Annotated in this window: 54 protein-coding genes and 2 riboswitches (1 of these 56 only partly in view); of the genes, 19 read left to right on the top strand and 35 right to left on the bottom strand. The window is 64.4% G+C overall.

Going from position 1 to position 55569, the window contains the following annotated elements; genetic code table 11:
* The 6 genes from Q7V46_RS04950 to Q7V46_RS04925 all read right to left on the bottom strand — a co-directional run.
* Positions 1-635 carry the 5' portion of a protein-L-isoaspartate O-methyltransferase gene (locus Q7V46_RS04950; protein ID WP_304912405.1) on the bottom strand. 70 nt of this gene lie to the left of the window's left edge, so only the first 635 of its 705 coding nucleotides appear in the window; the start codon lies at positions 633-635; the stop codon falls past the left edge of the window.
* Between the two features lie 42 nt (positions 636-677).
* On the bottom strand, positions 678-3884 hold the full coding sequence (locus tag Q7V46_RS04945; protein ID WP_304912404.1) for an efflux RND transporter permease subunit: 3207 nt from the start codon (positions 3882-3884) through the stop codon (positions 678-680).
* Between the two features lie 9 nt (positions 3885-3893).
* Positions 3894-5105 carry an efflux RND transporter periplasmic adaptor subunit gene (locus Q7V46_RS04940; protein ID WP_304912403.1) on the bottom strand — a complete coding sequence of 404 codons (1212 nt, stop codon included), beginning with the start codon at positions 5103-5105 and terminating at the stop codon, positions 3894-3896.
* Between the two features lie 24 nt (positions 5106-5129).
* On the bottom strand, positions 5130-5816 hold the full coding sequence (locus Q7V46_RS04935; protein ID WP_304912402.1) for a TetR/AcrR family transcriptional regulator: 687 nt from the start codon (positions 5814-5816) through the stop codon (positions 5130-5132).
* A 106-nt stretch (positions 5817-5922) separates the two neighbouring features.
* Positions 5923-7401, bottom strand: a complete 1479-nt coding sequence (locus Q7V46_RS04930; protein ID WP_304912401.1) for a potassium/proton antiporter — start codon at positions 7399-7401, stop codon at positions 5923-5925.
* A gap of 74 nt (positions 7402-7475) precedes the next feature.
* Entirely contained in the window at positions 7476-8669 is a 1194-nt protein-coding gene (locus tag Q7V46_RS04925; protein ID WP_304912400.1) for an acyl-CoA dehydrogenase, read from the bottom strand.
* A gap of 97 nt (positions 8670-8766) precedes the next feature.
* Between Q7V46_RS04925 and Q7V46_RS04920 the strand changes: the two genes are divergently transcribed.
* Positions 8767-9657 (top strand): LysR family transcriptional regulator, encoded by an 891-nt coding sequence (locus tag Q7V46_RS04920; protein ID WP_304912399.1) that lies wholly within the window; start codon positions 8767-8769, stop codon positions 9655-9657.
* An 84-nt stretch (positions 9658-9741) separates the two neighbouring features.
* A complete protein-coding gene (gene msrA / locus Q7V46_RS04915; RefSeq protein ID WP_304912398.1) occupies positions 9742-10284 on the top strand; it encodes a peptide-methionine (S)-S-oxide reductase MsrA in 543 nt (180 codons plus the stop codon).
* Positions 10285-10401: 117 nt separating this feature from the next.
* On the opposite strand, the gene Q7V46_RS04910 is transcribed toward msrA, so the two are convergent.
* Positions 10402-11292 carry an EamA family transporter gene (locus Q7V46_RS04910; RefSeq protein WP_304912397.1) on the bottom strand — a complete coding sequence of 297 codons (891 nt, stop codon included), beginning with the start codon at positions 11290-11292 and terminating at the stop codon, positions 10402-10404.
* A 211-nt stretch (positions 11293-11503) separates the two neighbouring features.
* On the opposite strand from Q7V46_RS04910, the gene Q7V46_RS04905 reads away from it, so the two are divergent.
* The 5 genes from Q7V46_RS04905 (at position 11504) to Q7V46_RS04885 (ending at position 14787) form a co-directional block, all read left to right on the top strand.
* Positions 11504-12016 (top strand): Fur family transcriptional regulator, encoded by a 513-nt coding sequence (locus tag Q7V46_RS04905; protein ID WP_304912396.1) that lies wholly within the window; start codon positions 11504-11506, stop codon positions 12014-12016.
* The gene (locus tag Q7V46_RS04900) at positions 12013-12672 is read left to right on the top strand and encodes an ABC transporter ATP-binding protein (protein ID WP_304912395.1); all 660 of its coding nucleotides are present in this window, start codon (positions 12013-12015) and stop codon (positions 12670-12672) included. The genes Q7V46_RS04905 and Q7V46_RS04900 overlap by 4 nt, the downstream gene beginning before the upstream one ends.
* Positions 12669-13901 (top strand): FtsX-like permease family protein, encoded by a 1233-nt coding sequence (locus tag Q7V46_RS04895; protein WP_304912394.1) that lies wholly within the window; start codon positions 12669-12671, stop codon positions 13899-13901. The genes Q7V46_RS04900 and Q7V46_RS04895 overlap by 4 nt, the downstream gene beginning before the upstream one ends.
* Positions 13898-14137, top strand: coding sequence for a hypothetical protein (locus tag Q7V46_RS04890; protein WP_304912393.1), 240 nt, complete (start codon positions 13898-13900; stop codon positions 14135-14137). The genes Q7V46_RS04895 and Q7V46_RS04890 overlap by 4 nt, the downstream gene beginning before the upstream one ends.
* Positions 14138-14205: 68 nt before the next feature.
* Positions 14206-14787 (top strand): DUF3299 domain-containing protein, encoded by a 582-nt coding sequence (locus tag Q7V46_RS04885; RefSeq protein WP_304912392.1) that lies wholly within the window; start codon positions 14206-14208, stop codon positions 14785-14787.
* Between the two features lie 15 nt (positions 14788-14802).
* Here the strand turns inward: Q7V46_RS04885 and Q7V46_RS04880 are convergent, their stop codons facing one another.
* Both Q7V46_RS04880 and Q7V46_RS04875 read right to left on the bottom strand, forming a co-directional pair.
* The gene (locus Q7V46_RS04880; RefSeq protein WP_304912391.1) at positions 14803-15660 is read right to left on the bottom strand and encodes a hypothetical protein; all 858 of its coding nucleotides are present in this window, start codon (positions 15658-15660) and stop codon (positions 14803-14805) included.
* Positions 15657-16127 (bottom strand): ABA4-like family protein, encoded by a 471-nt coding sequence (locus Q7V46_RS04875; protein WP_304912390.1) that lies wholly within the window; start codon positions 16125-16127, stop codon positions 15657-15659. Before Q7V46_RS04875 ends, Q7V46_RS04880 begins: the two co-directional genes overlap by 4 nt.
* A 243-nt stretch (positions 16128-16370) precedes the next feature.
* On the opposite strand from Q7V46_RS04875, the gene Q7V46_RS04870 reads away from it, so the two are divergent.
* Both Q7V46_RS04870 and Q7V46_RS04865 read left to right on the top strand, forming a co-directional pair.
* Entirely contained in the window at positions 16371-16991 is a 621-nt protein-coding gene (locus Q7V46_RS04870) for a TetR/AcrR family transcriptional regulator (protein ID WP_304912389.1), read from the top strand.
* Between the two features lie 74 nt (positions 16992-17065).
* Complete coding sequence (locus Q7V46_RS04865) at positions 17066-18019, top strand: AEC family transporter (protein WP_304912388.1); 954 nt, start codon at positions 17066-17068, stop codon at positions 18017-18019.
* A gap of 31 nt (positions 18020-18050) precedes the next feature.
* Here the strand turns inward: Q7V46_RS04865 and Q7V46_RS04860 are convergent, their stop codons facing one another.
* Together Q7V46_RS04860 and Q7V46_RS04855 are read right to left on the bottom strand one after the other, a co-directional pair.
* Complete coding sequence (locus Q7V46_RS04860; protein ID WP_304912387.1) at positions 18051-18518, bottom strand: hypothetical protein; 468 nt, start codon at positions 18516-18518, stop codon at positions 18051-18053.
* The gene (locus Q7V46_RS04855; protein WP_304912386.1) at positions 18515-19054 is read right to left on the bottom strand and encodes a GNAT family N-acetyltransferase; all 540 of its coding nucleotides are present in this window, start codon (positions 19052-19054) and stop codon (positions 18515-18517) included. Before Q7V46_RS04855 ends, Q7V46_RS04860 begins: the two co-directional genes overlap by 4 nt.
* Before the next feature lie 210 nt (positions 19055-19264).
* Here Q7V46_RS04855 and rpsP point away from each other — a divergent pair, with 210 nt between their 5' ends.
* The 6 genes from rpsP (at position 19265) to Q7V46_RS04825 (ending at position 23274) form a co-directional block, all read left to right on the top strand.
* Positions 19265-19522, top strand: coding sequence for a 30S ribosomal protein S16 (gene rpsP / locus Q7V46_RS04850; protein ID WP_304912385.1), 258 nt, complete (start codon positions 19265-19267; stop codon positions 19520-19522).
* Between the two features lie 27 nt (positions 19523-19549).
* A complete protein-coding gene (gene rimM / locus Q7V46_RS04845) occupies positions 19550-20152 on the top strand; it encodes a ribosome maturation factor RimM (protein WP_304912384.1) in 603 nt (200 codons plus the stop codon).
* 23 nt (positions 20153-20175) lie between these two features.
* A complete protein-coding gene (trmD, locus tag Q7V46_RS04840; RefSeq protein WP_304912383.1) occupies positions 20176-20952 on the top strand; it encodes a tRNA (guanosine(37)-N1)-methyltransferase TrmD in 777 nt (258 codons plus the stop codon).
* 144 nt (positions 20953-21096) lie between these two features.
* A complete protein-coding gene (gene rplS, locus Q7V46_RS04835) occupies positions 21097-21453 on the top strand; it encodes a 50S ribosomal protein L19 (protein WP_304912499.1) in 357 nt (118 codons plus the stop codon).
* Positions 21454-21623: 170 nt separating this feature from the next.
* Positions 21624-22307 carry a CoA pyrophosphatase gene (locus Q7V46_RS04830; RefSeq protein ID WP_304912382.1) on the top strand — a complete coding sequence of 228 codons (684 nt, stop codon included), beginning with the start codon at positions 21624-21626 and terminating at the stop codon, positions 22305-22307.
* Between the two features lie 31 nt (positions 22308-22338).
* A complete protein-coding gene (locus Q7V46_RS04825) occupies positions 22339-23274 on the top strand; it encodes a CobD/CbiB family protein (RefSeq protein ID WP_304912381.1) in 936 nt (311 codons plus the stop codon).
* A gap of 335 nt (positions 23275-23609) precedes the next feature.
* Here the strand turns inward: Q7V46_RS04825 and rsgA are convergent, their stop codons facing one another.
* From rsgA to Q7V46_RS04810, 3 genes are all read right to left on the bottom strand, one after another.
* A complete protein-coding gene (rsgA, locus tag Q7V46_RS04820; protein WP_304912498.1) occupies positions 23610-24548 on the bottom strand; it encodes a ribosome small subunit-dependent GTPase A in 939 nt (312 codons plus the stop codon).
* Between the two features lie 74 nt (positions 24549-24622).
* A complete protein-coding gene (locus tag Q7V46_RS04815) occupies positions 24623-24934 on the bottom strand; it encodes a 4a-hydroxytetrahydrobiopterin dehydratase (protein WP_304912380.1) in 312 nt (103 codons plus the stop codon).
* A 170-nt stretch (positions 24935-25104) separates the two neighbouring features.
* A complete protein-coding gene (locus Q7V46_RS04810) occupies positions 25105-26367 on the bottom strand; it encodes a M48 family metallopeptidase (RefSeq protein WP_304912379.1) in 1263 nt (420 codons plus the stop codon).
* Between the two features lie 94 nt (positions 26368-26461).
* Here Q7V46_RS04810 and orn point away from each other — a divergent pair, with 94 nt between their 5' ends.
* The 4 genes from orn to Q7V46_RS04790 all read left to right on the top strand — a co-directional run bounded on the left by orn (position 26462) and on the right by Q7V46_RS04790 (position 32684).
* Positions 26462-27061, top strand: coding sequence for an oligoribonuclease (orn, locus tag Q7V46_RS04805; RefSeq protein ID WP_304912378.1), 600 nt, complete (start codon positions 26462-26464; stop codon positions 27059-27061).
* A gap of 97 nt (positions 27062-27158) precedes the next feature.
* Positions 27159-28745, top strand: coding sequence for an inorganic phosphate transporter (locus Q7V46_RS04800; RefSeq protein WP_304912377.1), 1587 nt, complete (start codon positions 27159-27161; stop codon positions 28743-28745).
* Positions 28746-29119: 374 nt separating this feature from the next.
* On the top strand, positions 29120-31033 hold the full coding sequence (locus Q7V46_RS04795) for a DEAD/DEAH box helicase (protein WP_304912376.1): 1914 nt from the start codon (positions 29120-29122) through the stop codon (positions 31031-31033).
* A gap of 121 nt (positions 31034-31154) precedes the next feature.
* A complete protein-coding gene (locus tag Q7V46_RS04790) occupies positions 31155-32684 on the top strand; it encodes a cryptochrome/deoxyribodipyrimidine photo-lyase family protein (protein ID WP_304912375.1) in 1530 nt (509 codons plus the stop codon).
* A 36-nt stretch (positions 32685-32720) separates the two neighbouring features.
* Here Q7V46_RS04790 and atzF read toward each other — a convergent pair whose 3' ends face one another.
* The 21 genes from atzF to Q7V46_RS04685 all read right to left on the bottom strand — a co-directional run.
* The gene (gene atzF, locus Q7V46_RS04785) at positions 32721-34559 is read right to left on the bottom strand and encodes an allophanate hydrolase (protein WP_304912374.1); all 1839 of its coding nucleotides are present in this window, start codon (positions 34557-34559) and stop codon (positions 32721-32723) included.
* A 74-nt stretch (positions 34560-34633) separates the two neighbouring features.
* Entirely contained in the window at positions 34634-38263 is a 3630-nt protein-coding gene (gene uca, locus Q7V46_RS04780) for an urea carboxylase (RefSeq protein ID WP_304912373.1), read from the bottom strand.
* A 92-nt stretch (positions 38264-38355) separates the two neighbouring features.
* Positions 38356-39024 (bottom strand): urea amidolyase associated protein UAAP2, encoded by a 669-nt coding sequence (locus Q7V46_RS04775; protein ID WP_370690282.1) that lies wholly within the window; start codon positions 39022-39024, stop codon positions 38356-38358.
* Positions 39025-39184: 160 nt separating this feature from the next.
* Positions 39185-39883: an urea amidolyase associated protein UAAP1 gene (locus tag Q7V46_RS04770; protein ID WP_370690284.1), complete on the bottom strand. Its 699-nt coding sequence runs from the start codon at positions 39881-39883 to the stop codon at positions 39185-39187.
* Between the two features lie 160 nt (positions 39884-40043).
* Positions 40044-40904: an ABC transporter ATP-binding protein gene (locus Q7V46_RS04765; RefSeq protein WP_304912371.1), complete on the bottom strand. Its 861-nt coding sequence runs from the start codon at positions 40902-40904 to the stop codon at positions 40044-40046.
* 5 nt (positions 40905-40909) lie between these two features.
* The gene (locus Q7V46_RS04760; protein ID WP_304912370.1) at positions 40910-41776 is read right to left on the bottom strand and encodes an ABC transporter permease; all 867 of its coding nucleotides are present in this window, start codon (positions 41774-41776) and stop codon (positions 40910-40912) included.
* Positions 41777-41833: 57 nt separating this feature from the next.
* Positions 41834-41955, bottom strand: a riboswitch (guanidine-I (ykkC/yxkD leader).
* A gap of 185 nt (positions 41956-42140) precedes the next feature.
* Positions 42141-42458 carry a hypothetical protein gene (locus Q7V46_RS04755; RefSeq protein WP_304912369.1) on the bottom strand — a complete coding sequence of 106 codons (318 nt, stop codon included), beginning with the start codon at positions 42456-42458 and terminating at the stop codon, positions 42141-42143.
* Positions 42459-42596: 138 nt separating this feature from the next.
* Positions 42597-43379, bottom strand: coding sequence for an amino acid ABC transporter ATP-binding protein (locus Q7V46_RS04750; protein ID WP_304912368.1), 783 nt, complete (start codon positions 43377-43379; stop codon positions 42597-42599).
* Between the two features lie 28 nt (positions 43380-43407).
* Positions 43408-44064 (bottom strand): amino acid ABC transporter permease, encoded by a 657-nt coding sequence (locus Q7V46_RS04745; protein WP_304912367.1) that lies wholly within the window; start codon positions 44062-44064, stop codon positions 43408-43410.
* Positions 44061-44708, bottom strand: coding sequence for an amino acid ABC transporter permease (locus Q7V46_RS04740; protein WP_304912366.1), 648 nt, complete (start codon positions 44706-44708; stop codon positions 44061-44063). Before Q7V46_RS04740 ends, Q7V46_RS04745 begins: the two co-directional genes overlap by 4 nt.
* 27 nt (positions 44709-44735) lie before the next feature.
* Positions 44736-45575: a transporter substrate-binding domain-containing protein gene (locus tag Q7V46_RS04735; RefSeq protein WP_304912365.1), complete on the bottom strand. Its 840-nt coding sequence runs from the start codon at positions 45573-45575 to the stop codon at positions 44736-44738.
* 175 nt (positions 45576-45750) lie between these two features.
* Positions 45751-46515 (bottom strand): hypothetical protein, encoded by a 765-nt coding sequence (locus tag Q7V46_RS04730; protein WP_304912364.1) that lies wholly within the window; start codon positions 46513-46515, stop codon positions 45751-45753.
* A 55-nt stretch (positions 46516-46570) separates the two neighbouring features.
* Positions 46571-47377 (bottom strand): N-acyl homoserine lactonase family protein, encoded by an 807-nt coding sequence (locus Q7V46_RS04725; RefSeq protein ID WP_304912363.1) that lies wholly within the window; start codon positions 47375-47377, stop codon positions 46571-46573.
* Positions 47378-47380: 3 nt separating this feature from the next.
* On the bottom strand, positions 47381-48076 hold the full coding sequence (locus Q7V46_RS04720) for a cysteine hydrolase family protein (RefSeq protein ID WP_304912362.1): 696 nt from the start codon (positions 48074-48076) through the stop codon (positions 47381-47383).
* A 61-nt stretch (positions 48077-48137) separates the two neighbouring features.
* A complete protein-coding gene (locus Q7V46_RS04715; RefSeq protein WP_304912361.1) occupies positions 48138-48917 on the bottom strand; it encodes a creatininase in 780 nt (259 codons plus the stop codon).
* Between the two features lie 4 nt (positions 48918-48921).
* Positions 48922-49845, bottom strand: a complete 924-nt coding sequence (locus tag Q7V46_RS04710) for a DMT family transporter (protein ID WP_304912360.1) — start codon at positions 49843-49845, stop codon at positions 48922-48924.
* A gap of 167 nt (positions 49846-50012) precedes the next feature.
* Positions 50013-50759: an SDR family NAD(P)-dependent oxidoreductase gene (locus Q7V46_RS04705; RefSeq protein ID WP_304912359.1), complete on the bottom strand. Its 747-nt coding sequence runs from the start codon at positions 50757-50759 to the stop codon at positions 50013-50015.
* A gap of 100 nt (positions 50760-50859) precedes the next feature.
* Positions 50860-51648: an SDR family NAD(P)-dependent oxidoreductase gene (locus Q7V46_RS04700; RefSeq protein WP_304912358.1), complete on the bottom strand. Its 789-nt coding sequence runs from the start codon at positions 51646-51648 to the stop codon at positions 50860-50862.
* Positions 51649-51765: 117 nt separating this feature from the next.
* A complete protein-coding gene (locus Q7V46_RS04695; protein ID WP_304912357.1) occupies positions 51766-52776 on the bottom strand; it encodes a fatty acid desaturase in 1011 nt (336 codons plus the stop codon).
* A gap of 239 nt (positions 52777-53015) precedes the next feature.
* Positions 53016-54053 carry an ABC transporter substrate-binding protein gene (locus Q7V46_RS04690; protein ID WP_304912356.1) on the bottom strand — a complete coding sequence of 346 codons (1038 nt, stop codon included), beginning with the start codon at positions 54051-54053 and terminating at the stop codon, positions 53016-53018.
* A gap of 52 nt (positions 54054-54105) precedes the next feature.
* A riboswitch (guanidine-I (ykkC/yxkD leader) is annotated at positions 54106-54206 on the bottom strand.
* A 214-nt stretch (positions 54207-54420) separates the two neighbouring features.
* On the bottom strand, positions 54421-55569 hold a 1149-nt coding region (locus Q7V46_RS04685; protein ID WP_304912355.1), incomplete at its 5' end, for an acyltransferase family protein.

Genomic DNA, 55569 nt, shown 5'->3' with positions numbered 1-55569 from the left:
GTCTGGAACGCGGCTTCGGCCGTACGGGTGACGATGGTGGCGCGCATCATGGGTTCGTCGCCCACAATGGCCATCAGGCGTCCGCCGGGCGCGAGCAGGCTGAGCAAGGTCGCAGGCACTTCGGTCACCGATCCGCTGAGCAAGATGGCGTTGTAGGGCGCTTCGGTGGCACATGCTGCGAACTGCTGGGCTGTGGCATCGGCCACCCGCACGTCCACGTTGTTGATGCCGGCGTTCTGAAGGTTGCGCCGCGCGGCGCTGGCCAGGGTTTCATCGATTTCCAGGGTGACCACACGCTGCGCAAGGCTGGCCATGAGGGCTGCCATGTGACCGCTGCCGGTTCCGATTTCCAGCACCTTGTCGCCGGGCTGAAGCTGCAGGTCCTGCAGCATGCGAGCCTCGACGCGCGGTGCCAGCATGACCTTGCCTTCAGCCGCAGGCTGGGTGAGCGGCAGTTCCATGTCGGCAAAAGCCAGCGCCCGGTGCGCTGCCGGCGCAAATTCTTCCCGATGCACGCGGGTCAACAGGTCCAGCACCTGGGCATCCAGAACCTCCCAGGGGCGGATCTGCTGTTCGATCATGTTGAACCGGGCCTGATCGAGGCCGAGCCGGTTGGAGGTGGTGGGCGCTGTCATTACTTATACTCCTTGGGGTATATTGTACGTCGATGTGGCATTTTACTGAGCGTCCGACTGCGCCGGCGTGACAGGCGGTGCAGGCGTGAAGGGCAATGTGCGGGGCGCCAGACCCAGCCGCCGCCGGAACCACTGGGCCAGATCGTCCATGTAGCAGTACACCACCGGAACGACCACCAGCGTCAGCAGTGACGACGTGATCACACCGCCGATGACGGCCTGGCCCATGGGCGCGCGCTGTTCCGAACCTTCCGTGAGCGCAAACGCCAGGGGCACCATGCCGAACACCATGGCCAGTGTGGTCATGAGGATGGGGCGCAGGCGGACACGGGCGGCCATCAACAGCGCCGGCTCGCGTTCCAGCGCCTCCATGCCGGCGCGCCCTTCCCGGGCCCGAATGGCAAAGTCGACCAGCAGGATGGCGTTCTTGGTGACCAGACCCATCAGCAGGATGATGCCGATGACCGAGAACATGCTCATGGTGGAGCCGAACATCATGAGCGTGAGCACCACGCCGATCAGCGTCAGCGGCAGGGCGGTCATCAGCGCGAGCGGCTGCAGAAAGCTCTGGAACTGGCTGGCCAGAATCATGTAGATGAAGATCACCGCCAGCGCCAGCGCCGACAAGGCGTAGCCAAACGATTCTTCCATGTTCTTGGTGGAGCCGCCGAATTCATGCCGGTAGCCCGGAGGGAATGCGATTGTGTCGAGCACCTGCCGGATTTCGGTCGAGACTTCGCCAGCCGAACGGCCGTACACATTGGCGGTGATGGCCACTTCGCGGTTGAGGTTGCGGCGGTTGATCTGGTTGGGACCGGTGGATTCGACCACCTCGGCGATCTGACCAAGCCGAACCACGGCCGACCCCTCGCCACCCGTGTTCCCCACCATGAAAGGCAACTGTTCCAGCTGACTGGCTTGTGCCCGTTGTTCCGGTGGCAGCCGCACGTTGACGTTGTAGCTTTGTCCGTCCTGCGCGCGCCAGTTGCCCACCGTTTGCCCCGCCACCAGGGTGCGCAGGCTGTTGGCCACCATGGCCGCGTTCAAGCCCGCGTCGGACGCGATGTCGCGGCGCACCCGCACATCGACCGTCGGCTTGTCGGGCTTGACGCTCGCGTCGAGGTCCACCAGGCCCACGATCGGCCGGATTCGGTCCATCACCTGGGTGGTCAGCCGTTCAAGCTCGACAAGGTCATCGCCTTGCAGTGAAAACTCCACCTGCTTGTTGCCCCCCACCGCATCGAGCAGGCCCACGTGCGTGACGGTGATGCCCGGCACGCTGCGCAGGCGCTCACGCAACTGGGCCGACATGGCGTCCGCGCTCAGCAAGCGGTCTTTGCGGTCCACCAGGCGCACGTAGACGCTGGCGTACATGGCGCCCTGGGCGTTACCGGTGTTGATGGTGGAGAGCGTGTACTGCACCTCCGGAAACTCGCGCAGGATCGCCTCGACCTGTTTTGTCTTGGCTTCGGTGGTCTGCAGGGATGAGCCCACCGGTGTATGGAAGCTGAGCGAGGTTTCGGAGAAGTCGGCCTTGGGGACAAATTCGCTGCCCAGCACGGGCACGATGAACAGGCTGCCGACAAAGGTGGCCAGCGCCAGGCCCAGCGTGAGCAGCTTGTGCCTGAGCGACCATTTCAGTGCGCCCTGGTAGGCTTCCGTCAGGTCGTCCTGGACACCGTCAAACCAGTGGGTGACGCGGCCGATGGTGCGGTCGTACCAGGTCTTGGGCCGGAACGGCTGGCCGTGCTGTTCAATCGCCGGGTCGTGCCAGATGGACGACAGCATGGGGTCGAGCGTGAAGCTCACGAACATGGAGATCAGCACGGCGGCCACCATCGTGATACCGAACTCGTGGAAGAACTTGCCGATGATGCCGCCCATGAAGCCGATGGGCAGGAACACCGCCACAATGGACAGCGTGGTGGCCAGCACCGCCAGACCGATCTCCTGGGTGCCGTCCAGCGCGGCCTGGTAAGGCGTTTTGCCCATCTGCACGTGGCGCACGATGTTTTCGCGCACCACGATGGCGTCGTCGATCAGCAGCCCGACCGACAGCGTGAGTGCCATCAGCGTGATCATGTTGATGGTGAACCCGAACAGGTTCATGAAGAAGAAGGTGCCGATGAGCGCGATCGGCAAGGTGAGGCCGGTGATGACGGTGGAACGCCACGAGTTGAGAAACAGAAACACGATCAGCACCGTCAGCAAGGCGCCTTCGATCAAGGTGCGGCGAACGTTGTCCACCGACACCCGGATCGGCCGTGAACCGTCGGCAATTTGCTCCAGCCGCATGCCCGGAGGCAACTCTGCCGCGAGGGTTTCCACCGCCGCCTTGAGTCCGTCGGTCACGGCTATGGTGTTTTCGTCCTGGGCTTTCTGAACCTGCAGCAACAGTGTGCGCTGTCCGTTGTAGAGCGCCAGGCTTTCCACTTCTTCGGTGCCGTCTGTGATGCGGGCCAGTTCGCCCAGCCTCACCGCCTGTCCGCCACGACGCGCGACGATGATGCCGTTGAAATCATCCGGGTTGTGCAAGCGCGAAAGCACCTGCACGACGCGCTCGCGCTCGCCGGTCTTGAGCGCGCCCACGGGCAGGTCCTGGTTTTCGTTGCGCACCGCGTTGGCGATCTGATCGGCCGACACGCCAAGGGCCTCCATGGCCACGGGGTCAAGGTCGATGTTGATGGCGCGGCGAGTGCCACCCACCAGATTCACGGAGCCCACGCCTCGCACGTTCTCCAGACGCTTCTTCAGGGTCTGTTCGGCCCAGGTGGTGAGCTCGACTGCGCTCGGGGCCTGGCCGTTGATTGCTTCGGGAATGACGGCCACCGACCAGATGGCGCGGCTGGCCGGATCGAAGCGCAACACGCGCGGCTCTTCCACTTCGTCGCGGAACACCGGGCGCAGGATGGCGATCTTCTCGCGCACATCCTCGGCGCCTTTGCGCCCGTCCACCGTGAGCTGGAATTCAACGATGACAATCGAAGAGCCCTCGTAGCTTCGCGAGGTGATGGCGTTCACGCCCGCGATCGCGTTGACGGCTTCTTCAACCCGCTTGGTGACTTCGGACTCCACAATCTCCGGCGATGCGCCTGGATAGGCCGTGGTGACGACCACGACCGGGAAGTCGATGCTGGGGAACTGGTCCACTTGCAGCCGCTGAAACGAGAACACCCCCAGCACCACGAAGGCCACCATCACCATGGTGGCGAACACCGGGTTGAGCAGGGAGATGCGGGTGAACCACATGGGTTGGGTTCAGTTGACGTTGGTCGGTGCAGCGGGCGCAATGGACCCATCAGGGGCCGCGGTTGCTGCGCCTGTTTCAGCCGTACCTGCACGCACCGCCGTTCCCTCGCGGATCAAGCCGGCCTGGGCCCGCAGCACCACCGTGCCGGCTGGCAGGCCCTCGACCACTCGCATGGGCTCACCATTCATTGCACCCAGCGCGCCCGGCTGCAACGTCACATGCCTGACGATCCCTTCTTGCACCACCTGCACGTAGGGCAGAGGTCTGTCATTGCGCACAGCCGACAGCGGTACAGCCAGCGCATGGAGCTGGCCGGTGCTGATGCTGCCTTGCGCGAACAGGCCCTGGCGCATGCCGGGCTGGGCAGGCACGCGCAGGTAGACCAGCACGCTTCGACTGCCGGCCTGTACGCTGGGGTTGATACGCAGCACCGTGGCCTGCAATGGCTCGCTCAGGCCTTCCACCTGGACGGTGGCCGGCTGGCCCACGCGCACCGCGACGGCATCGGCTGGCGCGATCGCCGCTGCAAGTTCGAACGAAGAAAGGTCCACCACATCGAGGATGCGTGCATCGATGCCCACCCGCTCACCGTTCTGAGCCAGGCGGGCTGAGACCTGACCGGTCAGAGGCGATCGCAGCGTCGTGTCTGAGAGCCCTTTGCGGGCGATGTCGAGTGCCGCCATGGCCGCCTGGTGGGTGGCTTCGGCGCTCCTGAGGTTGGCATTGGATGTCTCCAGCGCCGTGGCCGAAATGAACCCCTGGCGCACCAGTGCCTGGTTGTTGTCCAGAGCGCGGCGTGCGATGTCCACCTGCGTCTGCGCGGCGTCGGCCTGGCGGGCAGCCTGGCGCACGCGCGCCTCCGCCTCGGTGCTGTCGATGCGTGCGAGCACCTCACCTGCGATCACAGGGTCGCCTTCGCGCTTGGTCAGATCCCGCAGTTCGCCGGCGGCACGTGCCTTCACCGTGGCGGTCTGAATGGCCTGCAGTGAGCCGGAGACCATGATCGTCTGGGTGAGTTTGAGGGACGCTACCTCGGTCACATCGTTGGCCGAGAGTTCGTAGACAGGTGCGACCTGCAGCGCCTGCGCGGCCGCGATGGCGGTGGCCTGCTGCGATTGTTTCTTCTGAATCGCCCGGTAGAGGCCGAACGCGAGGGCCAGCACCAAGGCGCCCAGAAGCAGCCACTTGAACCAGGAAGCGCTTTTGCGAGGAATGGACATGCTGGCGACCGGGTGTGGGGGGATTCAGCGCGATTTGGTGGGGGCCAGCATGCCGCCAAGCAACAGGCTGACCTGGCTGTCGATGAAGCTCACGGGATCAAGCTGTTGCGATGGTGGGCAGCAGGTTGCCATGGAGTGTTTCCACATCAGCAGGAAAATCATGGGTGCAATCAGGCTGTAAACCGCGTACTCGATGGGCATCGGCCGGAACTCGCCGCTGGCAATGCCCCGCTGGAGCACCTTGCGCAACAGGTCGTGGCCGGGCTCGATCACTTCCTGCTGGTAGAAGGCCGCGATCTCGGGGAACATGCCGGCCTCGCTCATGACCAGCTTGGTGATGCCCGACGCGGCGGACATGCCGATCTGCTCCCACCAGGAATGCATGCAATAGCGCACCAGTTCCGCACTGCTGTCGGTGTAGGTTTCGAGTTCCTCGCCCCAGGCGGTGAAACGCCCTGAAATGTTTTCCCGCACCACCGCCTTGAACAGCTCTTCCTTGCTGGGAAAGTAGATGAACAGTGTGCCCTTGGATACGCCCGCGCGCGCAGCCACCTCTTCAACGCGCGTGGCGGCAAAGCCCTTTTCGACGAACAGCGCCAATGCCGCGTCGAGCAGTTCACCCGGTCGCGCTTCCTTGCGGCGGCTGCGGCGCTGACGCGGCTCTCCTTCGTTTGAGGTGTCAAGGGGAAGCGGTGACGGGATGGCTGGCATGGCTCAATTAATGACCGAACGGTTATTAATATAACCCATGCCGGGATCACCTTCCGCCGCCCGACAGGAAATCCCCCGCGTGACGTGACGCCTGGCTGACCCGGATTCAGCCCAGCTTGATACCGACTTGCTGAATGCGCTCGCCATCCATGCTGCGCACACTGATCTCGGCATGGCCGAGTTGCGCACTGTCGCCCTCCACCGGGGGACGGTTGAGCTCCTGGCGCAGCCAGCGGCCGACGGACTGTTGCGATTCGGCCGGAACGGGCAGGCCATAAAAAGAGCACAAGGTTTCCAGCGGTGTGCTGGCGTCGAGCACAAAATCGCCGAACACCAGGCGGGCGTGTTCGGTGTCGTCGGGATCGGGCAAGTCCACACCCGTCTTGCGTGCCGCCATGGCAATGGTGGAACCCTGCAACAACAAGGAGGTGAGCACCACCACGAATGCCACATTGAAGAAGGTCTGCGCGCCCTGAACGCCGGCCATCACAGGGAACACCGCCAGCACAATCGGTACCGCGCCACGCAGGCCCACCCACGAAATGAAGGCGATTTCATTGCGCTTGAAGCGCAGCGGCGCCAGACACAGCCAGACCGACACCGGTCGCGCAATGAACATCAGAACCACCGAAACACCCAATGCCGGCCAGATGGTGCGCAGCAAGTCCGTTGGCGTGACCAGCAACCCCAGCAAAAGAAACATGCCCGCCTGCGCCAGCCAGGCGTAACCGTCCATGGCCGAAAGGCAGGGGCGTACCTGACGCCGTGCCCGATTGCCGGTGATCACGCCCATCATGTAGACCGCCAGAAACCCGGAGCCACCCAGCCAGGTGGTGAATGCAAACACCGCCAGGCCACCAGACACCACCAGCAGCGCACGCACGCCGCCGCCGCCATCGGCGCCGCGCCCCATGCGTTTGAGCAGGCCAGCCAACCCGAAACCGCTGGCAGCGCCCATCAAGGCGCCCCACCCGAACTGTTGCAGCAGCGATTTGAAGATCGCCTCGGCATCCAGGCCAGCCATGCCCTGGCTGGCGGTTGCCAGCGCAATGCCGATGAACGTCAGTGTCAGATAGACCGCCATCGGATCGTTCATGCCGGACTCGATTTCCAGCGTGGCCGCCACCCGCTCGTTCAGCTTCACACCAGACGATTTGAGCAGCGAGAACACCGCTGCGGCGTCGGTGGAGCCGACGATCGCGCCCAGCAACAGTGCGAGCGGCCACGACAGGTCCAGCAACCAGTAGGCCGCTGCGCCTGTGATGGCCGTGCATACAACGACGCCCACAGTTGCCAGCAGCAGAGATGGGCGAAGGCCGGTGCGGAAAGTGGTGATGTTGGTGCGCAAGCCGCCGTCCAGCAGAATCACGGCGAGCGCCACGTTGCCCACCCAGAAGCTGAGGCGAAAATCTTCGAACACCAGGCCGCCGGGCCCATCGGAGCCTGCGAGCGTACCCACGACCAGAAAAACCAGCAGGAACGAGAACCCGACCCTGGCGGAAAACACGCCGGCCAGCACGCTGATGAACACCAGTGAGGCGGCCGCAAGCAGGGGCAGGGCAAGGAAATCCAGGGAGATCAACATCCCTCGAAGCTAACAGAAAGTGTGCCAGCCTCAGGCGAGGCAGGGCGTAGTTTGCACCCTGCCCGGCGAGCGCCTCAGGAGAAGGCTTGAATGCCCGTGATGGCCCGGCCCAGGATGAGCGCGTGGATGTCGTGCGTGCCTTCGTAGGTGTTCACAACCTCCAGGTTCACCAGGTGGCGCGCCACGCCGAACTCGTCGCTGATGCCGTTGCCACCCATCATGTCGCGGGCCATGCGGGCAATTTCCAGCGCCTTGCCGCAGCTGTTGCGTTTGAGAATGCTGGTGACCTCCACCGCGGCCGTGCCTTCGTCCTTCATGCGACCCAGGCGCAGGCAGCCTTGCAGGCCCAGGCTGATCTCGGTCAGCATGTCGGCCAGCTTTTTCTGGATCAGCTGGTTGGCAGCGAGCGGGCGGCCGAACTGCTGGCGGTCCATCACGTATTGGCGGGCACGGAAGTAGCAGTCTTCGGCCGCGCCCAGTGCGCCCCAGGCGATGCCGTAGCGCGCGCTGTTCAGGCAGGTGAACGGGCCCTTGAGGCCGCGCACTTCGGGGAAGGCGTTTTCTTCCGGCACGAAGACTTCGTCCATCACGATCTCGCCGGTGATGCTGGCGCGCAGGCCCACCTTGCTGTGGATGGCCGGGGCGCTCAGGCCCTTCCAGCCTTTCTCCAGAATGAAGCCACGGATCTGGCCGCCATCGTCCTTGGCCCACACCACGAACACGTCAGCAATCGGGCTGTTGGTGATCCACATCTTGGCGCCCGAGAGGCTGTAGCCACCGGGCACGGCCTTGGCGCGGGTCACCATGCTGCCGGGGTCGGATCCGTGGTTGGGTTCGGTCAGGCCGAAGCAGCCGATCCATTCACCGGTGGCCAGCTTGGGCAGGTATTTCTGTTTCTGCGCTTCAGAGCCGAATTCGTTGATGGGCACCATCACCAGCGAGCTTTGCACGCTCATCATGCTGCGGTAGCCGGAGTCCACGCGCTCCACTTCGCGCGCCACCAGGCCGTAGCACACGTAATTCAGACCGCTGCCACCGTAGGCCTCCGGAATGGTGGGGCCGAGCAGGCCGAGTTCACCCATCTCGCGGAAGATGGCCACATCAGTCTTCTCGTGGCGGAAGGCCTCGGTCACGCGCGGCAGCAGCTTTTCCTGGCAGTAGGCGTAGGCGGCCTCCTGCACCTGGCGTTCGTCATCGGTGAGTTGGCTGCTCAGGTGGAAGGGGTCTTCCCAGCTGAAGCTGGCTTTGGTCTTGGTGGGGGAAAGCATGGGTGTCTCCGGGTGGGGTGGCAATGGCGCATTGTCGTTTGCTGATGGATACCTGTCTAATATCGAATAGGTATTCATCCATACAGGAAATCTATTCATGGAGTTCCGCCACCTGCGGTATTTTCTGGTGCTGGCCGAAGAATTGCACTTCGGTCGAGCCGCCCAGCGCCTGGCCATCACCCAGCCGCCGTTGTCGCTCAACATCCAGCAACTGGAGGCGTCGGTGGGCGCGCAGCTGTTCACCCGCAACAGCCGGGGGGTGCAGCTGACGGCCGCCGGGCAGGCGTTTGTGCCGGCGGCCCGTCAATTGCTGGAGCGGGCCGGAGCTGCCGCGCGCGAGGCACGCGAGGTGGCACAAGGCGTGGTGGGCAGCCTGCAGGTGGGGTTTGCAGGCACGGTGCTGTATCGCGGGCTACCGCAGATCCTCAAGCACTTTCATGCCGAACATCCCCAACTGCGCCTGGTGTTGCGCGAGATGAGTTCCAGCGACCAACTGGTGGATCTCATGCACGACCGGCTGGATGTGGGCTTCGTGCACACGCCGCGGGTGGCCAGCGGGTTTTCGCAGGTGCTGGTGTCGCGTCAGTCATTTGTGGCCTGCTTGCCCAGCTCGCACCGGTTGGCCAAACGGCGCAGCATCGACCCGGCGGCTTTCGCGGGCGAGCCTTTTGTGGCCATTTCACGGTCGGTGTCGCCCGACTACCACGACCGCATCCTGGGGCTTTGTGCCGACCACGGGTTCCTGCCGGAGGTGCGGTTTGAATTGCGGCATTGGTTGAGTGTGGTGTCGGTGGTCGCGCAGGGCCTGGGCGTGTCGCTGGTGCCCGAGGCGCTGGCCATGGCAGGTATGCCGGATGTGCGTTTCATCCCGCTCAAGGGCGAGACGCCGCCCTACGACACGCGCTGCCTCTGGAAGACCGAGCGTGAGCAGGCCGCGCTGGCGGCATTCCTCGCAGCGGTGCGGGGCTTTGCCCAACCGATAAAGTAAAGGCCGCACCCAGCAGCATTTGCAGGGTGTGTCAGTTCACCAGTTGAGCGCAGCTTGCAACGCTACATATGCAGGAGTCGGACCATGGCAGAGAACAATCGAGAAGTGCTTGTGCTGGGAGGAGGTTGCTTCTGGTGCACGGAGTCGGTGTACAAGGAGGTACAAGGTGTGACCGATGTCGAGTCCGGCTACTGCAACGGCCACGTGATGCAGCCCAGCTACGAACAGGTTTGCTCCGGTGACACCGGCCACAACGAAGTGGTGCGGCTGGAGTACGATCCCGCCGTGATCAGCACGCGCGATGTGCTGGAGATTTTCTTCGTGGTGCACGACCCCACCACGCTCAACCGTCAAGGCAACGACGTGGGAACGCAGTACCGCAGCGGTATCTACTTCACCTCGCCGGAACAGGAAGCCGAGGCACAGGGCATCATTGCCGAGCTGTCCAAAGACAACGTGTTCGGACGCCCCATCGTGACCGAGGTGCTGGCACTGAGCAACTACTGGCCGGCCGAACCCTATCACCAGGACTTTTTCGAGCGCAACCCACACCAGGGGTATTGCATGGCAGTGGCCGCACCCAAAGTGGCGAAGTTTCGCAAGACCTTTGCAAGGCTTGCGAAGTAGGTCCTTCCTTCCAACACAGCCTATTGGGATGAGCCTGTCTAAGCCCTGTCTGAGAGTGCAACCCTTTCGCGCGCTGCGCTTCGACGAGCTCCAACGCCAACTGTGACGTCACCTGTTTCAGGCGTCATGCAGCTTGCTGGTCAAGCGCTGCCGAAGCTTGGGCCACAGCACGATCACTGCCAGCCCACCTAGCACCAGGGTGGCCGCACCCAGCTTCCACCCAGGCAGCGATTCGCCCAGCGACAGCGCTGAAGCTCCCATGCCGAACACCGGCACGAGCAGAGCCAGTGGCGTGACCGTTGCTGCCGGGTGACGGGCCAATAGCCAGTTCCACACGCCGTAGCCAAACAAGGTATTCCCCACGGCCTGCCAGAAAACACTGACCCATACGCCAGCGCTTGCGTGCTGCATGGCACCAGCCATGGCGGTAGGGCCCTCCAGCCACAGGGACAAAGCGAGCAAGGGCGGTATGGCGAACACGCTGCTCCAGACCATGAAGTGCAACATGTTCACCGGTCCGAGGGACTTCACCACCAGATTCGCACAGGCCCAGAAGAACGCGGCAGCCATGACCAGTGCCACGCCAATGAGGGTGATGGTGGCGTCCAGATTCAGACCGATCACGGCAAGCCCTGCCAGTGCGAGGGCCAGACCCACGCCCTGAAACCACCGCAGCCGCTCGCGCAGCCAGATCAGGGAAAGGCCAATCGTGAAAAACACCTGCGACTGCACCACCAGCGACGCCATGCCGGGCGAGATGTCGCTGCGCATGGCCAGAAACAGCAGGCCGAACTGACCCACACCCAGCAGGACGCCAAACGTGGCCATGCGCGACCAGGGCACCGTGGGACGCGGCACAAACAGTAGCCAGGGCAGGGCAGAGAAGACGAAGCGCAGTGTGGCGTAGAGGAACGGCGGCATGCCGTCCAACCCCCAGCGAATGACCACGAAATTGGTGCCCCAGACGAAGACCACCGCGAGAGCGAGGAGCAGGTGGGTGACGGGCAAGGGGGTCTCCGGGGTCGCGCGCAAGAGGGGTGCACAGTGTAGTGGTGAGCGCATCGCCCAGCCGGTACGCCTATCCGGAGCGGGACAGCACACCAGCGCAACATATGCCCCCGGGCAAGTGTTCACCGATTTGACAGGCGGTTTTTATTGCAACCTGATGGCGTTAGTGCAACAATGACGCAACCCAGTTGCAATAAATTGAGAATCGCCTGTGGTCCATCCCAATCCGAAAGTGGCTGTGTCTGTACCGGCCGAAATCCAGTCCCGGCTGGAAGTCGCCGGCCTGCGCCGAACGCTGGCCACACGCGCGGTGCTGGGTCTGTTCCTGGCGCGTCCCAATGGTGGACTCACGCATGCGCAGGCGCTCGCAGCATTGACGGCGCGAGGCCTGAACATCAACCGCGTCACGCTCTACCGCTTGCTGGACCGCCTGGCCGGGTGTGGCGTGTTGCAGCGTCAGACCGACGATCAGCGTACCTGGCGCTTCAGCCTGGCACCCTTGTCAACCGATGCTTCGCCCGACGTCGCCCCTCGGTTTGAATGCGACGCCTGCCACCGGCAGTTCCCCCTGCTCGACGCCAGCGAGCCCACCCGCATCGCCACCCACCACCTTTTCCAGGCGCTGGCCCAGATGGGTCATGCGGGAACGCGGGTCGATCTGGCTGTGCACGGCACCTGTGCTTCGTGTGTCGAGCCCGGGGCAGCACAGGAACCTCGGGCGTGATTGAAACCCGCGACCTGCGGTTCGCTTACGCGGGCCATGCCCCCTTGTGCTTCCGCAATGTGGTGGTGCCACAAGGCGGCACCCTGTTGTTGCGCGGCGCTTCGGGCAGCGGCAAATCCACCTGGCTGGCGCTGGCGGCCGGGCTGCTCACGCCTGCAGAGGGTGAGGTGGTGGTGGCCGGTCAGTCGGTGGGTGTACTGCGCTCCGGGCAGCGCGACCGCTGGCGCGCACAGAATGTGGGCTTTCTGCCGCAGAAGCTGCACCTGAGCAGCGCCCTCACGGTGCACGACAATCTGGCACTGGCCTACTTTGCGGCCGGTGTGCCGTTGGACCGCGAAGCCATTCGGCGCTCGTTGGCCGCGCTTGACTTGACCGCGTTGGCCGGTCGGCGCCCACACCAGCTCTCTGGCGGGCAGGCACAGCGCGTGGCGCTGGCGCGTGCCGTGCTGATGCAGCCCCGGGTCGTGCTGGCAGACGAACCCACGGCCAGCCTGGACGACGCTGCGTGTCAAGCAGCACTCGCATTGCTGATGCACGCTGCCAATGCGGCTGGCGCCACCCTGGTGATCGCCACGCACGATGCGAGGGTTCGACAGGCCCTGCCGCAGGCGCAGGAGCTGCCGTTTGAATCGGTGGGGCAGGAGGTGCACGCGTGAACGCGTTCAGCCTCTCGTGGCGCTACCTCTGGGCACGCCCTCTGTCCACCGCACTCAATTTGATTCTGCTGTCGCTGGGCCTGGCATCCATGGCCTTTGTGATCATCGTGCAGGACCAGGCCGCGCGGGCCTTTGAGCGAGACCTGGCAGGGATTGACGTGGTGGTGGGTGCCAAGGGCAGCCCCATGCAGCTCATCCTGTCGGGAGTGTTCCACATCGATGTGCCGCCCGGCAACATACCCCTGGCCGAGGCGGAACAGCTCGCCCAGCATCCACAGGTGGCCCAACTGATTCCGCTGAGCCTGGGGGACAACCTGCAGGGTTACCGCATCGTGGGTACCACGCACGCCTATGTGGCGCATTACGGGGCAAAGGTGGCGCGGGGTGCTCTGTGGACCGCACCCATGCAGGCTGTGCTGGGCGCCCGGGTGGCCGAGCACACTGGCTTGAAGCTGGGCCAGGCCTTTGAAGGCATGCACGGGCTGGGCACTGGCGGTGCGGTGCACGACGCCACGCCGTACGTCGTGACCGGTGTGTTGGCGCCATGCGGTTGCGTCCTGGACAGACTGATCCTCACCGCCAGCGAATCCGTCTGGCAGGTGCACGATGACGTGCATGCGGGCGATGGCATGAGCGAGGCTGAAAAGGTCGAGCTGGCCGAGGCGCTGGCGGCTGACCGAGAAATCACGCTGGCCCTTCTGAGCTACAAAACGCCATTGGCGGCAGCGAGTTTTCCGCGGTTTGTGAACCAGTCCACCTCCATGCAGGCGGCCGCGCCCGCGATCGAGATCACCCGCCTGCTCCACATGGTGGGCGTGGGCACACAGGCCCTGCGTGCGCTTGCGGCGGTGTTGCTCGCTGTGGCGGGTTTGTCGGTGTTCATCGCGCTGTGGAATGCGGTGCGCGAGCGCCGCGACGATCTGGCCATGTTGCGCATGCTGGGTGCACCGCCGCAGCGGGTGGCACTGCTGCTGCTTCTGGAAGCGCTCTGGCTGGCGGCGCTGGCCTGCGTGCTGGGTCTGTTGGCGGCTCACGGCCTGGCGACCCTGATCGGCCAGTGGTTGGTGGACAGTCAGTCGCTGTCCATTTCGGGTTGGCAATGGGTACCTGCCGAGGGGTGGGTGCCGGTGCTGGCCCTGGGGGTGGCGGTGGTGGCGGCGTGTCTGCCGGTCGCCAGCGTCTACCGCATCGATGTCACTCAACTCCTGAATCCGAGGTCCATTTCATGAAAAAAGCACTCCTGATCCTTTCCACCGCCTTGCTGGCTTCCGTGGCCATGGCTCAGCACTCCGAGAAGGAAGTGAAGGAAGACATCCAGCGCCACCGCGCCATGGCCGCCGCCCACGAAGGCGCCGCCAAGTGCCTGGAGGCGGGCAAAGGTGAAAAGGTCTGTACGGCGGAACTCCAGGCCGCTTGCAAAGGTCTTGCGTTGGGCAAATACTGTGGCATGCGCCACGCGCATTGAGCTTGGGTGCCGGTGGGCACACAATGACTCTGCAACCTGTCACTTCCCGTTCTGATTCGTTCACGCTGATGCCTCGACTTCTTTCCATTCCGCTGCTTTCGTGTCGTCGAGACCTTTTACTGCTGTGCCTGTCGGGCGCCTTGATGGGTGGGGCTTGGGCGCAGACCCTGACCTCGCCGCTGCCACCGGCAGGCCAGGCTCCTGACGCTCAGGGCCATGGTGGCGTTTTGCCCAGTGGGGAGGGTGCGGGCGTTCACAGCCCGCTCAGCCCGTTTGCGCCGCTGCCCAGGCGCGAAGACGTGCTGGCTTGGTCGCTGCTGACCGACGTGACCACGCGCATTGAAAAAAAGCGCATCGTGCCGGTGTATTCGGCCGAGGTGAAGGCGCTTGACCAGAAGAAGCAGCGGCTGCAGGGTTTCATGATGCCGCTGGACCCGGGTGAACAGCAGCGCCATTTTCTGTTGTCGTCCGTGCCGCTCACCTGTTCATTCTGCACGCCAGGCGGCCCTGAAAGCATGGTGGAGGTGCGCACCAAGGTGCCGGTGAAGTACAGCCTCGGGGCCGTGGTGGTGGAAGGCACATTCCACGTTTTGCCGAATGATCCCTTTGGCTTCTACTACCGGTTCACCGATGCAGTCGGTGTGAAGTAGCGGCTTCCCAGCGATTCATCGCGGGATCCCCGGCGTGATGAATACCGCGCCGTCCAGCCCATTGGCCAATGCCCAGAGCCAAACGCCCACCACCAGCAACGTGACCGCAACCAAGGCGACGCGCGCAAACCGTGGCGTCGAATGGACCAGCAGCAGTCCCGCCAAAGGCAACCATTGTTGGGCATGCATGCCAATGAAATGGGCGGGACGCAGGTCACCACCTGAGAAATGCCAGCCCAGAATCGGCAGGCCAGCGCCAGAGGGGGGCTGAACCGAACCCAGCAGACCACCCGAACCTGCACCCAGCACAAAGGTCAACACGAGGCCCAGCACCACGGCGTCACGCCATACCCTGGGCACCTCGGGTCGTGCGTGGCGTGCGATTTGCCAGGCCAGCAGTGGTTGTGTGGCCGTCAGTACCAACGCGCCTGCACCCATGAGCGAATACATGACGCCGTGAAACGCACTGCTGGTGTTGTAGTGCGAGCCCACGCCCAACCCTGCCTGCAGGGTGATGTAGCCGATCTCGAACAGGCCGGCACCGATGAGCATGCCCACCACGATCCTGATGATGCGATGGGTTCTTCGATCAGGGGGCAGCAGGCCGATGAACCACGCCGTGCACAGGGCAAAGAGGCCGACCGATGCCATGAACTTGAGTGGTTTGATCCACACGTTGACGCCTCGCAGTTGGCGGTCGTCCAGACCCCAGGCGAGCAACGTGGGCAGCATGGCCGCCCACATCAGCAGTGCGAAGACGGTGAGCGCCCTCTGGCGCGACAGGGATTCGGCAAGAAAAGTCTGGAAGGGGTTCTGCCATGCGGAAGCAGGGGTGCCGATCATGCGGGATGCTGGGGAGGAAGGGAGGCTCATGGGGTTGCTCCGGGTTGCCATTTCAGGGAAGCCGGTCGGCGCAGCGCACGAACCAGCACAAAAGCGAGAATGCCGAGCGGGCCCAGCATGAAAGTCAACAACAACAGTGGGAGCACCCAGCCATGGCCGATGCCGAGCTGTGCACTGCGTTCGGAGATCCAGGTGCCCACGAAGAGGTCAAAGGCCAGGTAGTGCACCCAGCCAGCGGCCAGGGCGCCCGGCACGGCGAACATGGCGCGCACATCGTCCAGACTGTTGAAGCCGCCCTCGCCGCGCCAGTGAAGCGCCAGCAAGGCCCCATAAACCATGCCGAAAGCAACGGGCAATGCGCGCCCGGTGATGCGCCAGATCCAAGGCGTCCAGCGTGCCTTGGCCGGTGAAAGTGCCAGCGACAGCCATGCCAGCAGGGCCAGAGTGTTGGCCCAACCGAAGGCGGTGTCGGGATCGAGCTGCGCAAGTGGCGTCATGTCTGGCCCCTTCTGTTGCGCTGTGCCGAAGAGGAAATGAGGCATGCCGGATTGGGTGGTTCGGCCACCGGAGCGGACGCAAGGTTGAAAGTCATGGGATCAACAGTGAACAAAGATGGACGAGTCGGAAAAAACTAGACACTGTCTGGTTTGGTGAAATGGTAGAAATAAAACTAGACGGTGTCAAGTGCGCTTATGCTGATGCCTTTGATTGCCCACTTGCGTCTGCTTCCACCCAGCAACATGTCCGTACGCCGTTCCGAAAAAGCCACCGCTCCTGATCTGCGTCAACGCATTCTTGAAGCCAGTGAGCAACTCCTCGAAACCGAGGGGTTGGCTGCGTTGTCCATGCGCGAGGTGGCCCGACGCAGTGGTGTCACGCATCAGGCGCCTTATCACCACTTCGCCGATCGGGAAAGCATCCTGGGCGAACTGGTGACCCAGGGTTTCGTGGAGCTGGCCCGAAGGTTGGCGCTGGCCAATCAGCGCAATGCCGGCGAGGGCCGTCATGCCATCCTGATGGAATCGGGACAGGCGTACGTCGGCTTTGCGATCGACCGGCCGGGCATCTTCCGCATCATGTTCAGGCCTGAAATTTGCGACCCATCGCGGTACCCGGCAGCCCGAGAGGCTGGTGACTCGGCCCACGGTGAACTCCAGCGCATGGTGTGCTTGCTGCATGGCGAATCTGAAGTGGCGGCGCTGTCCCCCATCTACTGGGCGCAGGTGCACGGTCTGGCCTGCCTCATCGTAGATGGTCCTGCCGGGCAGCAATGGCCCAGCTTGCGAGAGCGACGCCGTTTCATGCGCGACTCGCTGTCGCACTTCGCGCGCTACATGCTGGGTGAGCCGCTACTTGCCTGACGGAGGGGGTCTTGCCAGGCCATCCATCCACCCCTGTGAGCGACCTTTCGGTTCGACGGCCTTAACATTGGCGGGTGAACCCATCTGCCCATCCTGTTTTTGCTTCCCTCGCCCCCGTCTTTCTGCTCGTTGCCATTGGCTTCATGGCCGGGCGCCTGCAATGGATTCGGGACGCCGCCATCAAGGACCTGTCCAATCTGGTCTTTCTGCTGCTGATCCCTGCGCTGCTGTTTCGCACCATGAGTGCGGTGCGCTTCGAAGAGCTGGATCTGCGGCCGCTGGTGGCCTATTTCCTGGCAGCGGGGGTGTTGCTGGCGGTGCTGATCGGATGGCGAGGCTTCAACCGCCGCAGTGTGGTGTTGGCGCTCACCGGGGTTTTTTCCAATATGGTGATGATTGGCATCACGCTGGTGGAGCTGGCTTACGGCAAGGCGGGTCTGGTGACCTTGCTGACCCTGGTGTCGGTGCACGCGCTGCTGCTGCTGACCACCGCCACCGTTGTGCTGGAACTGGCGGTGGCGCGCGAAAACCGACAGGCCGGCATGGAGCAGCCGCACCTGCTGGCCACCACCTGGTCTGCCTTCAAGAGCGCATTGATCCATCCGGTGCCCCTGCCCATCTTGTGTGGCCTGCTGTTTGCCCAGACCGGGTGGTCCTTGCCCACAGTGATCGACCGACCGCTGCAGTTGCTGGGCAATGCTTTTGGTCCGATTGCACTGGTGCTGGTGGGCATCACGTTGGCCCGCACGCCACTCACGGGGCATTGGCAGCCGGCGCTCTGGGCCACTCTGTCCAAGAACCTGGTGTTGCCCGTGATGGTGGGCTTGAGCGCATGGGCATTCGGCATCACCGGCTTGCCGTTGACGGTGATGGTGGTGGCGGCAGCGCTGCCCACAGGTGCCAACGTGTTTCTGTTCGCGCAGCGTTACGAAGTGGCACAGGAAACCACGACCGCCAGCATGGGTGTGTCAACTGTTGCCGCGTTGCTGACCTTGAGTCTTGTGATGCTCGTGATGTCATGGTGGTGAGGGCTTGCCCTCCTGCATCACCATCGACGACTCAGTCGTCTGCCGGCTGACTGATCTTTCTCGCCTCTTCAATCTGGTACTCAAAGTACCGCTGGACGCCGAAGGCCAGGCTGCCCATGAAAGCGATGGTGCCCAGCAGCAGTGCAAATACCAGGGCGCCGATGGTCAGCCAGTTTGTGCTGCCGGCGCTGGCGTCCGCAGGAAGCGTTGGGTTGAACTGCTGGTTCCATTTCTCTTTTTCGGTCAGCGCATAGATGATCGCCATCAGGCAGCTTGCTGCCACTGAAGCACCCAGCAGGGGAATCAGTACCCACGACAGTTTGTCGTCCTGCCCATAGGTGAGCACCCGGTCCACACCCCACCACCCCAGCGCGGCAGGCACCGGGTGCAGCCAGCCGACCCAGTCACCCAGGCCGCGCAGGTAAAAACGATGCAGGCCCAGCGAGCCACCCAGCAATGCGAGCCCGACGGCCAGCGTCTTGTGCTTGGCGCCGCTCACTGGTGACTTTCGATGTCGGTCGGAGGCGTGGTGTCGCCAGGTCCCAGGCTCTTTTGCATCAATACGATGTCAAGCCAACGATCGAATTTCCAGCCACACGACTGCACGGTACCCACGTGCTCGAAGCCCAGCGCTTTGTGGACGCCGATCGAGCCTGCGTTGGCCGAATCGCCAATCACGGCCATCACCTTGCGGGCGCCAGCGCGTTCAAATGCCGCCATCAACTCGGCGAGCAGGGCGCGGCCCCATCCCTTGCCTGCTGCTTCGGGCGCCATGTAGATCGAATCTTCGACAGAAAAACGGTATGCCGGCCTTGGTTTGAACCAGTTGCCGTAGGCGAACCCGGCCACCTGTCCATCTTCTTCAATGACCAGCCAGGGCAGCCCTTTGGAAAGCACGTCGGCGCGGCGGGCGGCCATGTCCTGTGCAGCAGGGGGGGTGGTCTCGAACGTGCCTGTGCCGTGCAGCACGTGGTGACCGTAGATGCGGGTAATGGCGTCAAGATCGGTATCGACGCTGGGACGAATGAGCGGCATGAGTGAGGTTCAGGTGAGGTTCGGTCGGACGGCATCTTGTTTTTTGCCGCACGGGCTATAATCGCAGGCTTTGCGGCGTTTCGCTGGCCGGGTGGTCAGTCGTGTGTCTCAAGCGCTGCAATCAAGCGGGTTGTTGTGTAGGATGTGTTGCATCCCGCAAGAACCCGGTGAAGTACCGATTTTGGTACCTCTCCACCCGAAGGATAAATCATGGTCGTCATCCGACTCTCCCGTGGCGGTTCTAAATCCCGTCCGTTCTACAACATCGTGGTTGCCGACAAGCGCAATCGCCGCGATGGCCGCTTCATCGAGCGCATTGGTTTCTACAACCCGCTGGCCCGCGGTGGCGAGGAGCCTCTGCGCATTGCTGTGGATCGCCTGACCTACTGGACCGGCGTGGGTGCTACCCCGTCCGATACCGTGGCCCGTCTGGTCAAGCAGAACGCCGAGAAGGCCGTCGCGGCCTGATCCTCTGGCTGCCCCGGTGACCCTCTGGTGAGCAGCCCATCGCCCACGCCTTTTGCGGCATCGGCCCTGCCGGTCGATGCCGTCGAACTGGGTCGTATCCAGGAGGCCTGGGGCATCAAGGGGTGGATGCGCATCCACCCCCACAGCACCGATACGCAGGCGCTGTTTGCCTCTACCCAATGGTTTCTTCAGCCACCCGAAGCCCGCTTCGCGCGTGGCTTCTCGGCGTTTGGCGGCTGCGTTTCGGTCGCCGTGGCCGACATCAAAGCGCATGCTGACGGCGTTGTTGCCAGGTTTGAAGGCGTGGACGACCGCAGTGCGGCCGAATCGCTCAAAGGTGTTCGCATCTTTGTGCCTCGCAGCGTATTCCCCCCCACACCCGAAGGGGAGTACTACTGGGTCGATCTGATCGGCCTCGATGTGGTCAACCGCGAAGGCGAGCACATGGGCGTGGTGCGCGACCTCATGTCGACCGGCCCCAACGCCGTGCTGGTGCTGGAGTACACAGAAGATGCCGTCGATGGCGAGCCGCAGACGGCCGAGCGCATGATCCCCTTCGTCTCGGCCTACGTCGACGACGTGGACCGAGTGGCCCGCCGCATCACGGTCGACTGGCAAAAAGACTATTGAATCCCCAGGGGGACAATACGTGCATGCGATTCGACGTCATCACCCTGTTTCCCGAGCTCTTTGAACCGTTCTTCAAGAGCGGCATCAACAGGCGTGCCTTCGAGGGCGGCTTGGTGAGTGTGAGGCTCTGGAACCCCCGGGATTTTGCCGAAGGACAGTACCGACGGGTAGACGATCGTCCCTTCGGGGGAGGCCCCGGCATGGTCATGATGGCCGAGCCGCTTTGGAAGTGTTTGCAGGCGGTTCGGTCCGACCGGGGTGACCCGCCAGACCAGCAGGCACCTGTGGTGATGTTCACGCCCACCGGTGAGCGCCTCTCCCACGCGGGCGTCGAATCCTGGGCGAAGGGGGAGGGTGCTGTGCTGGTGTGTGGTCGGTACGAAGGGGTGGATCAGCGTTTCGTCGACGCCTGTGTCGACATCCAGATCAGCCTCGGCGACTTCGTGCTTTCGGGCGGCGAGATCCCGGCCATGGCCTTGCTCGATGCCGTCGCCCGCCTGCAGCCGGGCGTGCTCAGCGACGAAGGCAGCCATCAGCAGGACAGTTTCAACCCCGCACTCGATGGCTTGCTGGACAGCCCGCACCACACCCGCCCGGAAGTCTGGCACGGGCCCCATGGCCCCATGCCGGCGCCTGAGGTGTTGCTCGGCGGGCACCACGAGCGCATCGCCCGCTACCGCCGCGAGCAAAGCCTGGCGCTCACCGCCAGCCTGCGGCCAGACCTTCTGGACCAGGCGCGCGCCCAGGGCGCTTTGAGCCCGCAGGATGAGTCTTTCCTGCGTTTTCGAGAACAGCTATAATCAAAAGCTTTTCGATCCTCTGACCGGCCGCCGTGACCGGGCCAGCCCGCAATGGTGTCCATGTGTCATGGACCCAATGGACAGGGCCCCTGCCGGATTCGTGGCCTTTAGTGCAGCGCGGGCATGATCGTGAATCAGGAAACCATGAACCTCATCCAGACCCTTGAGCAAGAAGAAATTGCTCGTTTGAACAAAGACATCCCCCCGTTTGCCCCCGGTGACACCGTCATCGTGAGCGTGAACGTGGTCGAAGGCACGCGCAAGCGTGTGCAGGCTTACGAAGGCGTGGTGATTGCCCGCCGCAACCGTGGCCTGAACTCCAGCTTCATCGTTCGCAAGATCTCCAACGGTGAAGGCGTCGAGCGCACCTTCCCGCTGTACAGCCCCCGTATCGCCAAGATCGAAGTCAAGCGCCGTGGTGACGTGCGTCGCGCCAAGCTGTACTACCTGCGCGAGCGCAGCGGCAAGTCGGCACGCATCAAGGAAAAGCTGGGCGCTTGATGCGCGGGCCATTGGCCCCGTGTCATCGCTGAAAGGCCGCTCTCCGGAGCGGCCTTTTTTTCTGGGTGCTCCATTCCGTCACTTGTTGGCAGGGCTGCCGCGTGTCCCCGCACGCGGCTGTTCGGTGTTGGTTCAGAATGAAGCCGTCGTTTCTTGTTTTCGCGCCTTACATGACACAGTTGCTGCCCCAGTTCGATCCCCGTGAAGTGCCCGTACTGGTTCGGGACGACGACCATCACTTGCGTCCCGCCCATGCCGACCGGATGACGCCGGAAGGTCTGCGCAGGCTGTTTGCCAGCCCACCCGTGTGGACGCCGGAGTTGCATCGCGAACAGAGGTTCATGAACCGCGAAACGGCCCATGCGGCTGTTCTGCTGCCCCTTGTCATGCGGGACTGTCTCACCGTGATCCTCACCCAGCGAACAGCACACCTGTCCACGCACTCTGGCCAGATAGCCTTGCCAGGCGGCAAGGTGGACGCCGAAGACGCGAACCCGACGGCCGCTGCACTGCGCGAGGCCCATGAAGAAATCGGTTTACCGGCAGACGCCATTGAAGTGCTGGGTACTTTGCCGATTTACACCACCGGCAGTGCGTTTGTCATCACGCCCGTGGTCGGGCTGGTGAAGCCCGATTTCTTGCTGCAGCCGAACCCTTACGAGGTGGCCGATGTGTTCGAGGTGCCACTGGCGTTTCTGATGAATCCCGCCCACCACCGCAGGCACGTGTTCGAGTTTGAAGGGGTGGTGCGTGAGTGGTACTCGATGCCCTACCAGGATGGCGCCAGCGAACGATTCATCTGGGGGGCCACGGCGGGCATGTTGCGCAACTTCTACCGCCTGCTGTCAACCTGAACCTTTGTGTGCCACCGCTATGATGGCACCCATGAGTTTCTTTGCCATCCTCATTGCCTTGCTGCTGGAGCAGGCTCGCCCATTGGCGTACGACAACCCGGTGCATGGCGCCATGCGCGGGTGGGTGAGGCTGGTGCGGCGCAACCTGGATGCCGGCGAGTCGGCCCATGGCTGGCTGGCATGGTTGCTTGCGGTGGGCGTGCCTGCCGGGGTGGCCTGGGTGGCCCATTGGGGACTGAATTACCTCAACCCTTTGCTTGGTTTTGTCTGGCTCGTGGGGGTGCTGTATGTCACCTTGGGGTTTCGACAGTTCAGCCACCATTTCAGCGATATTCGCCAGGCGCTGGAAAGTGGCGATGATCTGACTGCCCGTGAGAAATTTGCCCAATGGCTGCGCGTGGATGCACACAGCCTGCCACGCACGGAGCTGCTGCGCCAGGTGATCGAGCACTCCGTGGTGTCGGCGCATCGCCATGTGTTCGGGGTGCTGATTGTGTTTGTCTTTTTCTGGATGCTGGGCCTGGGGCCGGTGGGCGCGGTGCTTTACCGCCTGGCAGAGTACCTTTCGCGCAACTGGCGCGCCAGAGCCGACGGCACACCGAGCCTGGCCCTTCAGGTGGCTGCGGCACGTGCCTGGCAATGGATTGACTATGTGCCCGCCCGCTCCACCGCACTGGGGTTTGCAGTGGTGGGCAACTTTGAAGATGCCGTGGCGAACTGGCGAAGCGAGGCGGCCCGGCATGCACCCGGCAGCGACGGTGTGGTGCTGGCGGCCACGGCGGGTGCGCTGAACGTGCGTCTGGCTGCTCAGGCACCACAAGAGGTGCTGGCTTCACAGGCAGATGGCAGCTTCCGGCCCGATCCGCAGCTTGTGCACCTCGGCGGCGTGGTGGGCCTGGTCTGGCGCACTGTGGTGCTGTGGATGCTGCTGCTGGCCCTGCTCACCCTGGCCCGCTTGATCGGCTGAGCAAAGCCACCCCCCGCGTCGCCTTCGGCGCCACCCCCCTGTGGGAACGTGTTTACGGTCTGCGTGGGGACCCCACGCAGACCATAAACACGTTCCAAGGGGGCGACACCTTGGACCGGCGGAGCCGGATCCTCGGTGTCTCTGGATGGATGTACCTCGTTGCCCGGTGTTTTTTTTCCTGCGTCGCTTTCAGCGCGCCCTCTGGAAGCGGCGCACCGCAGCAAAGTCTCTCCGGCGCGAAATGACCCCTTCCAGAGATACCGTGGAACCGGCTTTGCCGGGCCACTGGTATCGCCCCCTTGAGGGGGTAGCGCGAAGCGCTGCGGGGGTGCTTTTCAATACATACGCTTGTCGGACAGTTCCGCAAACAGGTCGCGATATATGCGATAGCGGTTCTCGCTGATGGACAGGTTGTCCGATGTGGCTGAGTCGGACCCTGAATGGCCGCCGTGCACATGGGTGATCACCGAACAGCCAGGCTCGTGCAGATGGGTGCAGTTGTAGAACTTGCAGTGGCCGAGTGTGGCGCGCAGGTCGGGCATGTATTGCGCGAGCTGCATGGGTTCGATGTGGTTGAGGCCGAATTCCTGAAAACCGGGGGAGTCGATCAGCGCGGTTTGCCGTTCGGTGTCGGTCCAGTACCAAGTGGTGCTTGTGGTCGTGTGTTTGCCGGAATTCAGGGCCTTTGATATCTCGCCGGTGAGCGCCTGCGCATGAGGCACCAACCGGTTCACCAGGGTGCTCTTGCCTGCGCCGGACGGCCCCAGCACCAGAGTTCGTTTGCCGGCCAGCTTCGCCAGAAGTTCGTCAATGCCGGCTTCCGAACCCGCAGCCGTACTGCCCTTGAGTCTGAGCGGTAGCACGGTGCACCCCATGCGGCGATAGGGGGCAAGACGGTCCCAGGCCCGGTCAAAGGCGGGTTGCAGATCGCTCTTGTTCAGCACGACCAGCACGTCGATGCGCTCGGCTTCTGCCGCGATCAGGGCGCGGGCCAGTTGCGTTTCAGAAAACTCCGGGTCGGCTGCGATCAACACCAGCACCTGGTCGAGGTTGGCGGCAAATGACTTGGTTCGCAGCTCGTCCTGACGGTAGAAGAGGTTCCGACGCTCTTCAACACGCTCGATGCTGCCTTCGTCGCCCGTGTGCTGCCACTGCACTTGATCGCCCACAACCACTTGGCTTTTTTTTCCACGCGGGTGGCAGATGCGCCGCGTGCCGTCCGCAGTCTCCACCAGGCAGTGTCGTCCAAAAGCAGCCACCACAAGACCACCCATCGTTTCGGCAGAAGCGGCCGGCGGCTGCGCGTGGCGAGGTTTCAAAGCGGCCACCTGTGAGGGTATGTGTTCATTCAGGCCTTGAGCAGTTGGTCCACCGCAGCGGCGCAATGGAAATCGCTGAGCGAGATGCCATCCGCATCGTGGGTGTTGAAGCGCACCGTACAGCGCCCATGGCTCAGCGAAAGGTCGGGGTGATGGTCTTCCCGGTGCGCGATCCAGGCCACCGCGTTGACGAAGGCCATGGTTTCATGAAAGTTGGCGAATGCAAACGCCTTCTCCAGTGCCCCGTCCAACAGCTTCCAGCCCTGTGCGTGGTCGCCATTGAGCTGGGTCAGATGGGTGACGAGTTCGGTGGCGCTGAGCGCTCGGCGGTTCTGGTGCATTGTGATGATGGTGAGATCGAGCCAGTTTTCATGGCGCCGAAGCGCTACTGCGACGCATGAAACGGTCCCATCCAGGGGCACCGCCGGGCCGCCCTTCGACAAGCTCAGGACGGACGGCCAGTGCCGCCTCCTTGAGGGGGTGACGCGAAGCGGCGCGGGGGTGTTTCATCTCAGGCAGCGCGCAGTCTGGCCAGGCGTTCGCTCGCTGGGGGATGCGAGTAATAGAACCGGGCGTACACCGGATCGGGGGTGAGGGTGCTCGCGTTGTCCTTGTAGAGCTTGAGCAGTGCGGAAGCCAGGTCCGATCCACTGGTCTGGGTCACGGCGTAGGCGTCGGCTTCAAACTCGTGGCGCCTGGAAAGCAGCGCGGTCAGCGGCGACAGAAAAAAGGTGAACAGCGGGATCACCAGCATGAACAGCAGCAGGGCGAGTGCGTCGTTGGGCGCATCCATCGAAGGCGTGACACCCAGGCCCAGGTAGAACCAGGCTTGCTGCGATGCCCAGCCCAGCAAGGCGAAACCCAGCAGGCTCACGGCGAACATCATGGCAATGCGTTTGACGATATGACGGCGCTTGTAGTGTCCCAGTTCGTGCGCCAGCACCGCATCAATTTCTGGCGGGCTGAGTTGTTGCAGCAAGGTGTCAAAAAAGACCACGCGTTTGGCGGCGCCGAAGCCGGTGAAGTAGGCGTTGGCGTGCGCACTGCGTTTGCTGCCGTCCATCACGAACAGGCCGCTGGCGGCAAAGCCGCATCGCTGCATGAGTGCATTCACCCTCGACTTCAGTTCTTCGTCCTTCAGCGGCTCGAATTTGTTGAACAGGGGTGCGATGACCGTGGGGTAGAGCACCAGCAGCAACAGGTTGAACGCCATCCACGCGCCCCAGGCCCAGACCCACCACAGTGGGCCGGCAGCACCCATGAGCCAGAGCATCAGAGCCGCGATGGGCAGGCCGATCAAGGCGCCGACGAGTGTGCCCTTCAGCAGATCGCCGACCCACATACCCAGCGTCATCTTGTTGAAGCCAAAGCGCTCTTCGATGCGAAAGGTCGACCACCAGCCCATCGGCAAGGACACCAGCCCGCCGATCAGCACAAAGGACGCCAGCAACGCCAATTGCTGCACCATGCCACCGCCCAGCGCGGCCAGCAGCGTCATGTTCAGCCATTCAAGCCCCCCCAGCAAGGTCCAGGCAAGGAGCAGCGCCGCCTCCAGCGCCAGTTCCAGCAAGCCGAAACGGGTCTTGGTGATGGTGTAGTCGGCGGCCTTGCGGTGGGCTTCCGGCGTGATGGTTTGTGCAAAGGCGATAGGTACTGCGTCCCGATGGCGGGCCACGTGACGGATCTGCCGGCTGGCCAGCACCATGCGCATGGCAAGACCTACCAGCAGGAGGATGCAGAAAACAGCAGTGAGTGTGAGGGAAGCGGTGTCCATGAAGAGGGAGTCTATCGAAGACGGAGAGGGTGGGTGCCTGAGCAGGGCATGCCGCTCATCGGGCCCTGTTTCGCAGATCGGTGAGAATCGGCACATGACCAGCATAAAAACACCAGCACCCCCTGTCATTGAGGCCGGCGCCACCCCAATACTGACAAAAAGTGACCAGAATCTGGTCTGGATCGACTGCGAAATGAGTGGCCTGGACCCCGAAAAAGAACGCCTGCTGGAAATCGCGGTGGTGATCACAGGGCCGCAGCTCACGCCACGCGTGGAAGGCCCGGTGATCGTGATTCACCAGAGCGACGCGTTGCTGGCGGCCATGGACAACTGGAACAAGGGCACCCATGGCAAGAGCGGCCTGATCGACAAGGTCAAGGCCAGCACGGTGGACGAAGAGGCGGCTCAGGCCGAACTGCTGGCTTTCATTGGCAAGTATGTGCCCAGAAACGGCTCCCCCATGTGCGGCAACACCATCAGCCAGGACCGGCGATTCCTGGTGAAGTACATGCCCAAGCTGGAGGCGTACTTCCATTACCGCTGCCTGGACGTGAGCACGCTGAAGGAACTGGCCAAGCGCTGGCGTCCGGAGGTGTACGACGCGTTCAAGAAGCAGCAGAAGCACACGGCGCTGGCCGATGTGCACGAGTCGATCGACGAACTCGAACATTACCGCGAACACTTTCTGCGCTGAGTCGCGGCGCCAGCTTCAGACGCGCAGGCGCCTGCGGTCCGTCGAGCGGACTGGCCGTTCGATCATGTCAGAATCGTGAAATTCTCGTGAATTTTCAATGACAAAAAAATCCCGTTCGCGTTTTGTGGCTCGGCACCAGGAAGCTTTACAGCTGGGTGCTGCGGTTTTGTTTCTCGTCATGGTGGGTATTTATGCGTCGCTGACGGGCGCATCGACCATCGGACTCACCTCATCGGCCGCCTGGCTGCTGATTGTGGCGGCCGGAGTTGGTGCCTACATGGCCATGAACATCGGTGCCAACGATGTGGCCAACAACATGGGCCCATCGGTCGGATCGGGCGCGCTGACCATGGGTTGGGCCATCGTGATCGCGGCGGTGTTCGAGGCGCTGGGAGCCATTGTGGCCGGTGGTGAAGTGGTGGGCACCATCAAGGGTGGCATCATCGATCCGGCCCAGATCGGCGATGCCACCACGTTCGCCTGGGTGATGTTCGCGGCGCTGCTGGCGGGCGCCCTCTGGCTCAATCTGGCGACCGCGGTGGGGGCACCAGTGTCCACCACGCATTCGATCATCGGTGCGGTCATGGGCGCCGGCATCGCCGCTGGAGGCTGGGGGCTGGTGAACTGGGACACCATCGGGGCCATCGTGATGAGCTGGGTGATTTCGCCTTTCATGGGCGGTGCACTGGCGGCGGGGTTTCTGTACCTCATCAAGCGCAGCGTGACCTACCGCAACGAAAAGACCGATGCTGCCGGTCGTGTGGTGCCGGTATTGATCGCGCTGATGGTCTGGGCTTACACCACCTACATGCTTCTCAAGGGGCTGGGGCAGATCGTCAAGGTTGCGTTTCCCGTGGCGCTTCTGGCCGGCGCTGGCGTGGCCGTGGTGGTGTGGTGGTTCGTGCGCAAGCCCTTGGGCAGATTGGCCCTGCGGCAGGACAACAGCAAACAGGGCGTCAACCGCCTGTTCACCTGGCCCCTGATCTGCTCCGCCGCGTTGCTGAGTTTTGCACACGGTGCCAACGACGTGGCCAATGCCATCGGGCCGCTGGCGGCCATTTATGAAGCAGTGAAGAGTGGGGCCATTGCTTCCAGGGCAGCCACACCGCTGTGGATCATGGTGCTGGGTGCAATGGGCCTGGCCGTGGGTCTGGCGCTGTACGGGTCCAAGCTGATCCGCACGGTGGGCAAGGAGATCACCGAGCTGGACAACATGCGCGCGTATTCGATTGCCATGGCCGCCACCTTGACGGTGATTGTGGCTTCCCAACTCGGTATGCCGGTGTCCACCACACACGTGACCATTGGTGCTGTGTTCGGTGTGGGTTTCTTGCGCGAACTGCTCAAGGTGAACTACGCCAAGATGGAAGCGGTGGTGTTTGCTGGCCATCAGGGAGCCGATCGTGCCGAAGTCGAAGCCTACCTTCACCGTTTCGAGGCAGCCGAAGTACAGGAGAAGAAGCGGATGCTGGCCGACATGAAGCGCCGCGCCAAGCTGCGCGAGAGCGACGAAGGGGCCGTGTTTGCAAAAAAGGAGCAGAAGGCGCTGAAGAAAGCGATCAAGAAAGAGATCGTCAAGCGCTCTGTGGTGATGCGCATCGTGGCCGCGTGGATCATCACGGTGCCTGCCACGGCAGTGCTGGCCGCCATCCTGTTCCAGATCGTTTCAGCTATCCTGGATTGAGCTTTTTTGCCGGCTGACGAACCTTGAACAGAAAAACATTCAGGGTATTCCCTGAATCTGTGTGATAATCAAAGGCTTCGCAGGCAACTGCGATGATTTGTGCATCTGCCTCACACACCAGGCCCCCCGAACACGGGGTTGACGCGCAGCCGGCAACGGCTCGCAGCAGCCCGCCAAGCTTTTCAGCCTGGCACAGCGGATGGGGCCTTCGCTCCCGGCGTCAACTCTTGTGACCCATGGCGCGTTGATCGTTTGATGGTTGATGTTTTGTAACCACGAACGGATCTAGCGCCCCGGAGCTGCCACCCATTGAGGTCGGCATCCCATTCAGCGTCTGCATTCGATCAATTGCGCGTTTTTGCGCATGGACGAACATGAGCGACTCTTTTGAAGCCCGCGGCGAATTCACGCCCGAAATGAACTCTGCCGACACCGAAGCAGAGATTTCCACATCCCCCATGGCCGAGCCTGAAGTGCCCGCCGGCCCCAATGGTTTTGAGCTGATTGGCCTGGCGCCTGAACTGGTGCAGGCCTGTGCAGACCTTGGCTATCTGCAGCCCACGGCCGTGCAGAACAACGTGATCCCCAAGGCCATGCTGGCCGAAGGTGAGCAGCGTTTTGCCGACCTGATGGTCTCCAGCCAGACGGGTAGCGGCAAGACCGCGGCCTTCCTGCTGCCTGTGCTGCACACCTTGCTGCAACAGCGTGCCGACGCCGAAGCCCATGAGCGTGCCGAGCGCGAGCGCCTGTCTGCCGAAGCGATTGCCCGCGGCGAAGCGCCTCCCAAGGCGCCCAAGCGCAAGGACCCCACCAGCCCGCGCAATTTCAAGGCCGCCACCCCCGGCGCCCTGATTCTGTGCCCCACGCGTGAACTGGCCCAACAGGTGGCCAACGACGCCATTGACCTGGTGCGCCATTGCCGTGGTCTGCGCATTGCCAACGTGGTGGGTGGCATGCCTTACCAGATGCAGATTGCGCGTCTGCAGAATGCCGACCTCGTGGTGGCCACTCCCGGGCGCCTGCTGGATCTGCAGCGCTCGCAGCAGCTCAAGCTCGACAAGGTGCAGTTCCTGGTCGTGGACGAGGCCGACCGCATGCTGGATCTCGGCTTTGCCGACGACCTGGCCGAAGTCAATGAACTCACCAGCCAGCGTCGCCAGACCATGATGTTCAGCGCCACGTTTGCGCCACGCATCCAGCAGCTCGCCATGCGTGTGATGCACGACGGCGGCAAGCATGTGCAGAAGGTGCAGATCGATTCGCCGCAGGAGCAACACGCCAACATCAAGCAGGTGCTGTTCTGGGCCGACAACGCCGACCACAAGCGCAAGCTGCTCGATCACTGGTTGCGCGACACCAGCATCAACCAGGCCATCGTTTTCTGCAGCACGCAGATCGAATGCGATGGCTTGGCCACCGACCTGCAACAGTCCAACTTTGCAGCCGTGGCGCTGCATGGTGCCCTGAGCCAGGGCATTCGCAACCGCCGCTTGATGGCGCTGCGTGCCGGCCAGGTGCAGATTCTGGTGGCCACCGACGTGGCGGCCCGTGGCATTGACGTGCCCACCATCACCCATGTGTTCAACTTCGGCCTGCCGATGAAGGCCGAGGACTACACCCACCGCATTGGCCGCACCGGTCGTGCGGGCCGCGATGGCCTGGCGGTGACCTTTGCCGAACTGCGTGATCGCCGCAAAATTTCCGACATCGAAGGCTATACCCGTCAACGCATCAACGTGGAAACCGTGCCCGGCCTTGAGCCGCGCCAGCGCGCACCGCAGGCCGACACCTTCGGCCGTGGCCGCCCGCCAGCGCGCGGTGGTGACCGCTTCGGTGGTTCCAACGACCGCTTCGCCGACCGCCGTGGCCCAGCCCCGCGAGGCCCGCGTTTTGAAGGTCGTCCGGAAGGCCGCGCTGAAGCACCGCGTACCGAATTCCGCCGCCCAGACGCGCGCTTTGATCCACGCTTCGAAGGCCGTGCCGAGCCACAGCGCCCCGAAGGCCGTTTCGACAACCGGGGTGACAACCGCGGCGAACAAGGCGGCTACCGCCCCGACACGCGCCCGGCTGCCGGCCGCGGTTTTGGTGATCGTGCTCCGGCCCGCACCGTGGGCAAGCCGGGTGGCTTCTCCAGCTTTGGCCGCAGTGACAAGCCGGCAGGTGCCGGCGATCGCGGTGGTTTCAGCGACCGTGGCAACGCCGAGCGCGGCGCCATGCGCGGCGATTTCCAGCCACGACGCAACGAAGGCGGCCCCGCTCGCCCGGTCGCACGTCGCAGCCCACGCTGATCCGGTTCCAGCCGCTTGAAAAAACCAGACCTTCGGGTCTGGTTTTTTTTCGCTTGAATGTTGTCTTCACCGTAATGGCCTCCGTCGTGCACTGCGGGCAAGCTGCCGCGAGAATGACGCCATGACGTACCGGGTGGTGTGGTTCAAGCGAGATCTGAGAGTGCATGACCACGCGCCGCTGGCCGAGGCTGCCCGGCTTGGGCCGGTGCTGTGCCTGTATGCGCTGGAGCCTGTGCTGTGGCAGCAGCCCGATGCTGCGCGGCAACACCTGGCTTTTGTTCAGGAAAGCCTGCGCGATCTGCAAGTGGAACTCAAGTGCCTGGGTGGTCGGTTGCATTTCGCGGTGGGTGATGCTGTCGACGTGCTGGATCGACTGCATCGGCAGTCACCGTTTCTAGGGTTGTTTTCGCATGAAGAATCGGGCAACGCAGCCAGCTACGAGCGCGACCGCCGCGTGAAGCTTTGGTGCGAGGCGAACGCCGTGCCGTGGCGTGAGTATCGCCAGTTTGGCGTGGTGCGTGGCTTGCGCGAGCGCAAGCATTGGGTGCGGCAGTGGGAGCAACTTGTGCAAAGCGAGCTGATGCCATCGCCTGCGCTGCAAGCTGCCGAGGTGCTGCGCTCAAACGATCCATGGCCGAGCGCAGACTCGCTGGGTCTGGAGGTACACGAGCCAGACCGGCGCCAACGGGGCGGACGCGCCAATGGCCTTGAGATGTTGCAGAGCTTTCTGACGGACCGCAGCGCCACCTACCTAGGCGGCATCTCTTCACCACTTTCGGCTTCACATGCGTGTTCAAGGCTCTCGCCGTATCTCACCTGGGGTTGCCTGAGTCTGCGCGAGGTGGTGCAGGCCGCCCGCCTCCGCATGGGCGACCCCGCCCTGCCGACCCGCCAGCGTCTGGGGCTGGAAGGATTCATGAGTCGATTGCACTGGCACTGTCACTTCATCCAGAAGCTCGAAACCGAGCCGGCCATCGAGCACCACAACATGCACCGGGGGTACGACGGCCTGCGCGAAAGCGACCACAACGAGGTCCATTTGCAGGCGCTCAAGGACGGCCGAACGGGCTGGCCGCTGGTCGACGCCTGCGTGGCCATGCTGCGCGAGACCGGATGGATCAATTTCCGCATGCGAGCCATGCTGGTGTCGGTGGCGGCGTACCCGTTGTGGTTGCACTGGCGCCCGGTGGGCGAGTGGCTGGCGCGCCAGTTTCTCGACTACGAGCCCGGCATTCACTGGAGCCAGATGCAGATGCAGTCCGGCACCACAGGCATCAACACCACCCGCGTCTACAACCCGATCAAGCAGGCACGGGACCATGACCCTGATGGGCACTTCGTTCGCCACTGGTTGCCTGCCATGCAGAAGGTACCCGACGCCTGGCTGTTTGAGCCCTGGCGCATGCCGCCCGAAGTCCAGACACGGTGTGGCGTGGTGGTAGGCGAGGACATCGCCATGCCACTGGTGGATCTGGAGCAGGCCACACGCGAAGCGAAGCAGCGCGTGTATGCCTTGCGCACCGACCCGGCGATAGCAGCCGTTCAGGCCGACATCGTGCGCCGCCACGGCTCTCGCAACCGGAGCGCCGAGAACCTCTCAAGGCCGCGCAGTCCGGAAGTTCAGGCGCAGGCGAGCCTGGATTTTTCCTGACCGCTGGCGCGGTGTTCCATCGGCACCAGCCTGTCTTCAGCGCGGCGCACCCGCTGCCAGCCAGGCCCGCCATCCGCCGAAGTGGGTGATGTCGGTGCCGCCTTCCACGCCGAGACCTTCGCAGATGAAGCCCGTTGCTTCGCTGCCGTCTTCCAGCTTCACTTTCCCGATGCCCAACGGCGCAGGAATGCCGGCCACGAAACTGCCGAAGAGGGCGGCTGGTACTTCCCACACTTCGAGTGCGATCGACGCGCCGCCTTCTGCCATGCGCACCATGCCTGGCCGCTGCACGGGGCCGCCTGCCAGCGCGTACAACCGGTACTCGGGTGCCGACAGCGGGCTGCCCACGATGCGTGCGCCGCGTGAAGTGAGTTGGTGGTTGAGTGGCAGACCCGAAAGATGCGCGCCGCACACCGCCACGCGCACGGTGCCTGCGCCCGCGGTGCCCAACTCGCCCGACGGCAGACCGGTGCAGGTGGGGACCGATGCCACGTTCGTGGTTGTGGAACCGAGGTGCCCATCCACGAGCCGGTGGAAGCGGTCGGCCAGGCGCAGCAGCGGCAAGTCCTTGAACGCGGGCGCCACCAGAGTCACGCCCCAGGGCAGGCCTTGTGCCGGCCCACTGGCCAACCGGCCTGCGGGTACCGCCACGGCACTGAGATCAAGCAGGTTCACGAAATTGGTGTAACGGCCCAGATTCGAGTTCAGGCGGATCGGGTCGGCCTCCATGTCGTCGATGCGGTAGATGGTGCCTGCGGTGGGGGTGAGCAGGCAGTCCACATCGTTCCACACGCGGTCGCAAATGCGCCGCAATGCCTTCAGCTTGTAGGCTGCGGCGAAGGCTTCGGCGGCGGTCTTGTCGCGGCCCCCTTCGATGATGGTGCGCACTGGACCGAACACGGCCTCGGGCTGCGTGTCGATAAAGCCCTGAATGGCGACATAGCGTTCAGCCACCCAGGGCCCTTCGTAGAGCAGCCTGGCGGCTTCAAGAAAGGGCGTGAGGTCGAACTCGACCGCGATGCCACCCATGGAAGACAGCCGTTGCACCGATGCAGCGAACAGTTCCGATGCCGCGTCGTTGCCAAAGAATTCCAGGTCTTGTGCACGGGGCACGCCGAAGCGGAACGGGCCAGCGCTGAAGTCCACACCCATGGGTTGTGCCGGGCGGCTGTAGGCATCGGCTTCATCGAACGCGGCCACAGCCCCCAGCACGGCTTGCGCATCGCCTGCCGTGAGCGCGAGGATGGACACCGTTTCCACCGATCGGCAGGCCGGCAGCACGCCCGTGCCCGAGAGCAGGCCCAGCGTGGGCTTGAGGCCGATCAACTGGTTGAACGACGCGGGCACGCGCCCAGAACCAGCGGTGTCCGTGCCCAGCGCAAACGTGACGTAGCCCCTGGCCACCGCCACAGCCGAGCCCGAACTGGAGCCGCCGGAAACGAAGGCCGGGTCGTGCGCGTTCTGGCAGGCGCCATAAGGTGAACGTGTTCCGTTCAGGCCGGTGGCGAACTGGTCGAGATTGGTCTTGCCCACCGGCACCGCACCCGCCGCCAGCAGTTGCTGGATGACGAAGGCGTGTTCGGATGGCGTGAAGGCAAATTCAGGGCAAGCGGCGGTGGTGGGAATCTGCGCCAGGTCGATGTTGTCCTTGATGGCGAAGGGCACTCCGTACAGCGGCAGGCTGGCGGGGTCCGCTCCGTCGAGGCGGGAGACAAAGGGTTCGATCTCATCGCTGCCGAGGAGGTGGATATACGTGTGGTGCGTATCGGCTGCACTGCGGCGCAGCGCCTCGCCGATCACTTCCCGCACGGTGAAGCCGTCGCGGTAGGCGGCCTGTACGCTGGCGAGGTCGAAAGACAGTTGGTGCAAAGACATGGTAGGGCCTCCGAAGGGTATCGCAGTGATGGGTGACGAGTGGGTGTGGCGTGTGTGCATGAAGGTGTCAGGCGTCACGCCAGGCAGGTGGTCTTTTCCACCAGCACCAGCACGTTCTGCCCGGCAGCCACCGAGCCGCCCTGTGTGCAAAGAAGGCGGTGCACCGTGGCGTCGGCAGGTGCGAGCAGGTTGAACTCCATCTTCATGGACTCGATCACCATCAGCACGTCACCGGCTTGCACCTGCTGGCCTTCGCTCACGGCCACCTTCCATACGGAGCCCGGCACGCTGGTGGCGATCAGGCGTCCACCTTCGGGCAGGTCGATCTCGCTGTCTGGGCCAGCGGCCTCCACGTCGGCTTCGCTCGTGACCTCGGCCAGACCGGCGGCAGCCCAGCGTTCGCGCTCGGCCTCGAATGCCGCCTGCTGCCTGGACTTGAAGGTGGCGATGCTGGCCGCGTTGTCTGTGAGGAAGCGGCGGTGGTCCTTGAGGCTGAATGTGCCTTCCACGGTGCGCAGCGCGTAGCCACCGTGAGGGAAATCAGCGCGGATGCGCAGCAGCTCATCCTGGCTCACGGGACAAAAGCGGATCTGGTCGAAGAAGCGCAGCAGCCAGGGCTGTTCGAATACCGTGCCCGCTTCGCCGTGGCGCCAGCGGTTCCACATCTGCAGCGTGCGGCCGACGAACTGGTAGCCGCCCGGGCCTTCCATGCCGTAGACGCAAAGATAGGCGCCACCGATGCCCACGGCGTTTTCCGGCGTCCAGGTGCGCGCCGGGTTGTACTTGGTGGTCACGAGGCGCTGGCGCGGGTCCAGCGGCGTGGCCACCGGCGCGCCCAGGTACACGTCGCCCAGGCCCAGCACAAGGTAGGGCGCCTCGAACACCGTGCGGTACACATCCTCGATGCTGTCCAGTCCGTTGATGCGGCGGATGAACTCGATATTGCTCGGGCACCAGGGCGCATCGGGCCGCACCGACAGCATGTACTTGTCAATCGCCAGCTTCGTCTGCGGGTCGTCCCACGAGAGTGGCAGGTGCACGGTGCGGCTGGGCACCACCATGTCGTCCACCGGTGGCAGCGCGGCCTCCGCCGCGATCAGCGTTTGCAGCAACGCGTCGCGGCTGATCAGCGCCGGGTCGAAGTGCAACTGCAACGAACGGATGCCGGGCGTCATGTCGATGATGCCGGGCAGCTGGCCTTGGGCCTGCAGGTCTTTCAACGCCGTCATCAGCACGTGCACCCTCAGGCGCAGCTCGATGTCCAGCACCAGCGGACCGAACTCCAGCAGCAGGTAACGATCACCGGCCTGGCGCACCACCATGGCGGGCACGTCTTCGCGCGCCGGGTCTTCGTGAATCACCGGTGAGGTGTGCGCCAGTGCATCGTCTTGCGGTGCCGCGGGCAGCGAGCCATCCAGAGTTGCCAGGGCGAGCTCGACCGCCGCTTCGCGCTCGCCCGCCTGCGCCAGCGAGAGCCGGTGGAAGCGCACCGTGTCGCCCGGGCGCAGTTGGCCCAGCTTCCACAGCTCGGCATTCACCACCACGGCGGGGCAGACGAAGCCGCCGAGGCTCGGCCCATCGGGCCCGAGGATCACGGGCATGTCGCCGGTGAAGTCGATCGCGCCGATGGCGTAGGCGTTGTCGTGGATGTTCGACGGGTGCAGCCCCGCCTCGCCGCCGTCGGCGCGAGCCCACTGGGGCCGGGGGCCGATCAGGCGCACGCCCGTGCGGCTGCTGTTGTGGTGCACCTTCCAGTCGGTGGCGAAGAAGGTGGTGATGTCGTCTGGCTGGAAGAAGTCGGGCGCACCGTGTGGGCCGTAGAGCACGCCCACGTCCCAGTGGTGACCGTAGGTGGGGATCAGTGCGGGGGGTGTGATGGCGGCAGCGTGAGGGGCCGTGCCCGTGAGGTGCAACACATCGCCTGCGCGCAAATGCCGCCCGGCGTGGCCGCCGAACTGGCCGAGCGTGAAGGTGCTGCGGCTGCCGAGGTAGGCGGGTACATTCAGCCCGCCGGCCACGGCAAGGGCCAGCCGCACGCCCGCTTCGGTGCGGCCTACGGTGAGCGTGCTGCCCGCGCTGATTTGAAGCGTCTTCCACATCGCCACCGGCTGGCCGTCCAGCGTGAGCTTTACCGGCGCGCCGGTCACGGCCACCACGGCGTCGGTGTTGAAGCGCAGCGTGGGACCGGCCAGCGTGATCTCCAGCGCGGGGGCGTCGGGCGCATTGCCCACCAGCTGGTTGGCGAGGCGGTGCGCGTAGGCGTCCATCGGGCCGCTGGGGGGCACACCCACGTCCCAGTAACCGGTGCGGCCCGGCCAGTCCTGCACGCTGGTCTGCACGCCCGGTTCCAGCACCTCGATGGTGGCGGGCCGGTACTCGAAGCTGTTGAGGAAACGCGTGACCTGCCGGCCTTCGCGGAACACCGCGCTGCGCACCACCTGGCGCAGGTAGTCCAGGTTGGTTTCGATGCCGGCCAGGCACGTCGCGTCCAGCGCGGCTTCCATCTTCAAGAGCGCCTGCTCGCGGGTGTCGGCGGTGACGATGAGCTTGGCCAGCATCGGGTCGTACCAGGCGGGCACCTCGGTGCCGCGTTCCACCCAGCTGTCCACGCGCACATCGGCGGGGAACACCACTTCGGTGAGCAGTCCTGCACTCGGCTGGAAATTTTTCGCCGGGTCTTCGGCGTACAGCCGCACCTGGATGGAAGCACCCTGTGGCGTGGGCTGCAGCGTGTGCAACGGTGGCAGATCACCGGCGGCCAGCTGCAGCATCCAGGCCACCAGGTCCACGCCGGTCACCTGCTCGGTCACGCCGTGTTCCACCTGCAGGCGCGTGTTCACTTCCAGAAAATAGAACGCGCCGCTGGCCGCGTCGTAAACAAACTCCACCGTGCCGGCGGAGCGGTAGTTCACCGCCTGCGCCAGCCGCACGGCGGTGGCGTGCAGCTCGCTGCGTTGTGCGTCGCTCAGGCCGGGCGCTGGCGTTTCTTCAATCACCTTCTGGTTGCGCCGCTGCACCGAACAGTCGCGCTCGCCCAGCGCGATCACGCTGCCCGTGCCGTCGCCGAACACCTGCACCTCGATGTGGCGTGCCTGCTCCACGTACTTTTCCAGGAAAAGGCCGGCGTCCTTGAAGTTGGCCTGTGCAAGCCGCCCCACGCTCTCAAACGCATCACTCAGATCGGCCGCATTCCACACCAGCCGCATGCCGATACCACCGCCGCCCGCCGTGCTCTTGAGCATGACCGGGAAGCCGATGCGCTCGGCCTCCAACTGCGCCTGCGTCAGATCGCTCAACAGACCCGAGCCGGGCAGCAGCGGCACGCCACGCTGCTCAGCCAGATCACGCGCCGTGTGCTTCAAACCAAAGGCGCGCATCTGCGCCGGCGTCGGGCCGATGAAGGCAATGCCCGCGGCCTCGCAGGCTTCGGCAAAGCCCGGGTTCTCCGACAGGAAACCGTAGCCGGGGTGGATGGCCTGCGCGCCGCAATCCTTCGCGATCTGCAGGATGCGGTCGGCCCGCAAGTAGCTTTCCGTCGCAGGGGCCGGGCCCAGAAGGAAGGCCTCGTCAGCCTCGCGCACATGGCGGGCCTGGGCATCGGCTTCGGAATACACAGCCACACTCCGCACGCCCAACTGCTTGAGTGTGCGGATGATGCGGCAGGCGATGGCGCCGCGGTTGGCAATCAGGACCTTGCTGAACATGAGGTGAACCTCGGAACGAAAAAGGCAGGCCGTCCTGCGAAAGGGTTGTGCTGCTGCGGGTCGTCCCGCAGCAGCGGTTCACACAAGATCGTTCAGACGGGATTCCAGACCAGCAACTGAATCGGCGTCGGGTTGTAGGCGTTGCACGGGTTGTTCAACTGCGGGCAGTTGCTGATGAGCACCCACACATCCATCTCCGCGCGCATCTCCACATACTTGCCCGGGCCGGACACGCCATCCTCAAAACTCAGCGCACCATCGGCTGTGACCGGCACGTTCATGAAGAAGTTGATGTTGGGTACCAGGTCGCGCTTGCCCAGGCCCACGTCGGCGTGTTGCAGGGCAATGAGGTAGTTGTCGCGGCAGCTGTGCATGAATTTCTTTTGCAGCGCGTAGCGCACGGTGTTGCTTTCGGCTGCGCAGGCACCACCCAGCGTGTCGTGCCGGCCACAGGTGTCGGCCACGATGGTGAGCATGGCGTTGCCGTCGTTGCTGCGGATGACGGAACCCGTGGTGAGGTAGATGCCGCCCTGGCGCTGCATGGTGTCGGTGGCGCTGTAGTGTTCGGCCGGGTCGTGCCGGTTGTAGAACAGCACGTCGGCGGCCTGGTTGCCTTCAAGGTCGACGATGCGCAGCGTCTGCCCGCGCTTCACTTCAAACAGGATGGGCTCGCCCGCGGGGTGGCGCTGGTTCCTCACGGCGTGGGCCGGGTCCAGCTGGCTCTCCAGAATGCGGATGTCGGTGGCGGTGGTGGCTTGCATGTTGCAGATCTCCAGACTCGGGTTCTCAATTCAGCTGGGTGGTCAGCGGGGACTCGTCCAGACGCACCGCAGAACCGGCTTTGCCGGCTGCAGGTGCGGTCCCCCCTCCAAGCCGAAGGCGCCAGGGAGGGGGGAAGACGCGAAGCGGCGCAGGGGGGTGTCACGCATACAGCATGTCGGTGTTGTGCAGGGCGCGCGCGTTTTCCGGGCGGAAGGCGCGGCACACGTCATTCGCCGGTGCGGTGCCGCAGCGCCAGGCCAGCAGGCCCACTTTCTTTGGGCTGTAGGCGGGCGCGGTGTCCAGCCCATGGGGCGCGGTGCTGATGGCCACGATCACGTCCATGTCGAAACGCAGCTCCACGAAGTCACCGGCCCTGGCGTGGTTGGGCGCAAAGGCAAAGCGGCCTTGCACGTCCACGCCCACCTTGCTGAACAGGTTCACCGGCGCGATCAGGTCGCGCTTGCTCAGGCCGTGCTTGCCGATCTCGATCAGCAGACCATCCCTGCCCGAACGGTGCATGGCGTTGCGGTTCGCCTCATAGCGCTTCTCGCCGTATTTCTGCTGCATCAGCTCGTTGTCGAGCAGGGCGCCCAGGGGGTCGTGCCATCCAAGGCTGTCGGCTGTGAAGCTGGCCATGCTGCGGCCCATGTCGCTCATGAGCACATGGCCGCGCGTGTAGTGCGCGGTATGCTGCGCCTTCAGGCTGTCGGGCATGTTGTAGCGTTCCAGTTTTTCCAGCGCGCTGTAAAGCACCAGGCTCACGTTGGCGCCGGCCTCCAGGGCGACGAAGCGCATGGCACTGCCGCGTGGCATGCGCCAGCTCCAGTGGCTGCCACCGGGCACCACTTCACTCCACATGGCGCGGGCTTCGTCCACGCCTTCAAGCGATGCGGCGGGGAAGCGTTGCCACAAGGCCGGGGCGTCCACGGGTGAGGCCTGTGGTGGGTTGGGCGGTACCTCGGTGAGCGGGTCGTTGAGGGTGGTGTCGTGGGGGGTCATGTGTGGGTCTTCCTAAATTTCAGACGATGGCGCCGGTCATGCGCTGAAGCTGTTCCAGGTCGGTCTTCATGCCCGATGTTTCGCGGATGCGATCGAGGATGTCGCGCTTCAAGCGCACGAACTCGGGCGCGTGTTTCAGGTCTTGCTGGCGCTGATCGCCAAAGGGCACGTCGTAGACGGTGTCGATGCGCCCCGGGCGCGGTGCCATGAGCACCACGCGGCCGCCCAGGTACAGTGCCTCTTCCACGTCGTGCGTGACGAACACGATGGTCGACTTTTCCAGCTTGTGCACGTAGCGGATCAGGTCGTGCATCACCTCGCGGGTCTGTGCGTCCAGTGCGCCAAAGGGCTCGTCCATGAGCACGATGTCGGGGCGGCCCATGAGCGCGCGTGCGATGGCCACGCGCTGCTGCATGCCGCCTGAAAGCTGGTTCGGCCACGAGCGCGCAACCGGCTCCAGGCCCATCAGGCGCAGCAGTGCATCGGCCCGGCCTTCGGCGGCTTCCACGTCGGCCGAGGTGCGGCCTTCGGTGTGGGCCGCAAGCTGGCGACAGAACTTGATGTTTTCGCTCACCCGCATCCACGGGTACAGGCTGTAGTGCTGGAACACCATGGCGCGGTCGATGCCCGGGCCGGTGACGGCCTGGCCGTCCACCAGCAGTTCGCCCGAGGTCTGCACCTCCAGCCCGCCAATGGTGCGCAGCAGCGTGGACTTGCCGCAGCCCGATGCACCCACGAAGGTGACGAATTCGTTTTCGCAGATGTTGAGGTTGATGCCTTCGAGTGCGTTGATCGGCGCGCCATCGAAGTGCTTGCAGACGTCGCGGATCTCGATCTTGGGCAGCGCGATCGGCGGGCGGGGCATGGGGTTGGTGCTCATGGTGTTCAGCCCTTCAGATAAAGCCATGGGAAGGCGCGGCGGTGCGCGAGGCGGAACAACTGGTCCGTGATCAACCCGATGAGGCCGATGACGATGATTCCCGCGAAGATGGTGTCGGTCTGCAGGAAGCGCTGCGCCCGCAGGATGGCGTAGCCCAGGCCCGAATTCGCGGCCACCAGCTCGGCCACCACCAGGTAGGTCCAGGCCCAGCCCATGGTGATGCGCAGGGTGTCCAGCAAGGCCGGCTTGGCGCTGGGGAAGATCACCTTCTCCACCAGCTCGCTGCGGCTCGCGCCCATGGTCTGTGCGGCTTCCACCTGCGCGGCCGGCACCCGGCGCACGTCTTCGGCCACCATGAGCACCATTTGAAAGAAGGTGCCAATGAAGATGATGGCGATCTTTGAACCCTCGCCAATGCCCACCCACAGCATCACCAGCGGAATGAACGCCACCGCCGGCATGTAGCGCACGAAGTCGGTCAGCGGTTCCAGCAGCGCCTGCACCGCGCGAAACGAACCAATCATCAAACCCAGGGGCAAGGCAATCACGGCCGAGAGCAGAAAGCCTGCCACCACCCGGTAGATGCTGATGCCCATGTCTTCCATCAGGCCAGTTTCAGTGATCCAGGTCCAGGTCTTGTTCAGTACCTGTAGCGGCGCCGGCAGGAAGGTGGGGTCCAGCCCGCCCCAGGCGGCCAGCATGGTCCAGAGCACCAAAGGGGTGAACAGCCCCACCAGGGCAAGCACCCAATAGGTGCGCCGCGCAATGGGCGCACGCACCGTCCAGAGGTTGGAACGCCTCCGGGGCACCGCTCGCGCAGGCGGTGCCGCGCTGGGGCGCACGGCAACGGTGGGGTGGGTCTGAGAAGACATGCGGGGCTCCTGAACGGGGGACAAAACACGGAGAGGCATGTGCTTTGCAGCGCAAGCGTCTCCCGGGCTTTTGTCCCTCCGTGGAACCACACGATCGTGGCCGACTGCTCTCGGACCAGACGGCTCAGATGGCTACGTTGAAGCAGTGATCTGAGCCCGGAACCCTAGCGGTCTTCAAGGCTGGCGGTGTGCTGGGCACAGCGCCTCTCTTGGTTTAAAACAAGCAAGTATGGTGCCAGTATGCATTTGCTCGCAGAAGGATTGAAGTGGTGAGTGACGCAAATGAGCCAGGTCCCTTCGCCACACCGTCTGTCCACATGCAGCAGGTTGCATTTGAGATCTGGGTTGCTGTGCAGTAGATCAATCATCCGCCCTTGCGGTGCATCCCATGCCCCTGCATGCACTTCGCGGGGTCCATACCCTCATGCATGGACTTCATGTGCTCGGCCCTCAGTGCCTGCCGCTCCGCCTGAGTCTGGGCGCTCATCATCTTCTCGTGCATGGCCTGCATTGCTGGCGTGTGTTGCATGCGCCTGTGCATGGCATGTGGCGCGCCTACTGGCGAAGTTCCGGCAGCCTGGTGAGCAGCGTGACCTTCCACGTTGGCCGCCGGGCCAGGGCCCGCGCAGGCTGTCAACAGGGCGGCGGCGGACAGCGCCAGAATGGTGTGAAAGGGTTTCATGGGGGCTCCAGAGGTTGTGGTGCCTGTTGGGCATCGTTTCAGGGCCGATGGTTCCGGCCCGCGCGTGGTCATTGCCGCGGGATTGACGCAGGTCAAGTAAATGCGTCCGAGTGGGCCAGGCCGGCGCCGGGTCAGGCATCAGCCAATGGCTGCTCGGCCGTCGGCATAGCGCCGAAGGAACTGCCGCCCACGCTCGGTGCTCGGCGCTGAAAAGAACTGTTCGGGTGCGCCGGTCTCCACCACCACGCCCCGGTCCATCAGGATCACGCGGTGGGCCGCTTCGCGGGCGAAGGCCATCTCGTGCGTCACTACCACCATGGTCATGCCTTCGGTGGCGAGGTCGCGCATCACCGCCAGCACCTCGCCCACCAGTTCGGGGTCGAGCTCGCTGGTGGGTTCGTCGAACAGCAACAGCACAGGCTTCATGGCCAGCGCGCGGGCAATGCCCACGCGCTGCTTCTGTCCGCCAGACAGGCGGGCGGGAAAGATGTCGCGCTTGTCAAGCAGACCCACCCGCTGAAGCAAGGCCTCGGCATCGGCGCGCACCTCGTCTTTTGGCCGGCGCTGCACGTGCAGCGGCGCTTCCATCACATTTTGCAGTACGGTGAGGTGCGGCCACAGTGCGAACTGCTGAAACACCATGCCGATGCGGGTGCGCACGAGCGCAAGCTGCCGGTCGGTCATCACCACCCCGCCCGAGGTGACGCCGATGGGCTGGTTGTCGAGCAACACACGGCCGCTGTCCGGGCGCTCCAGCCAGTTGATACAGCGCAGCAGGGTGGACTTGCCCGAACCCGAGGGGCCGAGCAGGCACACCGTCTCGCCGTGGGCCACGGTGAAAGTAATGTCTTCGAGCACGCGCAGGCTGCCGAATCGTTTGCTGATCGATATGACACTGAGCAGGGGGGCGCGCGTGGGCATGGTTGTGCAGGTCCCTGGGCAGGCTGGCTCAGCGGCGCGCCTCTGCCATGCGACCCACGGCGGAGACGCCGGCCTCCACCACCAGGCAGAGTGCCCAGTACAGCAGCACGGCGGTGACGAAAGCGGCGAACGGAATGAAGTGGCGCGCCTGGATGGAGCTCACCGCGTGAGTGAGTTCGGGCAGTGTGATGATGGTGAGGAAGGCGCTGTCCTTGATGATCTGGATCACCTGGTTGCCCAGCACCGGCGCCGACGACAACGCCAGCGGCGGCAGAACGATGCGGCGGAACAGGCCGAATCCGCTGTAACCGAAGGCCAAGCCGGCTTCGATGGGCGCGCGCGGCTGCGCCGTCCAGGCCGCACGCAGGATTTCTGCCATATAGGCTGAGTGGTACACGGTAAGCGCCAGCAGGCCGGCGCTCCAGGCGTCGAACTGCAGGCCGATCGAGGGCAGGCCGTAGTAGACGATGTAGGCGAACAGCAGGAAGGGCGTGCAGCGCGCGGCGTCCACAAACACCTTGGCCGGCGCGGACAACCACGGTTTCGGGCTCATCAGCAGCGTGGAGAGCAGGGCGCCCAGAAGCAGACCGACCAGCGCGGCCAGCAGCGACAGGATGACCGTGTTGCCCAGGCCCGAGAGCAGCAGCCCGCGCTCGGACCACACGATGGCGAAGTCATTCATCATGCGACGGCCTCGCGCCGCACCAGGCGGCGCTCGACCCAGCGCTGCGCGCTCACCAGCGCAAACACGATGGGAATGTAGATTGCCAGGGCCACCAGGAACGGCGGCAGCGGCTCGTAGGTCTGCGCGCCGATGCGCACGGCGGCGCGCGTGATGTCGACCACACCCACCACGGCAAGCACGGGTGTGAGCTTGATCAATAGCGACATCTCGTTGATGAGGCCGGGCAGCGCGGTGCGTGCGATCTGCGGCAGCACGATGCGGCGGAAGCGCAGCACGCGCCCCATGCCGACGGACTGCGCAGCCTCGAGCTGGTCTTTCGGCAAGTCCAGGAGTGCCGCGCGCCACACCTCGCAGTTGAAGGCCGCTGTGTTCAGGGTAAGGGCCAGCAGGCCGGCGGTCATTGGCCCCATGGAAATGCCGGCACTGGGCAGCGCGAAGAACAGCAGCAGCACCAGGGTGACCAATGGGGTGGCGCGCAGCAGGCTCACGTAAACCGCCACCGCCTGATTGAAGATCGGCACCTGGCCCCAGCGCAGCAGCGCCAGCCCCAGCCCGAGCGGCAGCCCCAGCGCGATGCCGGCGACCGACAGCAGCAGCGTGGTCCACGCGCCGTTGAAGATGGTCAGAACATCGGCATGGCTCATGCGACGGGCGCCAAAACCGGAGGGCGTTCACTGCTCGGGCGTGTAGCTCACCGGCAGGTTGAAGGATTCGCCGAACCACTTCTTCTGCAAGGCTGGCATCACGCCGTTGGCCTTCTGCGCGGCAATGAAGTCGTTCATGAACTTCTGCAGCTCGGTGTTGCCCTTCTTCATCGCCCACGCCGGGTACGAGTTGCCCGACACCGCCTGGCCCAGTTCGAACACGGCCGGCTTTTCGGCCACCAGCGCCTTGAGGTTGATGACGGTGTTGATCACGTAGTCGGTGCGCTTCAGGGCGAGGTCCTGGTAAGCCTCGGGGTAGGACGCGTATTCCACGACCTTGCCGATCTTGCCGCCGTCCTTGGCCAGCATGGCTTGCAGCTCGGGCAGGCGGCTCAGGAAGGCGCTGCCGGTCTGCACGCCCACGGTCTTGCCGTTGAGATCCTTGATGGACTTGATGCTGCTGTCGTCCTTGCGCTTCACATAGAAGTGTGTGGCGTCGGCGATCGGGCTGGTGAAGTCGAGCGACTGCGTGCGCTCCTTGGTCATGAGGATGGCGCTGATGGCGATGTCGTACTTGCCCGTCGCCACACCAGCCAGAATGCCGGGCCACGGCAGGATTTCCTGGCGGATCTCGAACGGCGCGTATTTGCGAAGTGCGTCGACCATCTCGTGGTTGAACCCGGTGGGTTTGCCGTCCTTGATGAACTCAAAGGGCTTGAAATCGTCTTCGGTGACAACGATGAGATAGCCGCGCTTCTTGATCTCGTCGAGGTTGGCTGCTTGCGCGGTGCCGGCCCACAGGGCGAGTGGCAGCAGCAGGGCGGCGAGCACGCCGCGGCGGTTGAATGCAGGGGTGGCGGGTGTCATGGTGAAGCTCCTGGTGAATGAGGGTGGGCGGGTGTCGAACGCATCACCATCCGCGCAAGTTGCATGCCCATGGAAAGGCCATGGAAGCGTGTGTGCAGGGACGAAGCCGACCCACCCGCTGGCGAGCGCGGTGCATGCGCCGGGCAGCGCACGGCGACGGTGCGTGGCCGGCGCTTCAGTCGGGTGCGTGCCACTCCAGCACGTGCCAGCGCGGTGGCATGCCGTTGCTCATCACGTTCACGACGGTGTTGCTTATGCGCTCGAGCGTGAAGGTCATGGCATGGCCTTCGAGCGCGGGCCGCGTGGCGCGCTCCACCGTCCACATGCCGTCGATCCACGTGCCGAAAGCAATGGTGAAGTTGAGCAAGGCGCTGGCTTGGTGCGGGTGGCGCTGCATCAGGTCGGCCAGCGTTTCGTCGGGCGCCAGGTCGGCGGGCCATGGTGTGTCGCGCGGGCACAGGTGCATGAGGTAGCGGCCACACACCAGCAGGCGCTCGGCGGTGGGTTCGCCGTTGGGGCCCAGGCGCGCGAGCGCGATGCGTTGCCCGATTGAGCCGGGCAGGCGCTCCCACACTTCCAGGTAGGTGCCGTGGATGCCGGTCTCGATCACGCGGTCGGGTGTTTCGAACACCATGTGGCCGGCATCTGGTGTGCTGCGTGGTGGCTGGAAGTCGATGGTGCGTTGCCAGGTGCAGACTTCGGGTAGCGCTGGGTCGGGCCGTGTGATGGCGGTGGTGCCGGCGAAGCCTTGTTGTTGCGCGCGCCCAGGCGGCGTGCTGCGGTCGGCTTCAGCGGGCACGCGCAGGTCGCCGTGCCACAGGCCGGTTTGCAGCCAGCGCACCCAGGTGGTGGTGTCGCGGCCTTCGGGCGATTCGAGCAGGGTGCGCTGCCACACGCCGTGGTAGCGCTCGGGGATGGGGGCGGCGGTTGGGGTGGTCATGTGTGCGTGGATGGGCTTCGACAAGCTCAGCACGAACGGCGGTGTGCGCAAGCGTTCAGGTGCATGGGGTTGGAAACGGGGGCAGGCTTCGGTAGAAGGCCATGTCGTGGTTGGGCCAGAGCTGGGCGCCGGTTTCGCTCGCCAGGGCCTTGAGCTTGCGGATGCTTTCCACCGCCTGCGCTTCGCGGCCTTGCCAGAGGGTGCCCGGCGCGATTTCGTCGGTGATGTTTTCCTGCAGGTCGGCCGCATCGCCCGCGAGCAGCACGGGCTGGCCGGTGGGCAGTTCGATCAGCAGGGACATGTGGCCGGCGGTGTGGCCGGGCGTGGCCACGGCGGTGACGCCGGGGGCCACGGTGTATTCGCCGCGCTTCAGGCAGAACTGCAGGGCACGGCCTTCGTCATCGATGAGGTCGTCTTCGAACACCGCGCCATCCAGGCCGCTGCAGGCGGCGTCCCATTCGTCTCGCTGCAGGTGGATCTCGGCGCCGCAGCCGCAGCGCTTCAATTCCTTCAGGCCGCCCGCGTGGTCGAAGTGCAGGTGGCCGATGAAGATCAGGTCCACATCGGCGGGCGTGAGGCCCAGGCGCGCCAGGTGGTGCGGCAGGCGCTGCTCCTCGCGCATGTCAGGTGCGCCCATGTCGAAGGTGGCGGGGTTGTAGTAGCGCTCGCGCAGCACAGGGTCTTGGATTTTGGCGTGGTCGCAGCCCACGTCGTAGAGGATGCGGCCATTGGGCGTTTCAATGAGGTAGGCGAGGATGGGTGCCTCAATCACTTCGCCCTTGCCCCGGTTGAAGGTGGAGATGGACTTGTCGTAGCGGTGCGTGGCTGTGAGCAGGGGCCAGAGGCGCAGGGGAGGTGCCATGGTTCAGATCCCGGTGAAGGCTTGTACCCAGGTGGTTGCCCGGTTTTCCAGGGCTGGGCCGCCCAGTGCTGCCACCACCTCGGCGGTGCTGCATACGCGGCCGAAGATGCCACCCTCCACCCCGATCATGGCCAGTGCCGGTGCCTGCAGCGAGGGGTCGCTGGCGGCGGTGGCGTCGCCGACGGTGGTGCAGGTGTAGCCACGGTCGACCGCTTCGCGCAGCGTGGAGTGCACGCAGACCTCGGTGGTCACGCCGCAGAGGATGATCTGCTGCACGTGGTGGTCGGCCAGGACCTGTGCCAGACGCGTGAGGTGGAAGGCACCATAGCCGGGCTTGTCGATGACCAGTTCGCCTTTGGCAGGCTTGAGTGCGTCCACAAAGTCGTGGCCCTGTTCGCCGCGCACCAGCAGCCGCCCCAGCGGGCCCTGGCTGCCAATGGGTGCGCCGGCCGCCATGCTGCGGTCCATCTTGGCGGCAGGGCAGTCGCTCAGGTCCGGCAGGTGGCCTTCGCGGGTGTGCACCACCAGCAGACCTGCGGTGCGCGCTGCCTGTAGCAATTTCTGTATGTTCGCAATGGGTTCGCGCAGGCGCTGCACGTCCATGCCGGCCTGGTCGGCGTAGCCGCCGGGGCTGCAGAAGTCGCGCTGCATGTCGATGACGATGAGCGCGGTGTGCGCAGGGGGAAAAGCGGCGCTCACTGGACTACCCTCCGTGCTACGCACTGCGGGGCTGAACGCCTTCGGAGCGACCGTGCGGCGCTCATGGTGCCGGCCTCTCAAAGCCGGTTGCGATGGCTTCGGCCATGCGGCGCGTCACTTCGGTGGCCAGCAGTTGGCCCTTGGTGGCGTCGGAACCTTTGGCAGACGAAAGCACGCCCGAGGCCGGCACCCAGTCGGTGCGCGGCGGATACATGTCGTAGGGAGGGAAGTCGGCCGGGCCGTCGCTGGGCAGCAGGTCCATGCGCACGAGGTTGGGGTGGTAGTGCAGCATCATGGACGTTTCCAGCACGGCGGCGTGCTCCAGCGCGAAGCCGGGAAAGCCGTCGGGGAACACGTCGCCCAGGGTGTCGGGTGTCATGAAATCCCAGTACTCGAGGCGCATCACCTGCAGTGTGGTGCCGGGTCCCAGGTCGCGCAGGCCGAGGTCGATGCCTTCGATCAGGAACCACTGGTTCTCGTAGTGGCCGTTGACGATCACGAGCTTGGTGAGTCCGTGCCTTGCGAACTCGCGCACCGCGTCGCGCACCTGGCCGATCAGGGTGGCCGCGTCCACGCTGGTGGTGCCGCAGAAGTGCTGACCACCACCGCATTTGGGCTGCGACTTGTAGCCGTAGCTGAGCGTGGGCGCCACCAGACCGCCCACCAGAGCGGCGGTGTCGGCGGCCACGGCGCTGGATAGCAGGCCGTCGGTGCCCAGCGGCAGGTGCGGGCCGTGCTGTTCCAGTGCGCCCACGGGCAGCAGCACAGGTGGCTGGTCGCGCTGGATGCGATGCTGGTAGTCGACCCATGAAAGCTGGTTCATCCAGACGGTGTCGTTCATGTGTTCATCCTCCTGTGGTGGCGGGGTGTGCCAGGGCAGGTTTTGTCGTGGGGGCGGGCGTGCCGCCCAGTGCTTCCACCAAGGCAGCCACAGCAATGAGCGTGCCGCCAGCCCAGCCCAGCGGCGTGAGCGTTTCACCGCCGAACCACAGCGCGGTGAGCACCGCCACCACCAGCTCGGCCAGCAAGATCACGCCAGCGCGGCTGCTTTCCAGGTGGGTGACACCGAACTGCCAGGTGGCGGTGGCCAGCAGCAGCCAGCCAAAGCCGTAGGCCAGGATGCCGAACCACACCAGCGCGCCCATGGTCGGCACGCTGTGGCCCAGCGCACCGGTGGTCACGAGCGAAATCGCGCCGCAGCCGGCGAACACCGCTAGCGTTTTGGTGCGCATGGGCACGGCCTGCGCGGCACGCGCGAGAATGTTGTTGGCTGCAAACGCAAAGCCGGCCGAGAGAGCGAGGAAGTCCACGAAGCTGAGCGAGAGGCTGACCACACCCGGCCCGCCCAGCACCATCCACAGGCCCACGATGGCGGCCACCACCGCGGCCCAGCGCAGCGGCGGAATGCGCTCCTTCAGAAACAGCCAGCCCCCCAGCACCGACCACACGGGCGAGAGGTAGAACAGGAACATCACCCGTACCACGTCGCCCATCATCAGTGCGTTGACGAAGGAGGTGTTGGCCCAGCCACCCACCAGCGCCAGCGCGAGAACAAAAACCCACTGCGACCGCCACGCACCGCGGTCGCGCCAGATGAAGGGCAGCGCACACAGGCCCACCAGACCATACGAGAGCAGCGACACCACCGGGCCGCTCAGGCCCTGCGCAATGAACCACTTGAGCGGCACCCACGACAGGCCCCAGAGCGAGGCCGAGAACAGCAGCACGCCGGTAGCGAGGCGGTCAGAGGGGTTGGACGGAAGAAACATAAAACTCAGAAGGTGTGAATGGGTTCGGCGTGATCGAGCAGGCCACAGCCAAGGTTCCAATCAAGGCGCAAAGCGCAGCCGTAGCTCGCGCTACGGCGGGCATTTGCAACGCCGAGTGGGGCCTTGGATGGGGGATGAGCGGTCATGGCGAATCCATTCGCACCTTCTCAGGGCATGACGGAGCCGCCGTTGGGGCCCAGCACCTGGCCGCAGTAGAAACGCGAGAGGTCGGAAGCGAGGAACAGCGCGGTGGCCGCAATCTCCTCAGGCTCGGCCACGCGGTGTTGCGGAATGGCGAGTTCTTTCTCCATCCACGCCGGGCTCATGTTTTCCAGCGAAACCATGGCGGTGTTGACCGGGCCGGGCGCGATGGCGTTCACGCGAATACCGTGTGGCGCGAATTCGCGCGCCAGTGAGCGCGTGAGCCCGATCACGCCGGCCTTGGCGGCGCAGTAGGGCGCGTAGTTCTCGCGGCCGAGGATGCCAAGGTCGGACGCGAGATTGACGATGACGCCGCTGCCGCGAGCCACCATGCCGGGCAACACCGCGCGCGCCATGAGGAACACCGATTTCAGATCGACGCCGAGCATGCGGTCCCATTCGGCTTCGGTGGTTTCAAGGAAAGGCTTTTCCTGGATGATGCCGGCGTTGTTGACGAGAACATGCACCTCGCCCCCCTCGTTCACGAGTCGTTGCACATCGGCGGCAAGGCTCACATCGGCATCGATGGCGATCGCGTCGCCGCCTGCGTTCTTGATCGCCTGCACCACGGCCTGTGCCTGCTCGTTCTGATTCAGGTGGTTCACCAACACGCGCGCACCGGCCTGCGCGAACAGGAGGGCGATGGCGCGCCCGATACCGGTGGCGGCGCCGGTGACCAGCGCGGTCCTGTCGTGCAGCGAAATGAGGTTCATTCGCCGGTTCCCGTGCGCCACACTGTGTTCACTGGAAGACCCTCCGTGCTGCGCGCCGCGCGCTGCGGGGCTGAGCGCCCTCGGAACGGTCGGGCGGCGTTCATGCCATCACCTCGCCATGGCTGGTCACAATGCACTGGCCGGTGATGGGCGACGCGCCCGCGCTGGCCAGGAAGAGGAACACGCCGGCCAGGTCGTCGGGTGTGAGCATCGCCGGCATGGCCTGTTTCGCCAGGATTTCGCGCTCCACCTCGGCCTCGCTGCGGCCTTGTGCCTGCGCCATGGCGGTGAGCGAGCGCAGCGCGGCGGCGGTATGCACCCAGCCGGGGCACACCGCGTTGACACGAACGCCGCGCGGGCCCAGCTCCAGCGCCAGCGAGCGTGTGAGGCCCACGACGGCGTGCTTGCTCGCAGCGTAAGCCGAGAACCCCGCCACGCCAATGCGGCCCCAGATGGACGACTGGTTGATGACGCTCGCGCCGCGCGGCAGCATGGGCAGCAGGGCCTGCGTGAGGCGCACCATCGAAGTGACGTTGTTGTCCAGCAGGCTGGCCCAGCGTGCCATGGCGTCGGGCGCTTCGTCTGCGATGGGTGTGGGGTACTCAGTGCCGGCGTTGTTGACCAGCACATCGAGTTGACCGAAGCGTTCTTTCACGATCGCGGCCACGGCAGCCACTTCTGCGTCACTGCCGAGGTCGCACATGGCACTGCACACCCGGCTGCTGTGCAGCGATTCCACCAGCGCGTCGAGCGGTGCGGCAGAGCGGTCCAGCAACACGAGCTGAGTACCTTGTGCCAGAAACGCCCGCGCCAACGCGCTGCCGATGCCACCGGCCGCACCCGTGATGAGCACCGTCTTCCCCTGCAGTCCGTAGGTGGGGTCTGCCATATCAGCGTTCCCGGAAGTAAGGGGAAGCCAGACGAGAACACCGCCGGGCCGGCTTTTCCGGACGGCTGGTGTTGCCCCCTCTGGGGTAGCGCCAAAGGTGCTGCGGGGGGTGTGTCATCACACGGCTGTGAGAAATGAAACGCCCACGGCGCCGATGAACCCGTCCGCGCGGTGCGGGGTGCCGGGCGCCAGCACCTCGCCGTAGTCGCTGGCGAGCACCCGGGTCACGCGGTGACGGTGGTAGGCACGCAGCAACTCGCCCACCGTGACCACCTGGGCATTGCCGTCGGGGTACAGCTCGCGGTGCAGCTTCGGCAACTGGTACCAGGGTGCGACCGGGCGTTCGTGGTGCGCGTTGTGGAAACCGAAATTGAGCCAGACGAGGTTGAGCCACTTCGCATCAATGCTGACCACGTCGCTGTAAGTGTTGGCCTGTTCGTATGCACGGTCGCGCAGCTTGTCTTGAGGAATCGGGGTTTCATCAAGGATGGGGTAGGCGTCGTAGGTGTGCTGAAAGCAGTCGGCAAAGCGAAGCAGGTGCACGAACAGCAGGTAGGCCAGCGCGTAGAGGACCAATGCCTTGATCGACCACCAGGCCAGCAGCGCCCAGGCCGTGAGCCGCACGGCGGCGACACCGATCACACGACCGCGCGCTTCTTTCTTGCGTTCGCCCATGAAGGGCAGCGCGATCACGAAGCCGCGCATCACGAATTCCACCGCAGGGATGTGAAGCCATTCGAGCGCCAGCACCACCCGACGCACCAGCGGATGGGTACGCAGGAAACCCTGCAGGTCGAAGGTGATGACGTCGGCCCGCTCGATGTGGTGGCGCATGTGCTTGCGGCGCAGGTCGGCGAAGCTGGCGTAGGCGCTGCCGTTGATCCAGCTCATGAACTTGCCCCATCGCTCGTTCGCCTGCGGTGTGCGAAAGATGGCGTTGTGCGCGAACTCGTGGATGAAGTAGGCCGACCAGACGAGGGTCAACGCCACCAGCATCACACCCAGCACATTGAGCGCCCAGTGGGCCTGCCCCAACAGGGCAATGCCCACAGGCCAGCCCAGCACGGTGAAGGTCAGGGCGGCGGTGTTCGGCCACACGCCGTCTTCGTATCGAAAGACCGGTTTCATGGAGTTGCTTTCAAACGGGGCGCACCTGGGAGCTTGCGCAGCAGGACGACATCGGCTGCAACGCGTGGAGAAAAGTCCCGCCTCGCCCCCGTATTTCCGGCTGTGGCTACGGCCAAAGTCCTCAAAAGCGGGGCCAAATTGGGCTCTTTTCCCACACGTTTCGCCTCGATGTCTTCTGCCGCGCAGGCTCCTGGCCCGCTGCGCCAGCGCTTTGAGGCGCTGTTGCAGCGGCGCGGGGCTTACTTGGCGGCGAGAGCCTTGACGAGGCTGGCGTCGAAGGTGGCTTCGGTGGCGGGGATCTTCGTGATCTGGCCCTTGGCCTTGAGCAGCTCGGCGATGATTTCACCGCTGGCGTAGTACGAAGTGGTCTCCTTGGCTGGCATGAAGGCCTTGGGCATTTCCGCCAGGGGGATGTTGTAGACGCCACTGAGCTGTTCCTTCACCTCGGCAGCCGGCACACCCATGAATTTGCCGATGATCTTGTGGGCTTCGTCGGGCTTGGACTTCATGTAGGCCATGCCGTCCAGGTACGCCTTCATGATGCCGGTGATCTGGGTGGGCTTGGCCTTGATGACCTTGTCGTCAAACACCAGCACATCGGCAATCAGGCCAGGCGCGTCTTTGGAGGAAAACACCACCTTGAACTTGTTGCCGCCGCCCTGACTCAGGATCTGCGACAGGCTGGGTTCGTAGGTCACGCCGATGGGCAACTGGCCGGATGCCATGGCAGCCGGCACGGCCTCAGGCGTCATGCTCACCGGGCTGATGTCCTTCTCGCTCAGGCTCACCGTCTTGAGGGCGTAGGAGAGCAGGAAGTCCGACGGCGAGAGCGGGTTGTAGCCGATCTTCTTGCCCTTGAAGTCGGCCACCTTGGTGATGCTGCTGTCGGCCACGATGGCGTCACCGCCGTTGGAGTAGTCGATGGGCATGACCACTTTCATGTTGCGACCGGCAGCCACCTGACCGACCACCTGGTCGTAGGTCAGCATGCCACCATCGACCGCGCCCGAGGCGATGGCCGCTGGAATCAGGGCCGGGTCGTTGAAAACCTGCAGCGAGACCTTGAGGTTGTATTTCTTGTAGAGGTCCAGCGCCTCGGCCACATAAAACGGGCCGTAGCCGATCCACACCACCGTGGCGATCTTCATGGAGGCAGGGGTTTGTGCAAACGAAGTGAGGGCCGAGAGCGACAGCGCCAGGCCAAGCGCCGGCTTGAGGAAATGGTTGCGCCGCGATGAAGAGCGCAGGCCCGAAGTGTGTGGAACAGGGGTTTTCATCGGTGAGACTCCAAGGGTTGGTGGGACATGCAGGAAGACCGATCAGTGATCGTTCTCCCGGGCTTTTATCCCTCCGTGGAGCCTGCGATGAGGCCGGCACACTCTCGGACCAGACACCACATCAGCGTGGTCGGAACCCTAGTGCACCTGTACTGAGCATTTGACGGTCGAACCTCAAATCGCTCTTCTTGCACAGTTGTTGGAAGCAGAAAGCGTGCCAGCTTGTGCAAAGTTGATTTTGGCGGTTTGAACGACCGCCAGGCGCCGCAGCGAACCAAACGAGGGCCTGGTGGTGCGCTTGGACCGCGCGACATGGTGCACCCGCCGGGCCATGCCCTTTTGTGGTGCTCAGGGCGGCTCGGCGCAGTCAGTCGCCGCTTCCAGGCTGAAAAATCCGGGGTGCCAGCTGCTCTGCGAAATAGCGCACAGCGGCGGGTGCGAGGTGACCGTAGTCGTAGGACAAGGGTTCAGTGGCACTTTCGTTGAGGCGCGTCAGGCAGCCCTCTTCGTTGCAGAAGTAGTCCATGCCGGAGATGAACTCGATGTCCATGGCTTCGGCCCGCGCGCGCAGTTGCTGGGTCATTGCATCAACGCCAGGGTCCAGACGCCTGTTGAGGCGCAGAGGTGGAGGTCGGGTGACGGGACCTTTCTCCCATTCGTTGATCAGGATGCGGGGCAGGGGCCCTTGCCAGAAAGGCACCGCGCCCAGCACGATGATGCGGGGCACGCCGGCGCGCTTGATTTCGTCCACGGTGGCCTCCAGCGTGCTGATATCGTAGCGCCGGTGATGCCAGAGGGCGTAGAGCAGGACCACATCGGGCCTGGACTGTCGGATGGCTTCGATGGCGTTGTCATTCAGGCTCCCGCACAGCGGGCGTGCCTCTGGCCCGAGCACGGGTGGACAGCCCGCGCTGCTTCGTTCGCCAATGCCGAATTCGTATGGGCCGCTTTCCTGCAGTGCCTTGAAGCCGGGGTAAAGCGAGCCGGCGTGCGAGTCGCCCCAAAGGAAGACCAAGGGGCGCTTCTCTTCGATGCAAAAGTCTTTGTAGTCCGAGGCTGGGTTCTCGAATTCAAGCATGCAGTCGTTGAGACGCCAGCCCTGGATCACGGCCGGCAGTCCGCCGCGTGTCAGCAACTCCCTGACGGAAGGCGGGAACCGCTCGTCGAAGCCCTCGCGTTGCTGGATGGTGGTGCCCGCAGCGGCCACACCCACCATGGCGGTGCACAGCGCAGCGGTGACGGCGCGGCGGTTGAGTCTGCCAAAGCGCACGGGCTTCTCGATCAGCCGGTAGGTCAGCCACGCCAGCAGCACGCTCAGGGCCACCCAGCCCAGCTGGGTGGTCCAGACGGGTGCTTCTTCTCCGGCACGAAGGTATGCGAAGGTGAGCAGGGGCCAGTGCCAGAGGTAGAGCGGGTAGCTGATGAGTCCGACCCAGACCATGGGCCTGCTGGCCAGCAGGAGGCGGTTCAGGCGTGCGTGCGGCCCGGCCGCCATCAGCAGCACGGTGCCCAGCGT

Source organism: Hydrogenophaga sp., from assembly GCF_030651625.1.
Taxonomy (GTDB): Bacteria; Pseudomonadota; Gammaproteobacteria; order Burkholderiales; family Burkholderiaceae_C; genus Hydrogenophaga.
This window is presented reverse-complemented; position numbering and strand designations above follow the sequence as displayed.

What these genes read in the sequence shown, in the direction of transcription:
- Q7V46_RS04770 (WP_370690284.1), bottom strand. Translation starts at nt 39,883, where the DNA reads ATGTGGAGTGAAGTGGTGCCCGGTGGCAGCCACTGGAGCTGGCGCATG.
- Q7V46_RS04830 (WP_304912382.1), top strand. Translation starts at nt 21,624, where the DNA reads ATGACACAGTTGCTGCCCCAGTTCGATCCCCGTGAAGTGCCCGTACTG.
- Q7V46_RS04800 (WP_304912377.1), top strand. Translation starts at nt 27,159, where the DNA reads ATGACAAAAAAATCCCGTTCGCGTTTTGTGGCTCGGCACCAGGAAGCT.
- Q7V46_RS04945 (WP_304912404.1), bottom strand. Translation starts at nt 3,884, where the DNA reads ATGTGGTTCACCCGCATCTCCCTGCTCAACCCGGTGTTCGCCACCATG.
- Q7V46_RS04870 (WP_304912389.1), top strand. Translation starts at nt 16,371, where the DNA reads ATGTCCGTACGCCGTTCCGAAAAAGCCACCGCTCCTGATCTGCGTCAA.
- rsgA (WP_304912498.1), bottom strand. Translation starts at nt 24,548, where the DNA reads ATGGGTGGTCTTGTGGTGGCTGCTTTTGGACGACACTGCCTGGTGGAG.
- Q7V46_RS04755 (WP_304912369.1), bottom strand. Translation starts at nt 42,458, where the DNA reads ATGAAACCCTTTCACACCATTCTGGCGCTGTCCGCCGCCGCCCTGTTG.
- Q7V46_RS04715 (WP_304912361.1), bottom strand. Translation starts at nt 48,917, where the DNA reads ATGAACGACACCGTCTGGATGAACCAGCTTTCATGGGTCGACTACCAG.
- rpsP (WP_304912385.1), top strand. Translation starts at nt 19,265, where the DNA reads ATGGTCGTCATCCGACTCTCCCGTGGCGGTTCTAAATCCCGTCCGTTC.
- Q7V46_RS04740 (WP_304912366.1), bottom strand. Translation starts at nt 44,708, where the DNA reads ATGAGCCATGCCGATGTTCTGACCATCTTCAACGGCGCGTGGACCACG.
- Q7V46_RS04930 (WP_304912401.1), bottom strand. Translation starts at nt 7,401, where the DNA reads ATGTTGATCTCCCTGGATTTCCTTGCCCTGCCCCTGCTTGCGGCCGCC.
- uca (WP_304912373.1), bottom strand. Translation starts at nt 38,263, where the DNA reads ATGTTCAGCAAGGTCCTGATTGCCAACCGCGGCGCCATCGCCTGCCGC.
- Q7V46_RS04810 (WP_304912379.1), bottom strand. Translation starts at nt 26,367, where the DNA reads ATGGACACCGCTTCCCTCACACTCACTGCTGTTTTCTGCATCCTCCTG.
- Q7V46_RS04920 (WP_304912399.1), top strand. Translation starts at nt 8,767, where the DNA reads ATGGAGTTCCGCCACCTGCGGTATTTTCTGGTGCTGGCCGAAGAATTG.
- Q7V46_RS04795 (WP_304912376.1), top strand. Translation starts at nt 29,120, where the DNA reads ATGAGCGACTCTTTTGAAGCCCGCGGCGAATTCACGCCCGAAATGAAC.
- msrA (WP_304912398.1), top strand. Translation starts at nt 9,742, where the DNA reads ATGGCAGAGAACAATCGAGAAGTGCTTGTGCTGGGAGGAGGTTGCTTC.
- Q7V46_RS04705 (WP_304912359.1), bottom strand. Translation starts at nt 50,759, where the DNA reads ATGAACCTCATTTCGCTGCACGACAGGACCGCGCTGGTCACCGGCGCC.
- Q7V46_RS04765 (WP_304912371.1), bottom strand. Translation starts at nt 40,904, where the DNA reads ATGAGCACCAACCCCATGCCCCGCCCGCCGATCGCGCTGCCCAAGATC.
- Q7V46_RS04690 (WP_304912356.1), bottom strand. Translation starts at nt 54,053, where the DNA reads ATGAAAACCCCTGTTCCACACACTTCGGGCCTGCGCTCTTCATCGCGG.
- Q7V46_RS04925 (WP_304912400.1), bottom strand. Translation starts at nt 8,669, where the DNA reads ATGCTTTCCCCCACCAAGACCAAAGCCAGCTTCAGCTGGGAAGACCCC.
- Q7V46_RS04775 (WP_370690282.1), bottom strand. Translation starts at nt 39,024, where the DNA reads ATGCAAGCCACCACCGCCACCGACATCCGCATTCTGGAGAGCCAGCTG.
- Q7V46_RS04730 (WP_304912364.1), bottom strand. Translation starts at nt 46,515, where the DNA reads ATGACCACCCCAACCGCCGCCCCCATCCCCGAGCGCTACCACGGCGTG.
- Q7V46_RS04695 (WP_304912357.1), bottom strand. Translation starts at nt 52,776, where the DNA reads ATGAAACCGGTCTTTCGATACGAAGACGGCGTGTGGCCGAACACCGCC.
- Q7V46_RS04725 (WP_304912363.1), bottom strand. Translation starts at nt 47,377, where the DNA reads ATGGCACCTCCCCTGCGCCTCTGGCCCCTGCTCACAGCCACGCACCGC.
- Q7V46_RS04710 (WP_304912360.1), bottom strand. Translation starts at nt 49,845, where the DNA reads ATGTTTCTTCCGTCCAACCCCTCTGACCGCCTCGCTACCGGCGTGCTG.
- Q7V46_RS04880 (WP_304912391.1), bottom strand. Translation starts at nt 15,660, where the DNA reads ATGAGCCTCCCTTCCTCCCCAGCATCCCGCATGATCGGCACCCCTGCT.
- Q7V46_RS04750 (WP_304912368.1), bottom strand. Translation starts at nt 43,379, where the DNA reads ATGCCCACGCGCGCCCCCCTGCTCAGTGTCATATCGATCAGCAAACGA.
- Q7V46_RS04790 (WP_304912375.1), top strand. Translation starts at nt 31,155, where the DNA reads ATGACGTACCGGGTGGTGTGGTTCAAGCGAGATCTGAGAGTGCATGAC.
- Q7V46_RS04700 (WP_304912358.1), bottom strand. Translation starts at nt 51,648, where the DNA reads ATGGCAGACCCCACCTACGGACTGCAGGGGAAGACGGTGCTCATCACG.
- atzF (WP_304912374.1), bottom strand. Translation starts at nt 34,559, where the DNA reads ATGTCTTTGCACCAACTGTCTTTCGACCTCGCCAGCGTACAGGCCGCC.
- Q7V46_RS04935 (WP_304912402.1), bottom strand. Translation starts at nt 5,816, where the DNA reads ATGCCAGCCATCCCGTCACCGCTTCCCCTTGACACCTCAAACGAAGGA.
- orn (WP_304912378.1), top strand. Translation starts at nt 26,462, where the DNA reads ATGACCAGCATAAAAACACCAGCACCCCCTGTCATTGAGGCCGGCGCC.
- Q7V46_RS04855 (WP_304912386.1), bottom strand. Translation starts at nt 19,054, where the DNA reads ATGCCGCTCATTCGTCCCAGCGTCGATACCGATCTTGACGCCATTACC.
- Q7V46_RS04875 (WP_304912390.1), bottom strand. Translation starts at nt 16,127, where the DNA reads ATGACGCCACTTGCGCAGCTCGATCCCGACACCGCCTTCGGTTGGGCC.
- rplS (WP_304912499.1), top strand. Translation starts at nt 21,097, where the DNA reads ATGAACCTCATCCAGACCCTTGAGCAAGAAGAAATTGCTCGTTTGAAC.
- Q7V46_RS04815 (WP_304912380.1), bottom strand. Translation starts at nt 24,934, where the DNA reads ATGCACCAGAACCGCCGAGCGCTCAGCGCCACCGAACTCGTCACCCAT.
- Q7V46_RS04940 (WP_304912403.1), bottom strand. Translation starts at nt 5,105, where the DNA reads ATGTCCATTCCTCGCAAAAGCGCTTCCTGGTTCAAGTGGCTGCTTCTG.
- Q7V46_RS04885 (WP_304912392.1), top strand. Translation starts at nt 14,206, where the DNA reads ATGCCTCGACTTCTTTCCATTCCGCTGCTTTCGTGTCGTCGAGACCTT.
- Q7V46_RS04760 (WP_304912370.1), bottom strand. Translation starts at nt 41,776, where the DNA reads ATGTCTTCTCAGACCCACCCCACCGTTGCCGTGCGCCCCAGCGCGGCA.
- Q7V46_RS04825 (WP_304912381.1), top strand. Translation starts at nt 22,339, where the DNA reads ATGAGTTTCTTTGCCATCCTCATTGCCTTGCTGCTGGAGCAGGCTCGC.
- Q7V46_RS04735 (WP_304912365.1), bottom strand. Translation starts at nt 45,575, where the DNA reads ATGACACCCGCCACCCCTGCATTCAACCGCCGCGGCGTGCTCGCCGCC.
- Q7V46_RS04745 (WP_304912367.1), bottom strand. Translation starts at nt 44,064, where the DNA reads ATGATGAATGACTTCGCCATCGTGTGGTCCGAGCGCGGGCTGCTGCTC.
- Q7V46_RS04890 (WP_304912393.1), top strand. Translation starts at nt 13,898, where the DNA reads ATGAAAAAAGCACTCCTGATCCTTTCCACCGCCTTGCTGGCTTCCGTG.
- trmD (WP_304912383.1), top strand. Translation starts at nt 20,176, where the DNA reads ATGCGATTCGACGTCATCACCCTGTTTCCCGAGCTCTTTGAACCGTTC.